Annotated in this window: 53 protein-coding genes and 1 tRNA gene (2 of these 54 running past the window's edge); 17 read left to right on the top strand and 37 right to left on the bottom strand. The window is 64.4% G+C overall.

The window, feature by feature from the left end:
• From BLS61_RS14555 to leuA, 3 genes are all read left to right on the top strand, one after another.
• Positions 1-1,251, top strand: partial view of a mechanosensitive ion channel family protein gene (locus BLS61_RS14555; RefSeq protein WP_090431999.1) — the 3' portion only. The gene continues 27 nt to the left of window position 1, outside the view; the window shows 1,251 of its 1,278 coding nt (coding positions 28-1,278); its start codon lies off the left edge, out of view; its stop codon occupies positions 1,249-1,251.
• Positions 1,252-1,311: 60 nt separating this feature from the next.
• Positions 1,312-2,997 (top strand): flagellinolysin, encoded by a 1,686-nt coding sequence (locus tag BLS61_RS23680; RefSeq protein ID WP_167358735.1) that lies wholly within the window; start codon positions 1,312-1,314, stop codon positions 2,995-2,997.
• A gap of 291 nt (positions 2,998-3,288) precedes the next feature.
• Complete coding sequence (leuA, locus tag BLS61_RS14540) at positions 3,289-4,959, top strand: 2-isopropylmalate synthase (protein WP_090431997.1); 1,671 nt, start codon at positions 3,289-3,291, stop codon at positions 4,957-4,959.
• A 228-nt stretch (positions 4,960-5,187) separates the two neighbouring features.
• On the opposite strand, the gene BLS61_RS14535 is transcribed toward leuA, so the two are convergent.
• From BLS61_RS14535 to trmJ, 21 genes are all read right to left on the bottom strand, one after another.
• A complete protein-coding gene (locus tag BLS61_RS14535) occupies positions 5,188-5,973 on the bottom strand; it encodes an amidohydrolase (RefSeq protein ID WP_090431995.1) in 786 nt (261 codons plus the stop codon).
• Between the two features lie 75 nt (positions 5,974-6,048).
• Positions 6,049-7,197: a pyridoxal phosphate-dependent aminotransferase gene (locus BLS61_RS14530; RefSeq protein ID WP_090431993.1), complete on the bottom strand. Its 1,149-nt coding sequence runs from the start codon at positions 7,195-7,197 to the stop codon at positions 6,049-6,051.
• Between the two features lie 78 nt (positions 7,198-7,275).
• Positions 7,276-8,751 carry a ribosome biogenesis GTPase Der gene (gene der / locus BLS61_RS14525; protein WP_090431991.1) on the bottom strand — a complete coding sequence of 492 codons (1,476 nt, stop codon included), beginning with the start codon at positions 8,749-8,751 and terminating at the stop codon, positions 7,276-7,278.
• 98 nt (positions 8,752-8,849) lie between these two features.
• Positions 8,850-10,001 carry an outer membrane protein assembly factor BamB gene (bamB, locus tag BLS61_RS14520; RefSeq protein ID WP_090431989.1) on the bottom strand — a complete coding sequence of 384 codons (1,152 nt, stop codon included), beginning with the start codon at positions 9,999-10,001 and terminating at the stop codon, positions 8,850-8,852.
• Positions 9,994-10,632: a tetratricopeptide repeat protein gene (locus tag BLS61_RS14515; RefSeq protein ID WP_024309250.1), complete on the bottom strand. Its 639-nt coding sequence runs from the start codon at positions 10,630-10,632 to the stop codon at positions 9,994-9,996. The genes bamB and BLS61_RS14515 overlap by 8 nt, the downstream gene beginning before the upstream one ends.
• A 32-nt stretch (positions 10,633-10,664) precedes the next feature.
• Positions 10,665-11,951, bottom strand: a complete 1,287-nt coding sequence (gene hisS, locus BLS61_RS14510) for a histidine--tRNA ligase (RefSeq protein WP_090431987.1) — start codon at positions 11,949-11,951, stop codon at positions 10,665-10,667.
• A gap of 23 nt (positions 11,952-11,974) precedes the next feature.
• The gene (gene ispG, locus BLS61_RS14505) at positions 11,975-13,087 is read right to left on the bottom strand and encodes a flavodoxin-dependent (E)-4-hydroxy-3-methylbut-2-enyl-diphosphate synthase (RefSeq protein ID WP_090431984.1); all 1,113 of its coding nucleotides are present in this window, start codon (positions 13,085-13,087) and stop codon (positions 11,975-11,977) included.
• 3 nt (positions 13,088-13,090) lie between these two features.
• Positions 13,091-14,086 (bottom strand): RodZ domain-containing protein, encoded by a 996-nt coding sequence (locus tag BLS61_RS14500; RefSeq protein ID WP_090431982.1) that lies wholly within the window; start codon positions 14,084-14,086, stop codon positions 13,091-13,093.
• Positions 14,083-14,844: a type IV pilus biogenesis/stability protein PilW gene (pilW, locus tag BLS61_RS14495; protein ID WP_090431979.1), complete on the bottom strand. Its 762-nt coding sequence runs from the start codon at positions 14,842-14,844 to the stop codon at positions 14,083-14,085. Before pilW ends, BLS61_RS14500 begins: the two co-directional genes overlap by 4 nt.
• Positions 14,845-14,857: 13 nt before the next feature.
• Positions 14,858-16,006 carry a dual-specificity RNA methyltransferase RlmN gene (gene rlmN, locus BLS61_RS14490; RefSeq protein WP_090431977.1) on the bottom strand — a complete coding sequence of 383 codons (1,149 nt, stop codon included), beginning with the start codon at positions 16,004-16,006 and terminating at the stop codon, positions 14,858-14,860.
• A 26-nt stretch (positions 16,007-16,032) separates the two neighbouring features.
• Positions 16,033-16,464 (bottom strand): nucleoside-diphosphate kinase, encoded by a 432-nt coding sequence (ndk, locus tag BLS61_RS14485; protein ID WP_003246225.1) that lies wholly within the window; start codon positions 16,462-16,464, stop codon positions 16,033-16,035.
• 197 nt (positions 16,465-16,661) lie between these two features.
• A complete protein-coding gene (iscX, locus tag BLS61_RS14480; RefSeq protein ID WP_090431976.1) occupies positions 16,662-16,859 on the bottom strand; it encodes a Fe-S cluster assembly protein IscX in 198 nt (65 codons plus the stop codon).
• A gap of 16 nt (positions 16,860-16,875) precedes the next feature.
• Positions 16,876-17,217: an ISC system 2Fe-2S type ferredoxin gene (gene fdx, locus BLS61_RS14475; RefSeq protein WP_090431974.1), complete on the bottom strand. Its 342-nt coding sequence runs from the start codon at positions 17,215-17,217 to the stop codon at positions 16,876-16,878.
• Between the two features lie 4 nt (positions 17,218-17,221).
• Positions 17,222-19,087 (bottom strand): Fe-S protein assembly chaperone HscA, encoded by a 1,866-nt coding sequence (gene hscA, locus BLS61_RS14470; RefSeq protein ID WP_090431971.1) that lies wholly within the window; start codon positions 19,085-19,087, stop codon positions 17,222-17,224.
• Positions 19,088-19,132: 45 nt separating this feature from the next.
• Complete coding sequence (gene hscB, locus BLS61_RS14465) at positions 19,133-19,654, bottom strand: co-chaperone HscB (RefSeq protein WP_090431969.1); 522 nt, start codon at positions 19,652-19,654, stop codon at positions 19,133-19,135.
• 8 nt (positions 19,655-19,662) lie between these two features.
• A complete protein-coding gene (iscA, locus tag BLS61_RS14460; protein WP_003246232.1) occupies positions 19,663-19,986 on the bottom strand; it encodes an iron-sulfur cluster assembly protein IscA in 324 nt (107 codons plus the stop codon).
• A 13-nt stretch (positions 19,987-19,999) separates the two neighbouring features.
• On the bottom strand, positions 20,000-20,386 hold the full coding sequence (iscU, locus tag BLS61_RS14455; RefSeq protein WP_003246233.1) for a Fe-S cluster assembly scaffold IscU: 387 nt from the start codon (positions 20,384-20,386) through the stop codon (positions 20,000-20,002).
• Between the two features lie 43 nt (positions 20,387-20,429).
• A complete protein-coding gene (locus BLS61_RS14450) occupies positions 20,430-21,644 on the bottom strand; it encodes an IscS subfamily cysteine desulfurase (protein WP_090431967.1) in 1,215 nt (404 codons plus the stop codon).
• 30 nt (positions 21,645-21,674) lie between these two features.
• A complete protein-coding gene (gene iscR / locus BLS61_RS14445) occupies positions 21,675-22,172 on the bottom strand; it encodes a Fe-S cluster assembly transcriptional regulator IscR (protein ID WP_003246235.1) in 498 nt (165 codons plus the stop codon).
• A 136-nt stretch (positions 22,173-22,308) separates the two neighbouring features.
• Positions 22,309-23,094 carry a serine O-acetyltransferase gene (gene cysE, locus BLS61_RS14440; protein WP_090431965.1) on the bottom strand — a complete coding sequence of 262 codons (786 nt, stop codon included), beginning with the start codon at positions 23,092-23,094 and terminating at the stop codon, positions 22,309-22,311.
• Complete coding sequence (gene trmJ / locus BLS61_RS14435) at positions 23,087-23,866, bottom strand: tRNA (cytosine(32)/uridine(32)-2'-O)-methyltransferase TrmJ (protein WP_090431963.1); 780 nt, start codon at positions 23,864-23,866, stop codon at positions 23,087-23,089. Before trmJ ends, cysE begins: the two co-directional genes overlap by 8 nt.
• A 145-nt stretch (positions 23,867-24,011) precedes the next feature.
• On the opposite strand from trmJ, the gene suhB reads away from it, so the two are divergent.
• Positions 24,012-24,827 carry a type III secretion system regulator SuhB gene (gene suhB / locus BLS61_RS14430; protein ID WP_090431961.1) on the top strand — a complete coding sequence of 272 codons (816 nt, stop codon included), beginning with the start codon at positions 24,012-24,014 and terminating at the stop codon, positions 24,825-24,827.
• A gap of 72 nt (positions 24,828-24,899) precedes the next feature.
• On the opposite strand, the gene BLS61_RS14425 is transcribed toward suhB, so the two are convergent.
• The 7 genes from BLS61_RS14425 to BLS61_RS14395 form a co-directional block, all read right to left on the bottom strand.
• Positions 24,900-25,439 carry a glycine zipper 2TM domain-containing protein gene (locus tag BLS61_RS14425; protein WP_090431959.1) on the bottom strand — a complete coding sequence of 180 codons (540 nt, stop codon included), beginning with the start codon at positions 25,437-25,439 and terminating at the stop codon, positions 24,900-24,902.
• Between the two features lie 118 nt (positions 25,440-25,557).
• Positions 25,558-26,472, bottom strand: a complete 915-nt coding sequence (gene secF / locus BLS61_RS14420) for a protein translocase subunit SecF (protein WP_208598809.1) — start codon at positions 26,470-26,472, stop codon at positions 25,558-25,560.
• A gap of 12 nt (positions 26,473-26,484) precedes the next feature.
• Positions 26,485-28,353, bottom strand: a complete 1,869-nt coding sequence (gene secD / locus BLS61_RS14415) for a protein translocase subunit SecD (protein WP_090431955.1) — start codon at positions 28,351-28,353, stop codon at positions 26,485-26,487.
• Positions 28,354-28,424: 71 nt separating this feature from the next.
• Entirely contained in the window at positions 28,425-28,754 is a 330-nt protein-coding gene (gene yajC, locus BLS61_RS14410) for a preprotein translocase subunit YajC (RefSeq protein WP_024309267.1), read from the bottom strand.
• A 41-nt stretch (positions 28,755-28,795) separates the two neighbouring features.
• A complete protein-coding gene (gene tgt / locus BLS61_RS14405) occupies positions 28,796-29,911 on the bottom strand; it encodes a tRNA guanosine(34) transglycosylase Tgt (RefSeq protein WP_090432184.1) in 1,116 nt (371 codons plus the stop codon).
• A gap of 20 nt (positions 29,912-29,931) precedes the next feature.
• Positions 29,932-30,975, bottom strand: a complete 1,044-nt coding sequence (gene queA, locus BLS61_RS14400; protein WP_090431953.1) for a tRNA preQ1(34) S-adenosylmethionine ribosyltransferase-isomerase QueA — start codon at positions 30,973-30,975, stop codon at positions 29,932-29,934.
• Positions 30,976-31,015: 40 nt separating this feature from the next.
• Complete coding sequence (locus BLS61_RS14395) at positions 31,016-31,789, bottom strand: substrate-binding periplasmic protein (RefSeq protein ID WP_090432182.1); 774 nt, start codon at positions 31,787-31,789, stop codon at positions 31,016-31,018.
• 217 nt (positions 31,790-32,006) lie between these two features.
• Between BLS61_RS14395 and BLS61_RS14390 the strand changes: the two genes are divergently transcribed.
• From BLS61_RS14390 to BLS61_RS14380, 3 genes are all read left to right on the top strand, one after another.
• Positions 32,007-32,091 (top strand) — tRNA-Leu (locus tag BLS61_RS14390).
• Positions 32,092-32,427: 336 nt separating this feature from the next.
• A complete protein-coding gene (locus BLS61_RS14385; protein WP_003246255.1) occupies positions 32,428-32,640 on the top strand; it encodes a cold-shock protein in 213 nt (70 codons plus the stop codon).
• Between the two features lie 104 nt (positions 32,641-32,744).
• Positions 32,745-33,242: an RDD family protein gene (locus BLS61_RS14380; protein WP_090431951.1), complete on the top strand. Its 498-nt coding sequence runs from the start codon at positions 32,745-32,747 to the stop codon at positions 33,240-33,242.
• A 63-nt stretch (positions 33,243-33,305) separates the two neighbouring features.
• Here the strand turns inward: BLS61_RS14380 and lptG are convergent, their stop codons facing one another.
• Positions 33,306-34,370, bottom strand: a complete 1,065-nt coding sequence (lptG, locus tag BLS61_RS14375; protein WP_090431949.1) for an LPS export ABC transporter permease LptG — start codon at positions 34,368-34,370, stop codon at positions 33,306-33,308.
• The gene (gene lptF / locus BLS61_RS14370; protein ID WP_090431947.1) at positions 34,363-35,487 is read right to left on the bottom strand and encodes an LPS export ABC transporter permease LptF; all 1,125 of its coding nucleotides are present in this window, start codon (positions 35,485-35,487) and stop codon (positions 34,363-34,365) included. Before lptF ends, lptG begins: the two co-directional genes overlap by 8 nt.
• 142 nt (positions 35,488-35,629) lie before the next feature.
• On the opposite strand from lptF, the gene BLS61_RS14365 reads away from it, so the two are divergent.
• The 9 genes from BLS61_RS14365 (at position 35,630) to rlmF (ending at position 47,664) form a co-directional block, all read left to right on the top strand.
• Entirely contained in the window at positions 35,630-37,117 is a 1,488-nt protein-coding gene (locus tag BLS61_RS14365) for a leucyl aminopeptidase (protein ID WP_090431945.1), read from the top strand.
• A gap of 127 nt (positions 37,118-37,244) precedes the next feature.
• Positions 37,245-37,664 carry a DNA polymerase III subunit chi gene (locus BLS61_RS14360; protein ID WP_090431941.1) on the top strand — a complete coding sequence of 140 codons (420 nt, stop codon included), beginning with the start codon at positions 37,245-37,247 and terminating at the stop codon, positions 37,662-37,664.
• 57 nt (positions 37,665-37,721) lie between these two features.
• A complete protein-coding gene (locus BLS61_RS14355) occupies positions 37,722-38,156 on the top strand; it encodes a DNA polymerase III subunit chi (protein ID WP_090431939.1) in 435 nt (144 codons plus the stop codon).
• 167 nt (positions 38,157-38,323) lie between these two features.
• Positions 38,324-41,155 carry a valine--tRNA ligase gene (locus BLS61_RS14350; protein ID WP_090431937.1) on the top strand — a complete coding sequence of 944 codons (2,832 nt, stop codon included), beginning with the start codon at positions 38,324-38,326 and terminating at the stop codon, positions 41,153-41,155.
• Between the two features lie 139 nt (positions 41,156-41,294).
• Positions 41,295-42,722, top strand: a complete 1,428-nt coding sequence (gene nhaC / locus BLS61_RS14345) for a Na+/H+ antiporter NhaC (RefSeq protein ID WP_090431935.1) — start codon at positions 41,295-41,297, stop codon at positions 42,720-42,722.
• 224 nt (positions 42,723-42,946) lie between these two features.
• The gene (gene nhaD, locus BLS61_RS14340; protein ID WP_090431934.1) at positions 42,947-44,323 is read left to right on the top strand and encodes a sodium:proton antiporter NhaD; all 1,377 of its coding nucleotides are present in this window, start codon (positions 42,947-42,949) and stop codon (positions 44,321-44,323) included.
• A gap of 33 nt (positions 44,324-44,356) precedes the next feature.
• Positions 44,357-44,653, top strand: a complete 297-nt coding sequence (locus tag BLS61_RS14335) for a winged helix-turn-helix domain-containing protein (RefSeq protein ID WP_090431933.1) — start codon at positions 44,357-44,359, stop codon at positions 44,651-44,653.
• 32 nt (positions 44,654-44,685) lie between these two features.
• Complete coding sequence (locus BLS61_RS14330) at positions 44,686-46,515, top strand: SLC13 family permease (protein ID WP_090431932.1); 1,830 nt, start codon at positions 44,686-44,688, stop codon at positions 46,513-46,515.
• A 147-nt stretch (positions 46,516-46,662) separates the two neighbouring features.
• Positions 46,663-47,664, top strand: coding sequence for a 23S rRNA (adenine(1618)-N(6))-methyltransferase RlmF (gene rlmF / locus BLS61_RS14325; protein WP_090431931.1), 1,002 nt, complete (start codon positions 46,663-46,665; stop codon positions 47,662-47,664).
• Positions 47,665-47,742: 78 nt separating this feature from the next.
• On the opposite strand, the gene BLS61_RS14320 is transcribed toward rlmF, so the two are convergent.
• Positions 47,743-48,987, bottom strand: a complete 1,245-nt coding sequence (locus BLS61_RS14320) for an SLC13 family permease (protein ID WP_090431930.1) — start codon at positions 48,985-48,987, stop codon at positions 47,743-47,745.
• Positions 48,988-49,074: 87 nt separating this feature from the next.
• The gene (locus BLS61_RS14315) at positions 49,075-49,854 is read right to left on the bottom strand and encodes a substrate-binding periplasmic protein (RefSeq protein WP_090431929.1); all 780 of its coding nucleotides are present in this window, start codon (positions 49,852-49,854) and stop codon (positions 49,075-49,077) included.
• Between the two features lie 269 nt (positions 49,855-50,123).
• Between BLS61_RS14315 and BLS61_RS14310 the strand changes: the two genes are divergently transcribed.
• Positions 50,124-50,912, top strand: a complete 789-nt coding sequence (locus BLS61_RS14310) for a substrate-binding periplasmic protein (RefSeq protein ID WP_090431928.1) — start codon at positions 50,124-50,126, stop codon at positions 50,910-50,912.
• A 59-nt stretch (positions 50,913-50,971) separates the two neighbouring features.
• Here BLS61_RS14310 and BLS61_RS14305 read toward each other — a convergent pair whose 3' ends face one another.
• The 5 genes from BLS61_RS14305 to sbcD form a co-directional block, all read right to left on the bottom strand.
• The gene (locus BLS61_RS14305) at positions 50,972-51,514 is read right to left on the bottom strand and encodes an isochorismatase family protein (RefSeq protein ID WP_090431927.1); all 543 of its coding nucleotides are present in this window, start codon (positions 51,512-51,514) and stop codon (positions 50,972-50,974) included.
• Positions 51,515-51,516: 2 nt separating this feature from the next.
• On the bottom strand, positions 51,517-54,951 hold the full coding sequence (locus tag BLS61_RS14300) for an SbcC/MukB-like Walker B domain-containing protein (protein WP_090431926.1): 3,435 nt from the start codon (positions 54,949-54,951) through the stop codon (positions 51,517-51,519).
• 58 nt (positions 54,952-55,009) lie between these two features.
• A complete protein-coding gene (locus BLS61_RS14295; RefSeq protein WP_090431925.1) occupies positions 55,010-55,372 on the bottom strand; it encodes a hypothetical protein in 363 nt (120 codons plus the stop codon).
• A gap of 66 nt (positions 55,373-55,438) precedes the next feature.
• Positions 55,439-56,536: a GGDEF domain-containing protein gene (locus BLS61_RS14290; protein WP_208598807.1), complete on the bottom strand. Its 1,098-nt coding sequence runs from the start codon at positions 56,534-56,536 to the stop codon at positions 55,439-55,441.
• A 273-nt stretch (positions 56,537-56,809) separates the two neighbouring features.
• A protein-coding gene (sbcD, locus tag BLS61_RS14285; protein ID WP_090431924.1) for an exonuclease subunit SbcD crosses the window boundary here: on the bottom strand, positions 56,810-57,179 show its 3' end. It continues 851 nt past the right edge of the window; the window shows 370 of its 1,221 coding nt (coding positions 852-1,221); its start codon lies off the right edge, out of view; its stop codon occupies positions 56,810-56,812.

Below are 57,179 nucleotides of genomic sequence, written 5' to 3'. Positions count from 1 at the left end.
GAGTGGCTGGAACACCAGCCGCAACTGCTCACCTTCAGCGCCACCCTCGCGCTGATCCTTGCCGCCTGGCTGTCGAACTGGATCGTCAAACGCATCCTGGTCCGCGCCATCTATCGCGTGGTGGGTGCTACCGCGGTCGGCCGCCATGGCCAGATCAAGCAAAGCGGCATCATCAAGCGTCTGTCCCACATCGTGCCGGCGCTGATGCTTTCCTCCGGCGTGGCCGTGGTGCCAGGTATGCCCGAAGCCGTGGTGACGGTTACGCAGAACGTCTGCGGCGCCTTCATCGTGCTGACTATCGCCCTGGCTATCGCCGCCCTGCTGGACATTCTCAACACCCTCTACCAGCGCCGCCCCAACGCCCACCTGAAGCCGATCAAGGGCTACCTGCAGGTGGTCAAGATCGCCATCTTCGCCATCGCCACCATCCTCATCGTGGCCACGCTGATCGATCGTTCACCGCTGATTCTGCTGTCGGGCCTCGGCGCCATGGCCGCCGTGCTGATGCTGATTTTTCAGGACACCCTGCTGTCGCTGGTGGCCAGCGTGCAGATTTCCTCCAGCGACATCATCCGCGTCGGCGACTGGGTGGAAATGCCCCAGCTCAACGCCGATGGCGACGTGATCGATATCGCCCTGCACACGGTCAAGGTGCAGAACTGGGACAAGACCATCACCACCATCCCGACCAAGCGCTTCATCACCGACCCGTTCAAGAACTGGCGCGGCATGCAGGAATCCGGCGGCCGCCGGATCAAGCGCGCACTGTACCTGGACCAGACCAGCGTGCATTTTTTGAGCGACGAGGAGATTGCCCGCCTGCGCCGCTTCATGCTGCTCGACGAGTACCTCGACCGCAAGGACCGGGAGCTGCGCGAGTGGAACCAGAAGCTGGCCGAGCACGGCAAGCAGGCGGTCAACACCCGCCGCATCACCAACATCGGCAGCTTCCGCGCCTATGTCGAGCATTACCTGCGGCACAACCCGAACATCCACCAGCACATGACCCTGCTGGTGCGCCAGCTCAGCCCGACAGCCGATGGCCTGCCCCTGGAGATCTACTGCTTCACCAATACCACGGCCTGGAATGCCTACGAAGGCATCCAGTCGGACATCTTCGACCACCTGCTGGCCATCCTCCCCGAGTTCGGCCTGCGCGTGTTCCAGCACCCGAGCGGGGCGGACTTCCAGACGCTCAGGGAGGCATCCCCTACCGTACGTCGGCAAGAAGCCCCCTTCATTCAAGTCTGAAACGAAGCGGCCGACTTTCCTTAGGAGCCAGGCTGCTGCCTGGCATTTGCGAGTGAACGAATGGTGCTGACGGTCAATACCAACATCGCCTCGTCGTACACACGTCGCCAACTGGAAAGCAACGCCACCAGCCTCGATACGTCGCTGCAGCGCCTGTCCACCGGACAGCGCATCAACAGCGCCAAGGACGATGCCGCCGGCATGCAGATTTCCAACCGCCTGAACTCGCAGACACGGGGGCTGGGCGTGGCGATGCGTAACGCCAACGACGGCATTTCGCTGCTACAGGTGGCCGAGGGCGCGCTGCAAAGCGTGACCGATGCCCTGCAGCGTATTCGTGCGCTCGGCCTTCAGGCGATGAACGGTTCCAACGGCGTCAACGAGCGTCAGGCCCTCGACCGGGAAGCGCAGCAACTGCTGCAGGAAATCAATCGCGTCAACGAAACCACCACCTTCGCCGGACGCAAGGTCTTCGATCAGGGCCAGTCCTCCGCTCTGGGCGACCTCGACCAGCGTGCGGTGCTCAACTCGCTGAAGGGCTTCTGGATCAGCGAGGGCGAACAGCGCGTATTCGATGCCCTGGGCCTACGCGCCGACGGGGCGGAGCTGAAAATCACCTTCAGCAACGACAGCAGCAGCCAGGCACTGGCATCGGTTTCCTACACCGGCGCAGACGGCAGCGGCCGCGTGCTCAACCAGGTGCTCAACGTCAACCTCGCCTACTTCGATGCCAGCAGCCTGCCCGACGGCGGCAGCTTCCCTCAGTACACCGACCGCGTGATCGCCCACGAGATGGCTCATGCGGTGATGGGCCGCACGATGAACTTCGCCAGTGGCCTGCCCTCCTGGTTCATCGAAGGCACCGCCGAAGCCGTGCAGGGTGCCGACGAGCGACTGGCAGCCGACACCGCTGGCGGTACCAATACCGCGGCGATCGTGGCCGCCTTCAATGCCGACGATGTCAGCGGCTCGGCTGGCTATTCCGGCGGCTACGCGGCGGTGCGCTACATGCACGACAGCATCAAGGCTGCTGGCGGCAGGGGCATCAAGGATGTGATGGGCTACCTGCAGAGCAACCCTGGCTCGACCCTCGACCAGGCCCTGGCCAATGGCAGCCGCGGAGCCTTCAGCGGGCTGGCCGATTTCCAGACGCAGTTCTCCAGTGACGCTGCCAGCTACGTGGCGAGCCTCGATCTGACCAATGAAGACACCGGTGCCCTGGGCGGGCTGGACGCCGACGGAGGCCCCGTCCTGACCGCCAAGAGCGTACTGCTGAACCAGGGTACCGGCACCCCCGGTTCGCAGGGTTTCCGCCTGGTCGAGCCGACCCTGTTCGACGACACCGCCGTCGGCGGCAGCGCCCTGACCCAGTTCCAGATCGGCGCCCAGGCCTACGAGACCATCCAGATCGGCATCGGCTCGTTCAATGTCGAAGCACTCGCCCTCAGCCGCCTGAGCCTGCAGAAGACCCCCGGCCTGGCGGTCATGGACATCGACGATGCGCTGGCCTATATCGATCGCCAGCGCGGCTACATGGGTGCGGTGCAGAACCGCCTGGAAGCGACCATCAGCAATCTGCAGAACATATCCGAGAACACCGCGGCGAGCCGTTCGCGCATCGTCGATACCGACTTCGCGGCGGAGACCGCCAACCTCACCTCCCGACAGATCGTCCAGCAGGCCGCCCAGAGCGTTCTGGCCCAGGCCAATCAGCGCCCCCAGGCGGTGCTCAGCCTGCTCGCCTGATCCTTGCGCAATCCAACGCAACCCTTTTGCAGCACCGCGCAATATTCCCTCAAGAGATGCTGGCAAACGAAAATTTCCAGCGTTTTATCGCAAAGTATTGCCATCATTCTCTACCGAACGTAGGGTTAGCGGCATGAACAACGCAAACACCCTCATTCTCCTGCGGCAACACCGCTGCCTGCGCCTGGTCAGCCCGCGACTGCGGGGCTGAATCCCTGCGGCCCCTCCGGCCACCATCGACTGCCCTATTCGTTTTTCCAGACAAGGCGTCTGGATCCAAGGATTTTCACCATGACCATGCTCAAAGACCCCTCGAAGAAGTACCGCCCGTTCACCCCGATCCAGATTCCGGATCGCACCTGGCCGGACAAGATCATCGACAAGGCGCCGATCTGGCTGTCCACCGACCTGCGCGACGGCAATCAGTCGCTGATCGAGCCGATGGATGCCGAGAAGAAGATGCGCTTCTTCAAGTGCCTGGTGGCCGTGGGTCTGAAGGAAATCGAAGTGGGCTTCCCGTCCGCCTCGCAGACCGACTTCGACTTCGTCCGCGAGCTGATCGAAGGCGGCCACATCCCCGACGACGTCACCATCCAGGTGCTGACCCAGGCCCGTGACGACCTCATCGAGCGCACCTTCGAGTCGCTCAAAGGCGCCAAGAAAGCCATCGTCCACTACTACAACGCCTGCGCACCGAGCTTCCGCAAGATCGTCTTCAACCAGGACAAGGCTGGCGTCAAGGCCATCGCCGTGGCCGCCGGCACCACCATCAAGCGCCTGGCCGAGGCCGCGCCCGAGACCCAGTGGGGCTTCGAGTACTCGCCAGAGGTGTTCAGCAGCACCGAGATCGATTTCGCCGTCGAGGTATGCAACGCGGTAATCGATGTGTTCCAGCCGACCCCGGCGAACAAGCTGATCCTCAACCTGCCGGCCACCATCGAGTGCGCCACGCCGAACAACTATGCCGACCAGATCGAGTGGTTCGGCCGTCATGTCGACCGCCGCGACAGCGTGCTGATCAGCGTGCACACCCACAACGACCGTGGCACCGGCGTCGCCGCGTCCGAGCTGGCCGTCATGGCCGGCGCCGATCGCGTCGAAGGCTGCCTGTTCGGCAACGGCGAGCGCACCGGCAACGTCTGCCTGGTGACTCTGGCGTTGAACCTCTACACCCAGGGCGTCGATCCGCAGCTGGACTTTTCCGATATCGATGCCGTGCGCAAGGTGGTCGAGGACTGCAACCAGATTCCGGTGCACCCGCGTCATCCGTATGTCGGCGATCTGGTCCACACCGCCTTCTCCGGCTCGCACCAGGATGCCATCCGCAAGGGCTTCGCCCAGCAGAAGGCAGACGCCCTGTGGGAAGTACCCTACCTGCCGATCGATCCGGCCGATATCGGCCGCGACTACGAGGCGGTGATTCGTGTGAACAGCCAGTCCGGCAAGGGCGGCATCACCTTCCTGCTCGAGCAGGAATACGGCATCAGCCTGCCGCGCCGCATGCAGATCGAATTCAGCCAGGTGGTGCAGCGTGAAACCGATCGCCTCGGCCTGGAGATGACTGCTGCGCAGATCTACCAGTTGCTGGAAAGCGAGTACCTGCATGCGCGCAGCCCCTACACCCTGAAAGGCCATCGCCTGCAGGAAGAGAACGGCACCAGCGCGGTGGATATCGAGGTGATCGAAGGCGCTGAAAAACACCACTGGCGTGGCATCGGCAAGGGACCGCTGGAAGCGCTTGCAGCAAGTCTGCCGGTTGCCGTCGAGGTCATGGACTACAGCGAGCATGCCATCGGCGCCGGCACCAATGCCAAGGCGGCGGCCTACATCGAGCTGCGCGTCAACGGCGGCCGCGCCCTGCATGGCATCGGCATCGACGAGAACCTGACCACAGCCAGCTTCCGCGCCCTGTTCAGCGCACTGAACCGCGCCCTGAGCCAGGCCGAGTCGCAAGCGGCCTGATTCCCCAGGACTAAAACCACAACGCCGGGCACTGCCCGGCGTTTTCATTTCCACACGGTCTCAGCCCCACCGTAGGGTGCGCCGTGCGCGCCAACTTCCGAATCGCACCCGACGGCCATCATTAACAGCGGTGCGCGCGGCGCACCCTACGGCCTCGAGCGCTCCATCTCGTAGGGTGCGCCATGCGCACCGGCCGTTTACCGCGAGCCTGGGTGCGCACAGCTCGCCCTACCCTTGCAGGGCAAAGCCATCGGCATCCAGGTGCGCCGGGAAACGCTCGCGATAGGTGTCCAGGGCCTGGCTCGAAAGCGTCGCGCGAAATACGCCATCGCCATCACCAGCCGCCAGCAGCGCCTCGCCCTGGAAATCCAGCACCTGGGAATCGCCCGTATAGCCATGGCCCTTGCCGTCCTCGCCGATGCGGTTCACCGCTGCGACATAGCACAGGTTCTCGATGGCCCGCGCCGGCAGCAGACGGTTCCAGTGCTGGCGGCGAGCGCTGGGCCAGTTGGCGGTATACAGCAGCAGATCGGTGCCGGCGGCATCGCGGCTCCACACCGGGAAGCGCAGGTCGTAGCAGATCAGCGGGCGCACGCGCCAGCCGTTGAGCTCCAGCACCACCTGCTGATCGCCGGCGCTGTAGTGCTTGTGCTCGCCGGCCATGCGAAACAGATGACGCTTGTCGTAATGCGCCAGCGAACCGTCCGGGCGCGCCCAGAGCAGGCGGTTGCGGTAGCTGCCATCGGCCGCCTGGATGATCAGGCTGCCGCAGATCACCGCATCGATGGCCTGCGCCTGCTCGCGCAACCAGAGCGAGGTCGGGCCGTCCTCGGGCTCGGCCAGGTCGGCCGACTCCATGGAAAAGCCGGTGGAAAACATCTCCGGCAGGATCACCAGATCGGCGCCACGCGCCTGCTGCAGCAAGGGCTCGAAGTGAAGGCGATTGGCGGCCGGGTCGTGCCAGGCCAGGCTGGTCTGGATCAGCGCCAGTTCAAGATCGGGTTTGTTGCTCATTGGGGACGCCTCGCTCGCCGTAGGGCGGGTGAAACCCGCCAATACCTCACAGGCGGGTTGCACCCCGCCGTACCATCACACCGCGCAGAGTTTCTCGGCTGCCTGGCGCAGGGTTTCCTCACGCTTGGCGAAGCAGAAGCGCACCAGGCGCATATCCTTGGGCGCGGATTGATAGAACACCGACACCGGTATCGCGGCCACGCCGTGCTCACGGGTCAGCCACTCGGCCATGGCCACGTCGTCCAGGTCCGGGCGGATCGCCGAATAGTCGGCCAGCTGGAAGTAGGTGCCCGGCGCGCGGGTGAAGGTGAAACGCGAACCGCCCAGCAGGTCGCAGAACAGATCGCGCTTGGCCTGGTAGAAAGCCGGCAACTCCTCGACATGCTCGGGACAGGCGGCCATGAACTCGGCCAGGCCGAACTGCAGCGGCGTCACTCCACAGAAATTGACGTACTGGTGAATCTTGCGCAATTCGGCGGTCAACGCGGACGGCGCCACCACATAGCCGGTTTTCCAGCCGGTAACGTGATAGGTCTTGCCGAAGGAGCTGACCACGAAGGCACGCCGATACAGCTCCTCGTGCGCCAGCACGCTGGCATGGCGGGCGCCGTCGTAGATCAGGTGCTCATAGACCTCGTCACTGATCACGTGGATATCGCGCCCACGAATCAGCTCGGCCAGCTTGTCCAGATCAGCGCGCGTCAACAGCGCGCCGCTGGGGTTGTGCGGCGAGTTGAGAAAGATCAGGCGGGTACGCGGGCTGATGGCATCACTCAGGCGCTGCCAGTCCACGGCGAAATCCGGCAATGCCAGCGGCACATGCACGCAGCGCCCGCCGGCCAGCTCCACCGACGGCTCGTAGCTGTCGTAGCAAGGGTCGAGCACGATGGCTTCATCACCCGGACGGATCAGCGCCTGCACCGCGCAAAAGATCGCCTCGGTAGCGCCGGGGGTGATGGTGATCTCACTGTCGGCATCCCGCTGCACGCCATAGCTGCGAGCGATCTTCGCCGCCACCTGCTGGCGCAGACTCGGCAGACCGGTCATCGGGCAGTACTGGTTGCGCCCTTCCATGACATGACGCGCCACGGCTTCGCGCAATGCCTGCGGCCCATCGAAGTCGGGAAAGCCCTGAGACAGATTGATCGCACCAGTCTCCAGAGCGAGCTGGGACATGCGAGTGAAGATGGTGGTGCCGACGTTGGGCAGCTTACTGACAATCATGGCTACAGGCTTCAGGCCCCGGGCTGCAGGAAGGTGCGCTCAGCTTATCGCCTGCAGCCTGGAGCTTGAAGCCTGCCGCTATCTTTTCTTGTCCTTGCGCTTCTTCTCGGCCTTCTTGTGGTGGCTCATCAGGCGGCGCTTCTTGTTCACCTGACGGTCGGTGAGCTTGTTCTTGTTGCCCTCGTAGGGGTTTTCGCCGCCCTTGTACTCGATGCGGATCGGCGTACCCACCAGTTTCAGCACGCGGCGGAAGGTGTTCTCCAGGTAACGGGTGTAGGCGCGCGGCACGGCGTCGACCTGGTTACCGTGGATCACGATCAGTGGCGGGTTGGCACCGCCCAGATGGGCATAGCGCAGCTTGATGCGGCGACCGTTGACCAGAGGCGGCGCGTGGTCACTGACGGCGTCTTCGAGAATCTGCGTCAGGCGGCTGGTGGGCCAGCGGGTGATGGCCGATTTGAAGGAGGCCTGTACCGACTTGTACAGATGACCGACGCCCGTGCCGTGCAGGGCGGAGATGAAGTGGATATCGGCGAAGTCGACGAAGAACAGCCGGCGCTCCAGCTCGGTCTTCACGTAGTCCTTCTGCCCCTGATCCATGCCATCCCACTTGTTCAGGGCGATGACCAGGGCGCGGCCGCTTTCCAGCACGAAGCCAAGCAGGTTGAGATCGTGGTCGACCACGCCCTCGCGGGCGTCCATGACGAACACCACGACGTTGGAATCCTGAATGGCCTGCAGCGTCTTGACCACGGAGAACTTCTCCACGGCCTCGAAGATCTTGCCACGACGGCGCACACCGGCGGTGTCGATCAGGGTGTACTTCTCGTCGTCACGCTCGAAGGGGATGTAGATGCTGTCACGGGTGGTGCCGGCCTGGTCATAGACGATGACCCGCTCTTCACCGAGCATGCGGTTGACCAGGGTGGACTTGCCGACGTTCGGCCGGCCGATGATGGCCAGCTTGATGCCGTCCTTCTCGCTGGGGCCGGGAATGCGCTTGGCTTCCTGGCCTTCCAGCACTTCCTCCTCTTCGGCGCCCTCTTCCGGCTCGTCGGCATCCTTGGGGAAGGCGCCGAGCACCACTTCGAGCATCTGGGTGATGCCACGACCATGGGCACCGGCTATCGCCAGCGGCTCGCCCAGGCCCATGGGGCTGAATTCGGCGCGGGCCAGGTCGACGTCGAGGTTGTCGACCTTGTTCACCACCAGGAAACTCTGCTTGTTACGACGGCGCAGGTGCTCGCCGATCATCTGGTCGGAGGCGGTCATGCCGGCACGTGCGTCCACCAGGAACAGCACGGCATCGGCCTCTTCGATGGCCTGCAGCGACTGCTCGGCCATCTTCGCGTCGATGCCTTCCTCGTCACCGGAAATACCGCCGGTGTCGATCACGATATAGGTACGCCCCTGCCACTTCGCCTCGCCATACTGGCGGTCGCGGGTCAGACCGGACAGGTCGCCGACGATGGCGTCGCGGCTGCGGGTCAGGCGGTTGAAGAGTGTGGACTTGCCGACGTTCGGCCGCCCCACCAGGGCAATTACGGGAACCATCAGGCTCTCCACTTGAGTTGATTCAGAAAATGCAAAGGCCGCTGCATGGGCAGCGGCCGGGATACTTCGTGCTGCCAGGTTAAGGCAGCATAGTCGGCTTACTTGATGGTCAGAGCTACCAGCTTGCCGCTATTGCCGTAAACGTACAGCCAGTCACCCACCACCAGCGGCTGGGCGCGCAGGCCGTCGCTGTCGATACGGGTACGGCCAACGAAGCGACCATCGACCTGGCTCAGCAGGTGCAGATAGCCCTCGAAGTCACCCACGGCGACATAGCTGGAGAACACCGCCGGGCCCGAGAGCTGACGGCGCGCCATCGAATCATTGGTCCACAGGGCCGAGGCGCTGCGCTCGTCGATACCTTCGACGGTACCGCTGGCATGGCTGACGTAAACGTTGCCGAAGCCCTGAGCGACGCCTACCGAGCTGGAGGCTTCGCGCTGCCACAGCACGCGGCCGGACTCAAGGTCCATGGCCGCGACACGGCCCTGGTAGCTCACCGCGTAGACGGTGCCGCCGGACAGCAGCAGACCGCCGTCGATATCTACCACGCGCTCCAGCTCGGAGCGACCTTGCGGAATGGCAACGCGCTGTTCCCAGACCGGCAGACCACGCTGGGCGTCGACTGCAATCACCTTGCCGCTGGACAGACCGGCGACCACCAGGCGGTTGGTCACCAGCGGCGCGCCGGTACCACGCAGGGTCAGCACGGCCGGGGTGTTCTCGACGATCCAGCGCTGGCTGCCGGTGCTGGCATCGAAGGCGATCAGGCGGTCGTCCTGGGTCTGCACCACGACGATATCGCCATTGGTGGCCGGCGCAGCCAGCACTTCGCTGGTCACACGCGAACGCCACTGCTCTTCGCCGTCGCTGGAGTCCAGCGCGATTACTTCGCCCTTGAGCGTACCCAGCAGTACCTGGCCGTAACCAACGCCGATGGCACCGGAAACCGGGATGTCGAGCTTCTTGCGCCAGATGACCTTGCCGCTGGTGCGGTCCATGGCCATGACCAGGCCTTCGACATCGGCGGCATAGATCACCTCGCCGTCGATGGCCGGTACCAGCATGTTGAAGGTTTCGCCCTGGCCATCGCCAACGAAGCGGCTCCATTCGGTGCGCAGCTCGACTTCGGCGTCGAACTTGGTCAGCTCGGCGGGCGGCAGTTCCTTCTTGCTATTGCTGCTGCAACCCACGGCCAGAACGGCCAGAGCCAGCAGTGCGGCATTCTTCCAACGCATCACGTCACGCATCCCCTTTTGCCAGGTCGTCCAGCTTCATCTGCAGACCGCCAACGGCGGCGTCTTCGGCCAGCGCATCCTTGGCCTTCTGATAGGCGGCGTGCGCGTCATCGCTGCGACCCAACTGTACCAGCAGGTCACCCTTGAGTTCTTCACGGCTGGCGAGGAAGGCATCCTCTACCTTGGCGTCGAGCAGCTTCAGCGCATCATCGGCCTTGTCCTGAGCAGCCAGGACACGCGCCAGACGCTGACGCGCCAGTTCGCCGAGCGTGGCATCGGCAGGCTTGTCGAGTACGCGCTGCAGAGCAGCGGCGGCATCATCGAGGCGATTGGCTTCGACTGCGACCTTGGCGACGAACAGGCTGCCATACTGCGCGTAGTGAGTACCGCCAAACTCGCTGTCGAGCTTGCCGGCCAGTTCGGCGACTTTCGCGGCATCGGGCTTGCCTGCTGGGTCCAGCGCGGTTTCCAGCAATTGCTGGTAAAGCACCGAGGCGCCTTGCGCCTGATTGTCCTGGTACTTCTGCCAGCCCTGCCAGCCGAATACAGCCACCAGCGCCAATACGCCGCCGGCCAGCAAAGGCTTGCCGTTGCGATCCCACCAGTCCTTGATTTGCGCGATCTGTTCGTCTTCGGTCTGCATGTCTAACCCCGTACTCCTAATCGAGAGCCTGCTCAGGCCTGCTGGCAGGCGGCCAGATGCTCAGCAAGAGCATCCCAGGCAACGCTTTGTTGTTCACTGTCGTCGCGCAGCGGCTTGCAACCTACCACGCGCCCTGCCAATTCGTCGTCCCCCAGAATCAGCGCATAGCGCGCGCCACTCTTGTCGGCCTTCTTGAACTGGCTCTTGAAGCTGCCGCCACCGCTATTGAGCAGCAGGCGCAGCCCCGGCAGCTCGTCGCGCAGACGCTCGGTCAGCGTCAGCGCCGCCAGCTCCGCCGCCTCGCCAAAGGCGCAGACGTATACGTCGGCGGCGCGATTGAGCTCGGCCGGTAGCAAGTCCAGGGTTTCCAGCAGCAGCACCAGGCGCTCGACGCCCATGGCGAAGCCGACACCCGGCGTGGCCTTGCCACCCAGTTGCGCCACCAGGCCGTCGTAGCGGCCACCGGCGCACACGGTGCCCTGAGCACCGAGCTTGTCGGTGACCCACTCGAACACGGTGCGGTTGTAGTAATCCAGACCGCGCACCAGCTTGTGGTTGATCTGGTAACGAATGCCGGCGGCATCCAGGCGCGCCTTGACGCCCTCGAAGTGCAGACGAGACTCCTCGTCGAGGTAGTCGCCAAGAGTCGGGGCACCGACCAGCACGGCCTGGGTCGCCTCGTTCTTGCTGTCGAGGATGCGCAGCGGGTTGGTGGTCAGTCGGCGCTGACTGTCTTCGTCAAGCTGGTCGAAGCGCTCCTGCAGGTAGGCCACCAGAGCGTCGCGATAGGCAGCGCGCGCCTCGCTGGAGCCCAGGCTGTTGAGCTGCAGGGTCACGGCATCGGCCAGGCCGAGCTGCTTCCACAGACGCCAGGTGAGCACGATCAGTTCGGCATCGACGTCCGGCCCCGGCAGGTTGAAGGCTTCCACGCCGACCTGGTGGAACTGGCGATAGCGGCCCTTCTGCGGCTTCTCGTAGCGAAACATGGGGCCGGCGTACCACAGCTTCTGCACCTGGCCGCCGCCGGCCAGGCCATGCTCGAGCACGGCACGCACGCAACCGGCGGTGCCTTCGGGGCGCAGGGTCAGGGATTCTTCATTGCGGTCGAGGAAGGTGTACATCTCCTTGTCGACCACGTCGGTACCTTCGCCGATACCGCGAGCGAACAGCTCGGTGTACTCGACGATGGGCAGGCGGATCTCCTTGTAGCCATAGCCATCGAGCAGGCTGACCAGGGTGCTTTCCAGGTAGCGCCAGGCAGGCGTCTGCTCCGGCAGGATATCGTTCATGCCACGAATGGCTTGCAGGGACTTGCTCACTAAGAATCCTTAAAGCGCAGCGATCAGCTGCGCACGATCACGGCAGCATCGGCGGCGGCCTTTTCGGCCGCCTTGTCGCGGATGAGCTTTTCCAGCTCGTCCACCAGATTTTCGTTGGTCAGCTTCGACGCCGGTTTGCCGTCGATGTAGACCAGGTTGTTCGGGCTACCACCGGTGAGGCCGATATGCGCCTCCTTGGCTTCGCCGGGGCCGTTGACCACGCAGCCGATCACGGCCACGTCCAGCGGCACCAGCAGGTCCTCGACGCGGGCTTCCAGCTCGTTCATGGTCTTGACCACATCGAAGTTCTGCCGCGAGCAGCTCGGGCAGGCGATGAAGTTGATGCCACGCGAACGCAGACGCAAAGACTTGAGAATGTCGAAGCCAACCTTGATCTCTTCCACCGGGTCGGCAGCCAGCGAGATGCGGATGGTATCGCCAATCCCCTCGGCCAGCAGCATGCCCAGGCCGACTGCGGACTTCACGGTACCGGAGCGCAGGCCGCCGGCTTCAGTAATGCCCAGGTGCAGCGGTTGCTCGATCTGCTTGGCCAGCAGGCGATAGGCCTCGACGGCCATGAACACGTCGGAGGCCTTCACGCTGACCTTGAAGTCGGGAAAGTTCAGGCGATCGAGATGCTCGACATGGCGCAAGGCGGACTCCACCAGCGCCTCGGGCGTAGGCTCGCCGTACTTCTTCTGCAGGTCCTTTTCCAGGGAACCGGCGTTGACCCCGATGCGGATCGGGATGCCCTTGTCGCGCGCGGCCTCGACCACCGCCTTGACGCGATCCTCGCGGCCGATGTTGCCCGGGTTGATGCGCAGGCAATCGACGCCCAGCTCGGCCACGCGCAGGGCGATCTGGTAGTCGAAGTGAATGTCGGCCACCAGCGGTACGCGCACCTGCTGCTTGATACGACCGAAGGCCTCGGCGGCGTCCATGTCCGGTACGGAAACGCGCACGATATCGGCGCCGGCATCTTCCAGGCGACGGATCTGCGCCACGGTGGCGGCGACATCGTTGGTGTCGGTGTTGGTCATGCTCTGTACGGCAATCGGCGCATCGCCGCCTACCGGTACCGAGCCAACCCAGATCTTGCGCGACAGGCGGCGCTTGATCGGCGATTCGCAATGCATGCTTTACAACCCCAGTTTCAGGCGCGCGGTTTCACCGCTCGTATACGGTGCGACATCCACGCTTTCGCCGTTGTAGGTCACCTGAGCGCCACGGGCAAAGCCCAGGCGCAGCTCCATCGGTGCCTTGCCGGTCAGTTCGATGCGCTCGCCGCTACGCTTGAGCGCGCTGAGCAGAACCTTGCCATCGGCATCGGTCACCTGGGTCCAGCAATCGGCGGTGAACTGGACATTGAGCGCCCCGTGGCCGGCTGGAAGCGCTACGGGAGCGGCGGGCGCGACGGCGGGCGCGGCAGTTGCGGCATTCGCTGGCTGACTCGGTGCAGGGGCGGCCGGAGTACCTGCTGCGCCATCGGCTACGCTGCCTTCGGCCACGCCGGGCTCGGCAGCCGGTTGCTCCGCTGCACCGGGTTCTTCCGGGGCCTCGCCCGGCTCGATCGGCAACAACAGCGGGCTGCTCTGCTCGCCGCCCTGTGCCGCCACCACGGCCTGGTCTTCCGGCTCGGCCAGCGAGTGCACCTGGGTGGTACCGTCGGCGCCTTCGACTTCCACATGTTCGAGCCCCAGGTCAGCCAGGCTGGCTACCGGACGGCCCTGATCCTGCCACCAGAGGAAACCTGCGCCAATCAGTGCCAGCAGCATCAGGAAGCTGACCAGACGCAGGATGCTCTGCGAATAGCGCACGGGTTCTTCGATCCGGCCCAGGGCATGCACGTTGCTACCGGTGGCGTCCGTGCCGGTGAACTGGTCGAACTCCAGTACCAGGCGGTTCTGGTCCAGTTCGAGCAGCTTGGCATAGGCACGAATATAGCCACGGGCAAAGGTGGTACCCGGCAGTTTGTCGAAGGCGCCGGCTTCGATCTGGGCAAGGCGCTGCGGGGTCAGATTGAGTTGAGCCGCCACTTCGGCGACGCTCCACCCCTTGTTCTCGCGGGCCTGACGCAGGGTTTCACCCGGATTGTTCGGCATGGGCTGAGTCACTTCGCTATGTGCCGCGTTCATTGTTGCCCCGAAACATATTGCTGATATTCCTGAGAAGCCGGATACAGGCGTCGCAACTGCAAGCCCAGGCTGGCAGCCCGATCTCGATCCTCGAACACTTCGGCCAGGCGCGCACCGAGCAACAGGCTACGGGCATTCTGCGGCGCCATTTCGCTGTAGCTGTCGTAGTAACGACGTGCCGGCACATATTCCTTGTCCTCGTAGGACAGCACGGCCATTTCCAGCAAGGCGCGCGGCTGACGACTGCTCAGACGCAAGGCACGCTGGAAGTACTCCTTGGCCTGCTCACGCTGCCCCAGCTGCAGCGAGGTCAGCCCCAGGTTCTCGAAAACCCGCGAGCGTTCGGGATAGAGGTTGTCCTCAGCGGCCTTGAGATAGGTGCTCATGGCGTCCTGATAGCGCTTCTGCTCGAACAGGAAACCGCCGTAGTTGTTCAGCAGGCGGGCATCCTTCGGTCGCTGCGACAGCGCCTTGCGAAAATGCTCGTCGGCCAGCTTCGGCTCCATCTCCAGCTGGAAGGCCATGGCCAGAGCGGCGTGCGCGTCGGCATTGGAGGGGTCCAGATCGAGTGCGTTCTTCAGCGGCACCTTGGCGCGCTGGGTATCGCCCTGCTGGATATAGGCGATGCCGAGCTGCACATAGGCATCGCGCGCCTCGTCACGCCCTTTCGCCGTACGCATGGGGTCGACATCGCCAGTGACCACACAACCACCGAGCAGACTGACAACGAGCAACAACAGCGCAGGGCGCAAGGTCATAGGCATCCTCTCTTCAATTTCGATTGGCGACGGCGCGAGGCTCCTGCGCCTCGCTGCCCAGCTGGCGCACGGCGATGTAGCGCTCGCTGCGTCGGGTACGGTCCATGACCTGGCCAACCAGCTGGCCACAGGCCGCATCGATATCGTCACCGCGCGTAGTACGTACGGTGACGTTATGCCCGGCCTTGTGCAACAGGTCCTGGAAGCGGCGGATGGCGTTATTGCTCGGCCGCTCGTACCCCGAGAAGGGGAAGGGATTAAACGGAATCAGGTTGATCTTGCAAGGCACATCGGCCAGAAGTGCGATCATCTGCTCAGCGTGCTCGGGCTGATCGTTGACACCCTTGAGCAGGGTGTACTCGATGGTCAGCACACGCTTCTCGCCCAGCTTGGTGACGTAGCGCTTGCAGGCCGCCAGCAGCATGTCCAGCGGGTACTTCTTGTTGATCGGCACCAGCTGGTTGCGCAACTCGTCGTTGGGCGCGTGCAGCGACAGGGCCAGGGACACGTCGATGACTTCCGCCAGCTTGTCGATCATCGGCACCACGCCGGAGGTGGACAGGGTCACCTTGCGCTTGGAAATGCCGTAACCGAGGTCGTCCATCATGATCTGCATGGCGGAAACGACGTTGTCGAAGTTCAGCAGCGGCTCGCCCATGCCCATCATCACCACGTTGGTGATGGCGCGATCGATCTTCGCCGGCACGGTACCGAAGGATTTGTTGGCGATCCACACCTGGCCGATGATCTCGGCGCTGGTCAGGTCGCTGTTGAAGCCCTGCTTGCCGGTGGAGCAGAAGCTGCAATCCAGGGCGCAACCGGCCTGCGACGACACGCACAGGGTGCCGCGGCCGTTCTGCGGGATATACACGGTTTCCACGCAGCTACCCGACGCCACACGCACCACCCACTTGCGCGTGCCATCGGCGGAAATATTCTCGCTGACCACTTCCGGGCCGCGAATCTCGGCAGAGGCCTCGAGCTTCTCGCGCAAGGCCTTGCCGACATTGGTCATGGCGGCGAAATCGTCGACGCCAAAGTGGTGAATCCACTTCATCACCTGGCCGGCACGGAAGCGCTTCTCGCCAATGGACTCGAAGAACTGTTCCATTTCCGGCTGGGTCAGGCCCAGCAGGTTGATCTTGCCGGTGGTATTGGTCATGGCTTCACCCTCGCTTCATTCGCCAATCAGCGAATGCGCGCGCACAGCTCGGTAGCGGAGAAGAAGTAGGCGATCTCGCGCGCAGCGGAAGCTTCGGAGTCCGAACCGTGAACGGCGTTCTCGTCGATGGAGACGGCGAAATCGGCGCGGATGGTGCCCGGAGCAGCTTCTTTCGGGTTGGTAGCGCCCATCAGCTCGCGGTTCTTCAGAACGGCGTCTTCACCTTCCAGAACCTGGACGATGACCGGACCGGAAGTCATGAAGGCGACCAGATCCTTGAAGAAGCCGCGCTCGCTGTGCTCAGCGTAGAAACCGGCAGCTTCGCGCTCGGACAGTTGCACCATCTTCGAAGCGACGACGCGCAGACCGGCCTTTTCGAAACGGGTGGTGATCTCACCGATGACGTTCTTGGCAACGGCGTCAGGCTTGATGATGGAGAAAGTACGTTGAACAGCCATGTGAAGCTCCAGAAAACTTTAGGGTTAAAGCGAAAAATTAAACCCGCGAATTATACGCGGGTTCTGAGAGAGCAGCCACAGGCGGCAGGCCACAAGCTGCAAGTAAAAGCTACAGGGCAGCTATAAGCTGCGAGCTTCAAGCGCCAAGCAAGAACATCATGACTTTCCCCTTGTGGCTTGAAGCGCATAGCGCAACGCTAGACCTCCTCGATCCAGGCGGCCTGTATCGCCTCAAGCACCTTCTCCCCGCCGCGCTGCGGGTCGTCGGAGAATTCCGGCAACTCGACGACCCAGCGATGCAGATCGACGAAGTTCACGTAGCGCGGATCGACATCCGGCTTGCGCTCGCTCAGCTCGATGGCGATATCCAGTACATCGACCCATTTCAGACTCATGATGACGCTTCCTGGATTAGTGCGGCGCTTCGGCCGCGTGGTTCAGCGAATACTTGGGAATCTCGACGGTGAGGTCTTCCTCGCCGACGATGGCCTGACAGGCCAGGCGCGACTGAGCCTCGAGCCCCCAGGCCTTGTCCAGATAATCCTCTTCCAGCTCGTCCGCCTCGTTCAGCGAATCGAAGCCTTCACGCACGATACAATGGCAGGTGGTGCAGGCGCACACGCCACCGCAGGCGCTTTCCATCTCGATATGGTGCTGGTGCGCCAGCTCGAGGATGGAAATGCCGGGCTCGGTCTCGACCACCAGACCATCCGGACAGAAGCGCTCGTGAGGCAGAAAAATTACCTGCGGCATCAAATTATTCCTCGATCTCGTTGAGATTGCGCCCGGCCAGCGCGGCCTTGACCGTCGAATCCAGACGACGGGCGGCGAAGGCATCGGTGACTTGCGACAGGCGCTTGGTCTGCCGCTCGATGGCCAGGCCATCGCTACCGGCAAGCAGATCGCGCAGTTCCTGAACCTGCAGCTCGATGACCTCTCGCTCCTCGGCATCGAGCAGGCGCTCGCCATCGGCCTGCAACGCACCTTCGACCGCCTCGATCAGACGCTGGGCGTCGACCTGCTGCTCGCGCAGTGCACGGGCAGCCTTGTCGTCGCCGGCATTCTGGAAGGAGTCCTGCAGCATCCGCGCGATCTCGCCATCGGTCAGGCCATAGGACGGCTTGACCTGAATGCTCGCCTCGACCCCGGAACCCAGCTCACGCGCGGCGACGCTGAGCAGACCATCGGCGTCGACCTGGAAGGTCACGCGAATCTTCGCTGCACCGGCGACCATGGGCGGAATACCGCGCAACTCGAAACGCGCCAGGGAACGGCAGTCGGCGATCAGCTCGCGCTCGCCCTGCAGCACGTGGATCATCATGGCCGTCTGGCCATCCTTGTAGGTGGTGAACTCCTGCGCACGCGCCACCGGGATGGTGGTGTTGCGCGGGATCACCTTCTCCATCAGCCCGCCCATGGTTTCCAGGCCGAGCGACAGCGGAATCACGTCCAGCAGCAGCAGTTCCTCGCCATCGCCCCGCTGGTTGCCAGCCAGGGCGTCGGCCTGGATCGCCGCACCGATGGCCACCACCTGATCCGGGTCGATATTGGTCAGCGGCGCGCGACCGAACAGCTCGCCCACCGCCTCGCGCACACGCGGCACACGGGTCGAACCACCGACCATGACCACAGCACTGACCTCTTCCAGCTCGACGCCCGAATCGCGCAGCGCACGCCGGCAAGCCTTGAGGCTGCGTGCCACCATCGGCTCGATCAGCGCTTCGAACTGCTCACGCGACAGCGCACCCTGCCAGTCGCCATGGCTCAGCTCGACGCTGGTGGCATTGGTCAGCGCTTCCTTCGCCGCGCAGGCAGTCTGCAACAGGCTGCGCTGGGTCGCCGGATCGAGATCGCTGGAGATGCCGGCCTGCTGGATGATCCAGTCAGCCACGGCATGATCGAAATCGTCGCCACCCAGGGCGCTGTCGCCACCAGTGGCCAGCACTTCGAATACGCCACCGGTCAGGCGCAGGATGGAAATGTCGAAGGTACCGCCACCCAGGTCGTAGATCGCGACCACGCCTTCGGCCTTCTGATCCAGGCCATAGGCGACCGCCGCAGCGGTGGGTTCGTTGAGCAGGCGCAGAACGGTCAGGCCGGCCAGACGCGCGGCATCCTTGGTGGCCTGACGCTGAGCATCATCGAAATAGGCCGGCACGGTGATCACCGCCCCCACCAGTTCGCCGCCCAGGGCCTGCTCGGCGCGCAAACGCAGCGTCTTGAGAATTTCCGCCGAAACCTCGACCGGGCTCTTCGCCCCCTGCACCGTCTCGATGAAGGGCATATGCGACTCGCCCGCAGTGAAACGGTAGGGCAATTGCTCGCCGAGCTGATGCACGTCGGCGATGCCGCGCCCCATCAGCCGCTTGATCGACAACAGGGTATTGAGCGGATCGCGGGCAGCCGCCAGCCTGGCCGATTCGCCGACCTCGATGCGATCTTCGTGGTAGCGCACGGCAGACGGCAGGATGACCTTGCCATCAGCGTCAGCCAGGGGTTCGGCCAGGCCGCTGCGCACGGCAGCGACCAGCGAGTTGGTGGTGCCCAGGTCGATACCCACCGCCAACCGACGCTGGTGCGGTTGCGGGCTCTGTCCTGGCTCGGCGATCTGCAGTAAGGCCATGGTCTTCTTGAAGTCATCAGGCAGGCTGCCGAGGCAACCTACAGGTTAATCGTCGAGGCGCTCTTCCAACTGGCGCACTTCATGGGAGAGCTTGTCGAGGAACTGCATGCGACGCATCAGGCGCTCAGCCTCTTCACGGCGAGCATCATCGTCCCAGCAAGCGGCGAAGCTCTCGTTGAGCTGCTCCTGCGCGGCTTTCAGGCGACGCTTGAAGGCCGCGACACCCTCGAGGTCGGCATCGTCCTGCAGCTCTTCCAGCTCCTCGCGCAGCTGCATCTGCTGCAGGAGGAAATCCGGATCCTGCACCGTCACCTCAAGCGGCAACTCGGGGCCACGCATGGCCAGCAGATAGCGAGCGCGCTGCGACGGCGTCTTCAGGATCTGATAAGCCTCGTTGAGGCAAGCCGAGCGCTCCAGCGCCAGGCGCTGCTCACGCTCGCCGGCATCAGCAAAACGGTCAGGGTGAACCTGGCGCGCCAGCTCACGGTAGCGCACAGCCAGCTGCTCCAGATCGAGGCGAAAGCTCGGCTGCAGGTCGAACAAGGCGAAATGGCAGGGATTACCCATTCAGGGCCTCAAACGTTGAAGCTTTCGCCGCAACCGCATTCGCCGCGCACGTTGGGATTGTTGAACTTGAAGCCCTCGTTGAGGCCTTCCTTGACGAAGTCCAGCTCGGTGCCGTCGAGGTAGACCAGGCTCTTGGGATCGATGATCACCTTGACGCCGTGGCTCTCGAACACCTGATCCTCGGCTGCCAGCTCATCGACGAACTCGAGCACGTAGGCCAGGCCGGAACAACCGGTAGTGCGCACACCGAGGCGAATGCCCTCGCCCTTGCCGCGCCCTTCGAGGGAGCGCTGCACGTGGCGGGCAGCTGCTTCAGACATGGTGATGGCCATTGCAAACCTCGTATCAGAGCAAGCCTTTCTTCTGCTTGTAGTCGCGCACGGCCGCCTTGATGGCGTCCTCGGCGAGCACGGAGCAGTGGATCTTCACCGGCGGCAGCGCCAGTTCTTCGGCGAGCTGGGTGTTCTTGATGCTCTCGGCCTCGTCCAGGGTCTTGCCCTTCATCCACTCGGTGGCGAGGGAGCTGGAGGCGATGGCCGAACCGCAGCCGTAGGTCTTGAACTTGGCGTCTTCGATCACGCCGCTTTCGTTGACCTTGATCTGCAGGCGCATCACGTCGCCGCAGGCCGGCGCGCCGACCATGCCGGTGCCGACATCCGGATCTTCGGCGTTCAGCTTGCCGACGTTGCGCGGATTTTCGTAGTGGTCGATGACCTTGTCACTGTAAGCCATGCTGTACTTCCTCTCTCATCAGGTGCCGCTCTTCAGGCAGCTATCAGTGTGCTGCCCATTCCACGGAGGAAAGGTCGACACCTTCTTTGAACATATCCCACAGGGGCGACAGTTCACGCAGCTTGTCCACGGCCTCGCGGACCTTGGCAGCGGCGTAGTCGACCTCTTCTTCGGTGGTGAAACGACCGAAGGTGAAGCGAATCGAGCTATGCGCCAGTTCGTCGTTGCGGCCCAGCGCACGCAGTACGTAGGACGGCTCCAGGGAAGCCGAGGTACAGGCCGAACCGGACGATACGGCGAGGTCCTTGAGCGCCATGATCAGCGACTCGCCCTCGACGTAGTTGAAACTCAGGTTGAGGTTGTGCGGCACGCGGGCAGTCAGGCTGCCGTTGACGTACAGCTCTTCCATGCCTTCGAGCTGGCGGTAGAAGCGGTCGCGCAGTGCGCTGATACGCTGGTTTTCCGCAGCCATTTCTTCCTTGGCGATACGGAAGGCCTCGCCCATGCCCACGCACTGGTGGGTGGCCAGGGTGCCCGAGCGCATGCCGCGCTCGTGACCACCACCGTGGGTCTGCGCTTCCAGGCGCACGCGCGGCTTACGGCGCACGTACAGGGCGCCCACGCCCTTCGGGCCGTAGGTCTTGTGCGCGGAGAAGGACATCAGGTCGACCTTCATCTTTTCCAGGTCGATCTCCACCTTGCCGGTGGACTGCGCCGCATCGACATGCAGCAGCACGCCACGCGAGCGGGTCAGCTCACCGATGGCAGCGATGTCGTTGATGGTGCCGATCTCGTTGTTGACGTGCATGACCGACACCAGCACGGTGTCGTCACGCAGCGCGGCTTCGACCATGGCCGGCGTGATCAGGCCATCTTCGCCCGGCTCCAGATAGGTGACCTCGAAACCTTCACGCTCGAGCTGGCGGGTGGTGTCCAGCACCGCCTTGTGCTCGATCTTCGAGGTAATGATGTGCTTGCCCTTGCTGGCGTAGAAATGCGCCACGCCCTTGATGGCCAGGTTGTTGGACTCGGTGGCGCCGCTGGTCCAGACGATCTCGCGCGGGTCGGCATTAACCAGCTCGGCGACCTGACGACGAGCGTTTTCCACCGCCTCCTCGGCCTTCCAGCCGAATACGTGCGAGCGCGAAGCCGGGTTGCCGAAGTTACCGTCGACCAGCAGGCATTCGCTCATCTTCTGCGCGACACGCGGGTCGACCGGCGTGGTGGCGGAATAATCGAGGTAAATGGGCAATTTCATTGGGTTTCTCCTATCAGGCAAACGCCCTGCTCACTCGATGGCAGACGCTTCAATCTTATCCAAATGCGGCATGGTGCCTCTGCCGGAGCAGCGACGCTGATCCTGGCGCAACGCGACCTCCTGAACCTCGCGGCGCGCGACCAGATCGGCCAGGCTGATGCCGCTGAGGAATTCATGAATCTGCTGACTGAGATCGCACCACAGGTGATGGGTCAGGCAGGTGTCGCCGGAGTGGCAATCGCCCTGGCCCTGGCAACGCGTGGCATCGACGGATTCGTTGACCGCATCGATCACCTGAGCCACCTGGATGCCGCGCATGTCACGCGACAGCTGGTAGCCGCCACCCGGCCCACGCACACTGGAAACCAGGTTGCCACGGCGCAGCTTGGCGAACAGTTGCTCGAGATAGGACAGGGAGATGCCCTGCCGCTCGGAAATATCGGCCAGGGAAACGGGGCCGTGCTGCGCGTGCAGCGCCAGATCGAGCATGGCGGTAACGGCGTAACGGCCTTTGGTGGTCAGTCGCATGGCTCTACCACGAATCACTGAATTGCGGCGAAGTATGCGATTCCCGAGTATTTAAGTCAACTATAAGACCTATTGATTTACTCAGGATTGACCGCAAAAAGAGGCGGCATGATAGCAAACGCCGCCCCTCTGCGCATCAGGCAGCGGGCTTGTCGCCTTGCTGCTGATCCTTGCACACGTCGGCGAAGTCTTCGTCACGCAGGGTCGGCAGGTCCTTGGCGCAGTAGTCGCTGCCCAGCGCCGTCAGCGCCTTGCACATACCCTCCAGGCGCCCGTCGACCGCGTGCAGGTGATCGAGCAGTTGGCCGATGGCGCGCGCCACCGGGTCCGGCATGTCCTGACCGACGCCATAGGCATCGAAGCCGATCTTCTCGGCCATGGCCTGGCGCTTGGCCTCCTGCTCGTCATCGGACTTGACGATGATCTTGCCGGGAATGCCCACCGCCGTGGCACCGGCCGGCACTGCCTTGGTCACCACGGCATTGGAGCCGATCTTGGCGCCGGCGCCGACGGTGAACGGGCCCAGCACCTTGGCACCGGCACCGACCACCACGCCGTCTTCCAGCGTCGGGTGGCGCTTGCCCTTGTTCCAGCTGGTGCCGCCGAGAGTCACGCCCTGATACAGCGTCACGTCGTTACCGATCTCGGCAGTCTCGCCAATGACGATGCCCATGCCGTGATCGATGAAGAAGCGCCGGCCGATCTTCGCCCCCGGATGAATCTCGATCCCGGTCATCCAGCGACCGAAGTTGGATACCACGCGCGCCGGCCACTTCCAGCCAGAGCGCCACAGCGCGTGCGCCACGCGGTGCAGCCAGATCGCGTGCAACCCCGGATAGCAGGTCACCACCTCGAAGGCGTTGCGCGCCGCCGGATCACGGTGAAATACGCTCTGGATATCTTCTCGCATGCGCTCAAACATCAGACTTCCCCTGCTTGTGAGGCTCTCCACGCACGGCCTTCTCCGTCTCGGTCAGGATGCCGCGCAGGATGTTCATTTCCAGCTTGCTCACCGCACTGCGTCCATAAAGGCGACGCAGGCGAGTCATCAGGTGCCGCGGCTTCTGCGGATCGAGGAATCCGATCATCACCAGCACGCGCCGCAGATGGCCGTAGAACGATTCCAGCTCATCCGCGGTCGCGGCCTGGGAATTGAGCATCGCCGTGGTTTCCAGCTTCTCCACCTTGCTCGGCAGATTTTGCGCTGTCAGCCAGGCCATGCGCACTTCATAGGCCAGCACCTGCACCGCCGCCGCCAGGTTCAGCGAACTGAACTCCGGGTTGGACGGGATATGCACGTGGTACTGACATCGCTGCAGCTCCTCGTTGGTCAGACCGGCGTACTCACGGCCGAACACCAACGCCACCTCACCGCCCGCAGCAGCCTGCTCGCAACTGGCTACACCACACTCGCGAGGGTCAAGCAAAGGCCAGGGAATGCGCCGATCGCGCGCACTGGTGCCAACCACCAGGGTGCAGCCGACCAATGCCTCCTCGAGCGTGTCGACCACCTGGGCGGCATCCAGCACATCGGTCGCACCCGAGGCACGCGCCACGGCTTCGCCGCTGGGGAAATCCTCGGGAGCGACCAGCACCAGGCGCGACAGACCCATGTTTTTCATCGCCCGCGCGGCACCGCCGATATTGCCCGGATGACTGGTACCCACCAGAACGACGCGAATTTTGTCCAGCAATGCCGACACTCTCAGAAACGATTAGGGGGCAACGATCTTACCCAAGGCCTGGCGTGATTGCCATGCGAGGTACAGACGGCGCTTCATCAATAACGGTTTTCTGCTAACATGGCCGGCTTTCTTTAACGCCCCAGGTGAACCTCCCATGCAGCCCATGCTGAATATCGCCCTGCGCGCCGCTCGCAGCGCCGGTGAAATGATCTTTCGCTCCATCGAGCGCCTGGATGTCATCTCGGTCGACGAGAAGGATGCCAAGGATTACGTCACCGAGGTCGACAAGGCCGCGGAGCTGATGATCGTCCAGGCCATCCGCAAGGCCTACCCGACCCACAGCTTCCTGGGTGAAGAAGGCGGCGTACTGGAAGGCAGCGGCGAAGGCGCCGATTATCAGTGGATCATCGACCCGCTGGACGGCACCACCAACTTCGTTCGCGGCGTACCGCACTTCGCCATCAGCATCGCCTGCAAACACCGCGGCCGCCTCGAGCACGCCATCGTTCTCGACCCGGTGCGCCAGGAAGAATTCACCGCCAGCCGCGGCCGTGGCGCCGCCCTCAACGGCCGCCGCCTGCGCGTGAGCAATCGCAAGAGCCTCGACGGCGCCCTGCTCGGCACCGGCTTCCCGTTCCGCGATGGTCAGCTCGACCACCTGGACAACTACCTGAACATGTTCCGCAGCCTGACTGGCCAGACCGCCGGCATCCGCCGCGCGGGCGCCGCCAGCCTGGACCTGGCCTACGTTGCGGCCGGCCGCTTCGACGCATTCTGGGAGTTCGGCCTGTCCGAGTGGGACATGGCAGCAGGTGCACTGCTCATCCAGGAAGCAGGCGGACTGGTCAGCGATTTCAGCGGCGGCCACGAATTCCTCGAGAAGGGCCAGATCGTCGCCGGCAACACCAAGTGCTTCAAGGCCGTGCTGACCGCGATCCAGCCGCACCTGGCACCGTCGATGAAGCGCTGAGCTTTCGTCGAGCAAAAATAAAAAACGCCCCTAGGGGCGTTTTTTATTGGCCATTCGCGGATGAATCCGCTCCTACATCTGTTGCACCAGCACCAGCTCGCCCTGCTTGTTGACCGGAATACGGTTACCCGGATCACGGTCCATGCGAACGGTGCCGACCTTCTCGCCCAACTGATACTTCACGTCGTAACCCACCAGCTTCTCGCTGGTATCGGTCACGGTGTTGCAACGGGTTTCGGTGGTGGTGTAGGTGTCACGCTGCTGCATGCCTTCCTGAATCTTGTTGCCGGCATAACCGCCGCCGACCGCACCGGCCACGGTGGCGATCTTCTTGCCAGTGCCGCCACCAACCTGGTTGCCCAACAGACCACCGGCAATGGCACCAATGGCGGTACCGGCGATCTGGTGCTGATCCTGCACCGGACGCTGACGGGTGACGGTCACGTCCTTGCACACCTCACGCGGCGTTTTCACGGTTTCGTTGATCGGCGTTACCGCCAGCACCTCGGCATAGTCCGGGCCGCGATCAACCAGGCTGTAAGTGGCCACGGCACCACCAGCGGTCACACCCACAGCACCCAGTACGGCACCTACCAACATCGACTTGTTCATTTTATGTGTCTCCTAGGCTCGGCGACTCGCGCCCTTCTCCTTGCCTAGGACAGTAAAAAGCCGCGACAAGTTCGACTTGTCGCGGCTTTCGCTGACTTTCTTGAAGTCGATCACAGCATCAGGGGCGACCGTCGTCCGCCTCGGCTTCAGCCACCGGCGGGATCAGATCCTCCACGCTGAGCTTCAGCCATACCAGTACCGTGGCACCGATATAGACCGACGAGTAGGTGCCCACCACCACACCGACCAGCAGGGTCAGGGCGAAGGCCGCCAGCACTTCACCGCCGAAGAACAGCAGCGCCAGCAGCGCCAGCGCCGTGGACAACGAGGTGGCGATGGTACGCAGCAGGGTCTGAGTGACCGACACGTCGATGTTCTCGATCAACGAGGTCTTGCGCAGCACGCGGAAGTTCTCGCGGATACGGTCGTAGATGATGATGGTGTCGTTGAGCGAGTAACCGATCATCGCCAGCACCGCAGCCAGCACCGTCAGGTCGAACGGAACCCGGAAGAACGCCAGCACGCCGAGGGTGATCACCACGTCGTGGATCAAGGATGCGATGGCGCCGACACCGAACTTCCATTGAAAGCGTAAAGCCAGGTACAGCAGGATGCCACCGAGCGCCAGGAGCATGGCGATACCGCCCTGGTCACGCAGCTCCTCACCCACCTGCGGGCCGACGAACTCGACGCGCTTGACCTCGAAGCGCGTCGCCTCGTCGACCTTGCGCAGCGCAGCCGCGACCTCATTACCCAGGTCGGGGGAATCGCCCGCCAGGCGCACCAGCACATCGGTGCTGGCGCCAAAGCTCTGCACCACGGCATCGGTATAACCGGCCTGCCCGAGCTCACGCTTGATCTGGTCGAGGTTGGCCGGCTGCTCGTATTGCAGCTCGATCAGGGTGCCACCCGTGAAATCCAGGCCGAAATTAAGCCCCTTGGTGAACAGCGCCCCGAGACCGATCAGCGTCAGCACGACCGTAATGGAGAAGGCGATATTGCGGATCGCCATGAAACGAATGGTTGACTTGATCATGGCTGCACCTCAGATCCACAGCTTCTTGACGTTGCGGCCACCGAAGATCAGGTTGACCAGACCACGGGTGAACATGATGGCGGTGAACATCGACGTGATGATGCCCAGCGACATGGTCACCGCGAAGCCCTTGACCGGACCGGTACCCATGGCGAACAGAATGCCGCCGACCAGCAGGGTGGTCAGGTTACTGTCGAGAATCGCCGAAAACGCACGGTCGAAGCCTTCGTGAAGGGCACGCTGCACCGGCAGCCCGTTGGCCAGCTCCTCGCGTATGCGCGAGAAGATCAGCACGTTGGCGTCCACCGCCATACCCAGGGTCAGCACGATACCGGCGATACCCGGCAGGGTCAGGGTGGCGCCGATGGCCGACATCAGGCCCACCAGCAACACCAGGTTGAACGCCAGGGCGATGGTCGCCAGTACGCCGAAGAAGCGATAGATGGCGATGATGAAGATGGCCACGAAGAGCATCGCCCACTCGGTAGAGGCGATGCCCTTGGCGATGTTCTCGGCACCCAGGCTCGGGCCGATGGTACGTTCCTCGGCGAAGTACATCGGCGCCGCCAGGCCACCAGCGCGCAGCAGCAGCGCCAGTTCCGAGGACTCGCCCTGGCCGTTCAGGCCGGTGATGCGGAACTGGCTGCCCAATGCCGACTGGATGGTCGCCAGGCTGATGATCTTCTTCTCTTCGACGAACGAGGAGACGGCCACTTCCTGCTCGACACCGTCGACGGTCTGCCGCACGTAGCGGGTGACCGGCTTCTGTTCGATGAAGATCACCGCCATGCTGCGGCCGACGTTGTTGCGCGTGGCGCGATTCATCAGATCGCCGCCGTGACCGTCGAGGCGAATGTTCACCTGCGGACGGCCGTTCTCGTCGAAGCTGGCCTGGGCATCGGTAACCTGGTCACCGGTGATGATCAGCTCGCGCTCGAGCTGCACCGGCGGACGGCCTTCCTCGCGGAAGCCGAAGGATTCGGTCGCACCGCGCGGGGCATCGAAATCGGCCTGCAGACGGAACTCCAGGTTGGCGGTTTTGCCGAGGATACGCTTGGCCTCGGCGGTGTCCTGCACCCCCGGCAGCTCGACCACGATGCGGTTGGCGCCCTGACGTTGCACCAGCGGCTCGGCCACGCCTAGTTCGTTGACGCGATTGCGTACGGTGGTGAGGTTCTGGCGAATGGAGTACTCGCGAATCTCGGCGATCTTCGCCTGGGTCAGCGCCAGCTGCAGCACCTGCTGGCCGCCGCGCTCGACGGCGGTCAGCTCGAAATCGTTGTAGTCCTTGCGGATCAGACGCTGGGCTTTTTCCAGCGTGTCGCTGTCGGCAAAGCCGAGCTGAATGCGACCGTTGCTTTCCGGCATGCTGCGGTAGCGCACGCGCTCCTTGCGCAGCAGGCTCTTGATCTCGCCTTCGTAGACCTTGCGGCGCACGTCCAGCGCCTTGTCCATGTCGACTTCCAGCAGGAAGTGCACGCCACCGGACAGGTCCAGGCCAAGCTTCATCGGGCTCGCACCCAGGCTGCGCAGCCAGTCGGGGGTGGTTTGCGCCAGGTTCAGCGCCACCACGTAGTCATCGCCCAGCGCGCGGCGGACGATGTCCTTGGCCGGCAACTGGTCGTCCTGCCTGGTCAGACGAATCAGGCCGCCGCGGCCACGCTCGTCGACGCTGGCAGCCTTGACCTGGATGCCGGCGTCCTGCAGCGCCTTGCTGGCGCGCTCGACGTCGCCCTGCTCGATGCTCAGCGCCGAACTGGCTCCGCTGATCTGCACCGCAGGATCGTCTGGATAGAGGTTGGGAATGGAATACACCAGGCCGATCGCCAACACGGCGAGAATCAGCAGGTACTTCCAGAGAGGGTATTTATTGAGCATGAACGAGCCGCCCGCTTATGACGCGGGGCGCTAAAAGCGCCCCGTCGAATGGAAACTGGAATTAACCGAAGTCAGATGGCTTTCAGCGTGCCCTTGGGCAGGGTGGCGGCGATGGCCTGTTTCTGGAACTTCAGCTCGACGGTGTCGGACACCTCGATCACCACGAAATCGTCGGTAACCTTGGACACCTTGCCGGCGATACCGCCGCTGGTGACTACTTCGTCGCCCTTCTGCAGGCTGCCGAGCAGGTTCTTGTGCTCCTTGGCACGCTTGGCCTGCGGACGCCAGATCATCAGATAGAAGATGACCAGGAAGCCGATCAGGAAAACCCACTCGAAACCGCTGCCGGCAGGGCCGGCAGCCGCGGTGTCAGCGTAGGCGGCGGGAATGAAAAAGCTCATGTAACACTCCTAATGGAAAGGATCTTCAAACGTTCGGGAAATCAGTCCAGCGGCGGCACAGGCAGGCCGCGCTTGGCGTAGAAGGCTTCGACAAAGGCGGCCAATGTACCCTGTCCGATAGCCTCGCGCAAACCAGCCATAACCCGCTGATAATGCCGCAAGTTATGGATGGTATTGAGCATGCTACCGAGCATTTCGCCGCACTTGTCCAGATGGTGCAGATAAGCGCGCGAGAAGTGTTTGCAGGTGTAACAGTCGCAGGTTGGGTCCAGCGGCGAATCATCGAGCTTGTGCACGGCGTTGCGGATCTTCACCACGCCGGTATCGACGAACAGGTGACCGTTGCGCGCATTACGCGTCGGCATCACGCAATCGAACATGTCCACGCCGCGGCGCACGCCCTCGACTAGGTCTTCCGGCTTGCCCACGCCCATCAGATAGCGCGGCTTGTCGGCCGGCATCTGCGGCGGCAGGAAGTCGAGCACGCGGATCATCTCCTCCTTCGGCTCACCGACTGACAGCCCACCGATGGCCAGGCCGTCGAAGCCGATCTCGCACAATCCCTCCAGCGAGCGCATGCGCAGCTCTTCGTGCATGCCGCCCTGGACGATGCCGAACAGCGCCGCGGTGCTCTCGCCATGGGCGGTCTTGGAGCGCTTGGCCCAGCGCAGCGACAGCTCCATGGAGCGCTTGGCCACATCGAACTCGGCCGGGTACGGCGTGCATTCGTCGAAGATCATCACGATGTCCGAGCCCAGGTCGCGCTGCACCTGCATCGACTCTTCCGGGCCCATGAACACCTTGGCGCCATCGACCGGCGAGGCGAAGTACACACCCTCTTCCTTGATCTTGCGCATGGCGCCCAGGCTGAACACCTGGAAACCGCCGGAGTCGGTGAGGATCGGCCCCTGCCACTGCATGAAATCATGCAGGTCGCCATGTTTCCTGATCACCTCCATGCCCGGCCGCAGCCACAGGTGGAAGGTGTTGCCGAGGATGATCTGCGCGCCGATGTCTGCGACGTCACGCGGCAGCATGCCCTTGACCGTGCCGTAGGTGCCCACCGGCATGAAGGCGGGCGTTTCCACCACGCCACGCGGGAAAGTCAGGCGGCCGCGACGGGCCTTGCCGTCGGTAGCCAGCAACTCGAAGGACATGCGACAGGTGCGCGACATACTCAAACCTCGGGCCCGCGCGCGGCGGGGTTGCGGGTGATGAACATGGCATCACCGTAACTGAAGAAGCGATAGCCCTGTTCCACCGCCGCGCGGTAGGCGGCCATGGTCTCGGCGTAGCCGGCAAAGGCCGACACCAGCATCAGCAGGGTCGACTCGGGCAGGTGGAAGTTGGTGACCAGGGCGTCGACCACATGGAAGGGGCGACCCGGGTAGATGAAGATGTCGGTATCGCCACTGAACGGCTTCAGCTCGCCACTCTGCGCGGCGGTTTCCAGGGAGCGCACGCTGGTGGTGCCAACGGCCACCACGCGACCGCCACGGGCGCGACAGGCCGCCACGGCATCCACCACGTCCTGGCTGACCTCCAGCCACTCGCTGTGCATGTGGTGATCTTCGATGCGCTCGACCCGCACTGGCTGGAAGGTACCGGCACCGACATGCAGCGTCACGAACGCTGTTTCCACACCCTTGGCGCGGATCGCCGCCAGCAGCTCGTCATCGAAATGCAGCCCAGCGGTGGGGGCCGCCACCGCGCCCGCCTTCTCGGCGTAGACGGTCTGGTAACGCTCGCGGTCGGCCTCGTCATCCGGCCTGTCTATATAAGGCGGCAAAGGCATATGCCCTACCCGCTCCAGCAGCGGCAGCACCGGCTCGGCAAAACGCAACTCGAACAGCGCATCATGACGGGCGACCATCTCGGCTTCGCCACCACCGTCGATGAGAATCTGCGAACCGGGCTTGGGCGACTTGCTCGAACGCACGTGCGCCAGCACCCGATGCTGATCGAGCACGCGCTCGACCAGCACTTCCAGCTTGCCGCCGGAGGCCTTCTGGCCGAACAGCCGCGCCGGAATCACCCGGGTGTTGTTGAACACCATCAGGTCACCGGGGCGCAGTTGCTCCAGCAGATCGGTGAACTGGCCATGACGCAGCGCCCCGCTCGGCCCATCGAGCTGCAACAGGCGACTGGCGCGGCGCTCGGCCAGGGGATGACGGGCGATCAGCGACTCGGGAAGATCGAAGTGGAAATCGGCAACACGCATGATTCGATTCGGAGGGGGTATTTCTGCAGGGTGGCAAAGCTTACCGGATTTCCCCTTGCCCGGCCACGTAAGGCTGCGGCGCATATCTGGCGACGATCCGCGCCAGGGTGCCATCCTGTTGCAGGGACCTGATAGCGGCATCGAACGCCTCGCGCCGCCCCAGCAAATCTCGATGCAGACGCATGCGCAGCTGCGAGCGGTGAATGATCGGCCCCTCCTCCACCTGCCAGCTTGGCGCCTGCAACTGGCTCTCCACGTGGCGCAGATAGCGCCATTCCAGCCGATCCAGGATGCCAGCCTCGCTACGCCCCTGGGCCACCCGGTAGATCAGCGCCAGAGCATCGGCGCCATCGTTGCGCTGAAAATAGTCGCTGCCGGCATAGCCGTAGCCGCGTACGGTGGCGATGGAGCGACCACGCAGATCCTCGAGACGCTGATAGGGGAAGCTTCGGCCGGGGGCGAAAATCAGCATCTCCTCGGCATCCAGCACCGCGATCGTCCACACCGAAACCTCGGCCTGCTCGGCGTCGCTGCGCCAGCTCCTGCTGACGCAACACTCGATCTGCAACTGCCCCTCGCGCAAGAGCTTCTGCGTACGCAGCGGCGGCAAGGGGTGACTGGGCTGCAACTGCTCCGGCAGACGCTCGTCCAGGGCCTGCATGAACTCATGGAGAATGCCGCTGACTCGCTGCTCTTCGACTATCCAGTAGGGCGCCCAGCTTTCATCGGTGACGGCATAAGTCAGGGTGTCGGCCTGGGCGGCAGGCACAAGCAGCAGAGCGGCGACGAGCGCCCGGCACCATAAGCTGATCACAGCCTCTCCCAGGACCGATTCATCCGAGATCATTTATATGAACGCCATACTCGGCAAACTTTATGACAAGCCGCGATTCTAACTGCAACACGGCAATAAAGCCGGATGCCATCATCACTGTCATCGTCAATGAGTACAGCGGCACATCGCTGGCCAGTCACGACACTGACGCCGATTGACCGGGGCAAGGTGCATCCCTATACTGCGCCGCCATCGTGCCCCGGTGGCGGAATCGGTAGACGCGGCGGATTCAAAATCCGTTTTCGAAAGGAGTGGGAGTTCGAGTCTCCCCCGGGGCACCACGATTAGAAGCCCGCAAGACATTGGTCTTGCGGGCTTTTTCGTTTTTGCGTGAACAACACGGGCGATTGTTGCAAGCCTGTTGCAGGCGAACTTTTCCAGCACCTCGGCAAGCCCCGTAAAACCTGGCCGGCGACCTCGCTGGCGGGGGTTGGCAATTGCGCAAAAGTTAGCGTAGAGTGAACGAACTGTTTGCATGGGTCGCTGTGAATCGTGACTCTGGTGCAGCAGATCATCCAGATCCGCTACATCCCGCTCGACTTCTATTACTCCTTGCAACCAGTCTCAGCCCTCTATACTCGGAGGCTGTCATCAACTCTAGTTTCAAGGAAAAAGACATGTCGAATCGTCAGAACGGTACCGTCAAGTGGTTTAACGACGAGAAAGGTTTTGGTTTTATCACTCCCGAGAGCGGTCCGGATCTGTTCGTGCACTTCCGCGCGATCGAAGGTAACGGCTTCAAGAGCCTGAAAGAAGGCCAGAAAGTCAGCTTCATCGCTGTGCAAGGTCAAAAAGGCATGCAGGCCGACCAGGTTCAGATCCTGGGCTGATTGCCGCTGCTTTGAAGAACCCCTGATCCTGATCAGGGGTTTTTTTATGCTCGCATGAAAGTCGCGGTTAGAATGACCGGCCCTTTCGTCACAGCGAGCCCATCATGCCGAAACATCAGCTACGCCCGCAGGGAGACTTCCCCACAGCCGGGCTGATTCGTCGCCTGGCGGCCCTCTTCTATGACTTCCTGCTCTGCGTGGCACTGATCATGGTGGTCACCCTGATCTACCAGCAGGGCATCCTGCGCCTGATTCACGGCGGCGATACGCTGATGGCGATGGCCGAAGCCGGCGCCCTGGATCATGACCCGATTCTCGCCAGCCTGGTGCTGCTGTCGCTGTTCGCCTTCTTCGCCAAGTTCTGGACGCATAACGGTCAGACACTGGGCATGCAGGCCTGGGGGCTGCGCATCCAGAACGCCGACGGCAGCGCCATCGACCTGTGGCAAGCCTTGCTGCGCTTCGTGGTCGCCATCGGCTCCTGGCTGTTCGCCGGCCTGGGGTTTCTCTGGCTACTTTGGGACAAGCAGGGCCGCACCTGGCACGACATCTACTCCGACAGCCGTGTGGTTCAGCTACCGAAGAACATCCATAAGAAATAGCGCTGAGCAGATGCACAAAAGCCGGTTCACTGAACCGGCTTTTTCATCTGCGCGACGACTTGCTCAGCCGGCACGCCTTAGCAGCCAGACACCGGCCAGCGCGCAGATGCCCGCCGGCACCAGCACCGCCAGCAGCGGCGAGAAACCGAACACCAGGCTGGACGGCCCGAGCAGGTCCTGGGCGATGCGGAAGATGAAGCCGACCAGCACGCCGGTGAACACGCGCTGCCCCAGGGTCACCGAGCGCAGCGGGCCGAAGATGAAGGAGATCGCCATCAGCACCAGGGCAGCGGTCACCAGCGGCTGCAACAACTTGGTCCAGAACGCCAGCCAGTAGCGGGCGTTGTTCAGCCCCTGCTCGGCCAGGTAGTGGATGTACTGCCACAGCCCGGTCACCGACAGCGCTTCGGGCTCCATCACCACGGTGCCGAGCAGCTCCGGATTGAGCTCGATGTCCCAGCGCTCCTCGCGCTGATTGACCACCTCGGAGCGGTCATCATGCAGCAGCGTGGTCTGCACATTGCTCAGCATCCAGTGGTCGTCGCGGTACTCGGCTCGGCGGGCGAAGCTGGCCGAGAGCAGACGACGCTCGTCGTCGAAACGATAACGCGTGACCCCCAGCAGAACACCACCCGGCTGCACGGCGTTGACGTGCACGTACTCCTGCCCCTGGCGATGCCACATGCCGCGCTTGGAACTCTGCGCCGCACCACCGCCCTGAGCCAGAGCGCGGTCGGCCTGGGCCTGGTTCTCGGTCAGCGGCGCGACATACTCGCCGATCAGAATGCCGGCCAGCATCAGCACCAGCATGGGTTTCATCACCGCCCAGACGATACGCCCGATGGACACGCCGGCGGCGCGCATGATGGTCAGCTCGCTGTTGCTGGCCAGGGTGCCGAGGCCGATCAGGCAGCCGATCAGCGCGGCCATCGGCAGCATCTCGTAGGCGCGGCGCGGCGCGGTCAGCAATACGTACCAGAGCGCCTGGGCGAGACCGTAGTCGCCCTTGTTCAGGTCACTGAGCTCGTCGATGAAGGCGAACAGCAGTGCCAGACCAAGAATGATGCCCAGCACCGCCAGAATGGCGAAGAACACCTGGGTGCCGATGTAGCGATCCAACTTAGCCATGAGCCACCTCCGACACCGGCGCACGACGGCTGGCCCACCACAGACTCAGACGTTCCCAGTACAACAGCAGCAGACCGATGGCGAGGAAGATGCCGTGCACCCACCACAGCCCCAGCGCGGCGGGCAGACGCCCCTTGTCCAGCGCACCACGGGCGGCGATCAGCAGGCCCAGATAGGCCATATAAAGGAAGATCGCCGGCAACAGCTTGAGGAAGCGGCCCTGACGCGGATTGACCTTCGCCAGCGGCACGGCCAGCAAGGTGACGATGAACACCAGCAAGGGCAGCGACAGGCGCCATTGCAGCTCGGCCTGCATGCGTGGATCGCTGCTGCCCAGCAGTTCGCGGGTCGGTGTCGCCTCTCGCTCGCTGGCTTCGATGGCGACCTCCGGCTTGGGCAGCAGCACGCCATAGGTGTCGTACTGGATGGCGCGATAATCCGCCTCGCCAGGCTCGCCGTCATAGCGGTAGCCGTTTTCCAGGATCAGGTAGCGGCTGCCATCGGCCTGAATTTCCTGGCGACCGCTCTCGGCCACCAGCACGGTGATGCCACGCTCTGACGTACCGTCGCTGGAGAAACGCTTCTCCGACATGAACACGCCACGCAGTTCGCTGCGATCGGCAGAAAGCTCCTGCGAATAGGTCACCCGCGAGCCATCGCGCAGCGACTGAAAACGCCCCGGCACCAGCGTATCGAGTTCGGTCAGGGCGTCCTGCTCGTTGAGGATGCGCGCCACGCTGGCCACACCTTGCGGGGCCAGGCCGAGGCTGAGCCAGCCGACCAGCAGCGCGACGATCAGCGCCGGCGCCATGCTGTAGGCGGTCAGGCGCTGCTGGCTGACACCGGTGGCCGACAGCACGGTCATCTCGCTGTCCAGATACAGGCGCCCGTAGGCCAACAGGAAACCGAGGAACAGGCCCAGCGGCAGGATCAGCTGCAGGAAGCCGGGAATCCGGTAGCCCATGATCAGGAACAGCACGCCCGGGTCGAGCACGCCCTGCGCTGCCTGGGCCAGATACTTGATGAAACGACCGCTCATGATGATCACCAGCAGCACGGCACTCACCGCACTGAGGGTCACCAGCACTTCGCGGGACAGATAACGGAAGACGATCAAACCGGACGCTCCAGGGTTGTCAGGCTCAGGCGCGAGCGCTCAAACTAGCCGCACCTACTTGCCGGCCCACCCTAGGGTGGACCCTCGAAAAATGGCGGCCATTATCCGTCAAACCCGACTCTTTGTCTTGGGGACAGCTCATATGGAATTCCTCGTCAAAAGCACACGCCCGGAAACCCTGAAAACCGCCACCCTGGTGGTCGCCATCGGCGAGGGCCGCAAGCTCGGCATCGCGGCCAAGGCCGTGGACCAGGCCAGCAACGGCGCACTAACGGCCGTGCTCAAGCGTGGCGATATCGCCGGCAAACCGGGCCAGACCCTGCTGCTGCACAGCCTGCCGGGACTCAAGGCCGAACGCGTGCTGCTGGTGGGTTGCGGCAAGGGCGAACTATCGGACCGCCAACTGCGCAAGTTGGTTGCCAGCGTGCATGGCGTACTCAAGGGCCTGGGCGGCAGCGATGCCCTGCTCGCCCTGGACGAACTCAAGGTCAAGGGCCGTGACACCTACGGCAAGACCCGCCTGATCGCAGAAACCCTGGCCGACGGCACCTACCTGTTCGAGCAGTTCAAGAGCCAGAAGGCCGACCCGCGCGCGCTGAAGAAGATCACCCTGGTCGTCGACAAGGCCGAGCAGGCCGATGCCGAGCGCGCCCTGCAGCATGCCCGCGCCATCGCCACGGGCGTCGCCTTCACCAAGGACCTGGGCAACCTGCCGCCAAACCTCTGCCACCCCAGCTACCTGGCCGAAGAGGCCAAGGCCCTGGGCAAGGTGCACAAGAACCTCAAGGTGGAAATTCTCGACGAGAAGAAGCTCAAGGAGCTCGGCGCCGGCGCCTTCCTCGCCGTAGCTCAGGGCAGCGAGCAGCCGCCGCGGATGATCGTCATGCACTACCAGGGCGGCAAGAAGGACGACAAACCCTTCGCCCTGGTCGGCAAGGGCATCACCTTCGACACCGGCGGCATCAGCATCAAGCCGGCCGCCAACATGGACGAGATGAAGTACGACATGTGCGGCGCTGCCAGTGTATTCGGCACCCTCAAGGCCGTGCTCGAGCTGCAGCTGCCGATCAACCTGGTGTGCCTGCTGGCCTGCGCCGAGAACATGCCCAGCGGCCGCGCCACCCGCCCTGGCGACATCGTCACCACCATGAGCGGGCAGACCGTGGAGATTCTCAACACCGACGCCGAAGGCCGCCTGGTGCTGTGCGACACCCTGACCTACGCCGAGCGCTTCAAGCCGCAGGCGGTGATCGACGTGGCCACTCTCACCGGCGCCTGCATCGTCGCCCTGGGCAGCAACGTCTCCGGTCTGATGGGCAACAACGACACGCTGATCAAACAGATCCTCAAGGCAGGCGAAACCGCCGACGACCGCGCCTGGCAACTGCCGCTGCACGACGAGTATCAGGAGCAGCTGGACAGCCCCTTCGCCGACATCGCCAATATCGGCGGACCGAAGGCCGGTACCATCACCGCGGGTTGCTTCCTGTCGCGTTTTGCCAAGAACTTCCACTGGGCGCACCTGGATATCGCCGGTACCGCGTGGATCAGCGGCGGCAAGGACAAGGGTGGCACCGGTCGTCCGGTACCGCTGCTGACCCAGTACCTGCTGGATCGCGCCAAGGCCTGATCCCGCATCCGGGCCATGCTCGTGTAGGAGCGGCTTCAGCCGCGATAATTCGCGATGAAATCGCGGATGAATCAGCTCCTACGCAATCCGATACACCGCCATTCGCCTTTTATCATCGAAGCCCCTGATGCCCAGAATCGAGTTCTACGTCCTCTCTTCCAGCGACGCCGACGGCCGCCTGCGCGCCGCCTGCCAATTGGCGCTCAAGGCCTGGGGAGCCGGCCTGCCGGTGTTCGTCCGGGGCAGCGACGAGACGCAATGCGCCGAGCTCGACGAGATGCTGTGGAGCTTCAAGGCCGAACGCTTCGTGCCCCACGACCTGCATCAGGACGCTCCGCTGTCGCCCGTGGTGCTGGGTATCGACGAAGTACCTAGCGCCGACCAGGGCGTGCTGATCAACCTCGGCAGCAGCCTGTCGCCGCATGTCGAGCGTTTTTCCCGCATCATCGAGATCGTCAACCAGCAGCCCGAGCTGCTGAGCGCCTGTCGCGAGAATTTCCGCACCTACCGCCAGCGCGGGTATGATCCGCAGCGCGTCGAACTTTAGTGGCCGTCGGCGCTCACAATTTCAGGCTACTGCCCCTTGCCCGCTGCACCGACCGCCATGGACACTCCCAAGCCTCCGCAAAAACCTGCTCAACTGCTGCACGACCTGGAGTCGATTCGCGAGCTGCTGGGCGATAACACCAGCGAACCGCCACTGCTGATCGAGTCGCTCGACCCGGACAGCATTCCGGTGTTGTCCGATATCGTCAGCGCGCCGCCCGGCCCACCGCCGCCCTTCCACACCACTCAGCCGCCCAAACCAACCGCACCGGCAGCCGCCACTGCGCCAGCCGCAAGCCCGCTGCGCGAGCGCATCGAGCCGCGCCTGCACGACAGCGCGCGCGACCTGCAGCACCTCAATGGCGAGTTGCGCGCAGCCGCGCAACTGATCCTGCAGGACGTGATCGACGACTTCGTGCCGCAGATCGAGGCCGAGCTCAAGCGCCGCCTGGAAGCGCGCCTGCCGCGCCTGTTGCCGCCACGCAAGCCCTGACAGCTACACGGGCAATAGCTGGTGCGCACGGCGCACCCTACGACCGCATCCGCCATGCCAAAGATGGCGGTTTCAGCCGCCCTACAGCGCGAGACTTATGGCTTGGCCCGTAGACGCGGTATACTTGCCGGCTTTTCCGATCAGCCGTCACAAGGGTCCCGCCGCGCATGGACAAGACCTACCAGCCGCACGCCATCGAATCCAACTGGTACCAGACCTGGGAGCAGAACAACTACTTCGCCCCACAAGGTAGCGGTGAGCCGTACACCATCATGATCCCGCCGCCGAACGTCACCGGCAGCCTGCACATGGGTCACGGCTTCAACAACGCGATCATGGATGCGCTGATCCGCTTCCGCCGCATGCAGGGCCGCAACACCCTGTGGCAACCGGGCACCGATCACGCCGGTATCGCCACGCAGATGGTGGTGGAGCGCCAGCTGGCCGCGCAGGGTATCGGTCGTCACGACCTGGGCCGCGAGAAATTCCTGGAGAAGGTCTGGGAATGGAAGAATCAGTCTGGAGGCACCATCACCCGGCAGATCCGCCGCCTGGGCAGCTCGGTGGACTGGTCGCGCGAGCGCTTCACCATGGACGACGGCCTGTCCGAAGCGGTCAAGGAAGCTTTCGTCCGTTTGCATGAAGACGGCCTGATCTACCGCGGCAAGCGCCTGGTCAACTGGGACACCAAGTTCCACACCGCCATCTCCGACCTGGAAGTGGAAAACCACGACGAGAAAGGCTCGCTGTGGAACCTGCGCTACCCGCTGGCCGATGGCAAGAAGACCGCCGACGGGAAGGACTACCTGATCGTCGCCACCACCCGCCCGGAAACCATGCTCGGCGACAGCGCCGTGGCCGTGCACCCGGAAGACGAGCGCTACAAGGCGCTGATCGGCAGCTACGTCGAACTGCCGCTGGTGGGCCGTCGCATCCCGATCATCGCCGACGACTACTGCGACCCCGAGTTCGGCACCGGCTGCGTGAAGATCACCCCGGCGCATGACTTCAACGACTACGAAGTGGGCAAGCGCCACAACCTGCCGCTGATCAACATCTTCGACAAGGACGCCGCCGTGCTGGCCACGGCCCAGGTGTTCAACCTCGACGGCAGCGTCAACGCCGAGGTCGACGGCAGCCTGCCGGCCGAATACGCCGGCCTCGACCGCTTCGAGGCGCGCAAGCGCATCGTCGCTGCCTTCGAAGCCGCGGGCCTGCTGGAGAAGATCGAAGACCACGCGCTGAAAGTGCCGAAGGGCGACCGTTCCGGCACCGTGATCGAGCCGTGGCTGACCGACCAATGGTACGTCTCCACCAAGCCGCTGGCCGAAAAAGCCATCGCCGTGGTCGAGAGTGGCGAGATCCAGTTCGTGCCCAAGCAGTACGAGAACATGTACTTCAGCTGGATGCGCGACATTCAGGACTGGTGCATCAGCCGTCAGCTGTGGTGGGGCCACCGCATCCCGGCCTGGTACGACGAGGCCGGCAACGTCTACGTCGGCCGTGACGAAGCGGAAGTACGCGCCAAGCACAACCTCGAAGGCGTCGCCCTGCGCCAGGACGAAGACGTGCTGGACACCTGGTTCAGCTCTGGCCTGTGGACCTTCTCCACCCTTGGCTGGCCCGAGCAGACCGATTTCCTCAAGACCTTCCACCCGACCGACGTGCTGGTCACCGGCTTCGACATCATCTTCTTCTGGGTCGCGCGGATGATCATGCTGTCGACCCACCTGACCGGGCAGATTCCGTTCAAGACCGTCTACGTACACGGCCTGGTGCGCGACGGCCAGGGGCAGAAGATGTCCAAGTCCAAGGGCAACGTGCTCGACCCGCTGGACATCGTCGACGGCATCACCCTCGACGAGCTGCTGGAAAAACGCACCAGTGGCATGATGCAGCCCAAGCTGGCCGAGAAGATCGCCAAGCAGACCCGCGCCGAGTTCCCCGAAGGCATCGCCAGCTACGGCACCGACGCCCTGCGCTTCACCTTCTGCTCGCTGGCCACCACCGGCCGCGACGTGAAGTTCGACTTGGGCCGTGTCGAGGGCTACCGCAACTTCTGCAACAAGCTGTGGAACGCTACCAACTTCGTTCTGGAGAACACCGAAGGCAAGGACTGCGGCGCCGGTGGCGAGGCTGTCGAGCTGTCCGCCGTCGACCGCTGGATCATCTCTGCCCTGCAGCGCTGCGAGCAGGACGTCACCCGCCACCTCGATGCCTTCCGCTTCGACCTCGCCACCCAGGCCCTGTACGAGTTCGTCTGGGACGAGTACTGCGCCTGGTACCTGGAGCTGGTCAAGCCGGTGCTGTGGGACGAAACCGCCTCCGCCGAGCGCCAGCGCGGCACCCGCCGCACCCTGGTACGGGTGCTGGAAGTGATCCTGCGCCTGGCCCATCCGTTCATGCCCTTCATCACCGAGGAGATCTGGCAGCGCATCAAGGCGCTGGCCGGCAAGGACGGCGCGACCCTGATGCTGCAGCCCTGGCCGGTGGCCGCCGAGGAGCGCATCGACGCCGCCGCCGAAGCGGATATCGAGTGGGTCAAGCAACTGATGCTCGGCGTACGGCAGATCCGTGGCGAGATGAAGATCTCCATGGCCAAGCGCATCGACATCATCGTCGCCAACGCCAACGACGCCGATCTGCGCCGCCTGGCCGACTTCGAGCCGCTGCTGAACAAGCTGGCCAAGTTCGAATCGGTCCGTGTGCTGGCCGCTGGCGAGGAAGCGCCGATGTCCGCCACCGCCCTGGTCGGCGAGATGCAGGTGCTGGTGCCGATGGCCGGGCTGATCGACAAGGACGCCGAGCTGGCGCGCCTGGACAAGGAAATCACCCGCCTGCAGGGCGAAGTGCAGCGCGTCGGCGGCAAGCTGGCCAACGAAGGCTTCGTTGCCAAGGCGCCTGCCGAAGTGCTGGACAAGGAACGCGCCAAGCTGGCCGAGGCCGAGCAGGCGCTGAGCAAGCTGGTGGAGCAGCGCGGCAAGATCGCTGCGCTCTGACCACCGCGCACCAGCGGAAGACCCGCGCCCTGACCGGCGCGGGTTTTGTTTTTTGTGGGCGTGGCTTCAGCCGCGCGCTTCAACCGCCAAGTCGCGGCTGAAGCCCCTCCCACGGTTCATCTGATTTTCCGGTATCCCCATGACCACCCGCTCCCCTTCCCTGCTCGATGCGCTGCTACCCATTGGCGTGCTCGTCGTGCTGCTCGGCCTTTCCGTCTACCTGTTCGGCGACGGCTCCTCCAGTGGCCCGAACCAGATCGCGCTGATGAGCGCCGCCTTCGTCGCCGGCCTGGTCGGGCTGAAGAACGGCCTGCGCTGGGCCGAGATCGAGGAAGGCATACTCGCCGGCATCCATATGGCGATGAAGGCCAACCTGATCCTGCTGGCGGTCGGCGCCCTGATCGGCACCTGGATTCTCGCCGGCACCGTGCCGACCATGATCTGGCTGGGCCTGAAACTGATCAGCGCCGAGTACTTCTACGTCACCAGCTGCCTGATCTGCGCCCTCACCGCGCTGTCCATCGGCAGTTCCTGGACGGTGGCCGGCACCCTCGGCATCGGCCTGATGGGCGTGGCGGCAGGCCTGGGTCTGGATCCGGCGATCACCGCCGGGGCGATCATTTCCGGCGCCTACTTCGGCGACAAGCTCTCACCCCTGTCGGACACCACCAACCTGGCCCCGGCCGCCGCTGGCGCCGATCTATTCGCGCATATCCGCAACATGCTGCGTACCACCACGCCGGCGCTGCTGATCGCCCTGGTGATCTTCTTCGTGCTCGGCCAGCAGGCCGGCGCCAGTCACGACACCGGGCGTATCGCCGAGGTGCTGGTGGCGCTGGAGGCGCAGTTCCGCCTGGGCTGGCACCTTCTGCTGCCGGTGGCCTTCCTGCTGTTTCTCGCCATGCGCCAGTGGGCGGCCTTTCCGGCGGTGTTTCTCGCCGCGCTGCTCGGCGCGGTGTTCGCCCTGGTGTTCCAGCCGGAGGTGATGGGCCGCCTGGCCGATCCGGCGGCCGGCGTCCTGGCACCGCTGAAAACCGTCTGGAGCGCGCTGTTCGCCGGCTACGAGTCGGCCAGCGGCAACGCCGAGCTGGACGGCCTGCTGTCCAAGGGCGGCATGGGCAGCATGCTCACCACCGTCTGGCTGATCATCTGCGCCATGTGCTTCGGCGGCGTGCTGGAGCGCCTCGGCCTGCTGCAACGCCTGCTGCAGAGCGCGCTGCGCCTGGTACGCAGCGACAGCGGCCTGGTCGCCAGCACCATCACCACCAGCATCGGCACCAATGTCATCACCGCCGACCAGTACATCGCCCTGGTGCTGCCGGGACGCATGTACCGCGCCGAATACGAGAAGCGCAGCCTGGCGCCGACCAGCCTGTCGCGCGCCCTGGAGGACGGCGGCACCCTGACTTCGGTGCTGGTGCCCTGGAACACCTGCGGCGCCTACATGGCCGCCACCCTCGGCGTGGCCACCCTGAGCTACCTGCCGTACTGCTTCTTCAACCTGATCATGCCGGTGCTGGCCATCGCCCTGGCCTACGTGCTGCCGCCCAGGCGCCAGGAGAGCTGAGCGCCCGTCGTCATCAACCGGCGGCGCTCCGAGCCCAGCGCCGCGGCTGATGCGGCCTGGCGCACTTACAGAATTTCGCCAAAAAAGTAGCGCCCGCCCCTTACAAGGCAGCGTTTTCAGCGCTGCCCACTCCCAATTGCCGAACTTTTCAGGCATCTTCTGCGGCCTCCCCGGAGCCCTTAAGCCGGGGCTTTCCACTCTTATAAAAAAACGGAACCCTGATCATGTATGCGTTGATGGCACTCGTCTTTGTCCTCGGCTACCTGTGCATTGCACTGGAGCACCCGTTAAAGATCGACAAGGCAGCCTCCGCCCTGCTCACGGCCGTGATCGCCTGGACCCTGCTGGTTCTCGGCGCCGACAGCATCCTGCCGCTGCTCGGCACCGGCACTGCCGGGGCCAGCACCAATACCCATCATGTGGTCGAGGAGTTGCGCCATCACCTCGGCGAGATTTCCGAAATCCTGTTCTTCCTCATGGGCGCCATGACCATCGTCGAGCTGATCGACGCCCATGAAGGCTTCAAGGTCATCACCGACCGCATTCGCACCCACAAGCGCGTGCACCTGCTGTGGCTGGTGGGGCTGATCACCTTCTTCCTGTCCGCGGCGCTGGACAACCTGGCCACCACCATCGTGATGATCTCGCTGCTGCGCAAGCTGATCGCCGACATGCACGAACGCTGGTTCTACGCCGGCATCGTGGTCATCGCCGCCAACGCCGGCGGCGCCTGGTCGCCGATTGGCGACGTGACCACCACCATGCTGTGGATCGGCAATCAGGTCACCGCCACCGGCATCGTGGTCAAGCTGATCATCCCCAGCCTGGTCTGCCTGCTGGTGCCGCTGCTGATCATGAGCTTTCGCCTCAAGGGCGAAGTGGCCGAACCGCGCATCAAGGAAAGCGCCGAGAGTCGCCGTGACCCCACCACTCCGTTCGAACGCAACCTGGTGTTCGGCCTCGGCCTGGGTGCGCTGATCTTCGTGCCGATCTTCAAGACCATCACCCATCTGCCGCCGTACATGGGCATCCTCTTCGGCCTCAGCCTGCTGTGGATCACCACCGAGATCATCCACCGCAGCAAGAACAGCGAAGAAAAGGATCCGCTGTCGGTGGTCGGCGTGCTGCGCCGCATCGACATCACCAGCGTGCTGTTCTTCCTCGGCATCCTGCTCGCCGTTTCCGCGCTGTCCAGCGCCGGACACCTGATCCAGGTGGCGACGCTGCTCAAGGACAGCCTGGGCAACGTCTACAGCATCGCCATTTCCATCGGCATGCTCTCGGCCGTGGTGGACAACGTGCCGATGGTCGCCGGCGCCATGAAGATGTACCCGCTGATCAGCCCCGAGGCGCTGGCCACTGCCGCCGCAGACGAACTGCCCTGGCTGCGCAATTTCGTGGTCAACGGCAACTTCTGGGAAATGCTCGCCTACTGCGCCGGCACCGGCGGCAGCTGCCTGATCATCGGCTCGGCCGCCGGCGTGGCGGCCATGGGCATGGAGAAGATCAACTTCATCTGGTACCTGAAGAAGATCACCGGCCTGGCCTTCATCGGCTACCTGGCCGGCGCCGCCACCTACATGCTGCTGTTCGCCGCCTGACCGGCGGCGCACCAACAGGTACAGGAAGTCGCCATGCAGACCAGCAAGACTCGCACCAGCTTCTACCGTCGGCTCTACGTGGCCTGGTTGATCGACAGCGGCCAGGCCGTCAGCGTACCCGCGCTGATGGAAGCCACCGGCATGCCTCGGCGCACCGCGCAGGACACCCTGGCCGCCCTGTCCGAGCTGGACATCGACTGCCAGTTCGAGCAGAACCGGGGCGAGCGCAACAACGCCGGCCACTACCGGATTCACGACTGGGGGCCGATCGACAAGCGCTGGATCGCCGCCAACCTGCAGCAGATCAAGACCACGCTGGGTTATCCCTGAAATAATCGCGCCCATACGTCATGGGAACTGCGATGAATCCTGATCTGCTCTGGGTGCTCGGCCTGCTGGCCGGCGCCGTCACCCTCTTCGTCATCGGCAGGCCACGCATGGACGTGGTCGCCCTGCTGGTGCTGGTCGCCCTGCCGCTGACCGGCGTGCTCGACCTGCAACAGACCCTGGCTGGCTTCAGCGATGCCAACGTCATCCTGATTGCCGCGCTGTTCGTCATCGGCGATGGCCTGGTGCGCACCGGCATCGCCTACCGTCTGGGCGACTGGCTGGTGGCGAAGGCCGGCAGCAGCGAGACGCGCCTGCTGATCCTGCTGATGCTGGCGGTGGCCGGCCTGGGTTCGGTTATGAGCTCCACCGGCGTGGTGGCGATCTTCATCCCGGTGGTGCTCGGCGTGGCTGCGCGCCTGCGCATCGCCCCGGCGCGGCTGATGATGCCACTGGCCTTCGCCGGGCTGATCAGCGGCATGCTGACCCTGGTGGCCACCCCACCGAACCTGGTGGTGCACGCCGAGTTGCGCCGTGCCGGCCTGGACGGCTTCGGCTTCTTCGCCTTCACCCCCATCGGCCTGGCCATCCTTGGGCTGGGTATCGGCTACATGCTGCTGGCGCGGCGCTGGCTGGTGCGCAAGGGCGCCGGTGACGCTGCCGAGCCGCCGCGCCTGACCCTGGCCGACCTGGCCGAGCGCTATCGCCTGAACGAGCGCGAGCGACGCCTGCAGGTGCGCGCCGACTCGCCCCTGGCCAATCAGGTGCTCAACGAGTTGCAGCTGCGTCGCGATCACGGCATCAACGTCATCGCCGTCGAGCGCCGCCAGCGCCTGCGCACCCTGCTGCTGATGGCCAGCGGCAACACCCAGCTGGAGCCGGGCGACGTGCTGCTGGTGGACATCGCCAGCCCCGCCATCGGTCTGCTCGGCAGCTACCAGGCGCTGGGGCTGGAGCCCATGCCGCTGGCGCACTCGTACTTCAGCCTGCACGCCCATGAGCTGGGCCTGGCCGAGGTGGCGCTGCCGCCGGAATCGCAACTGCCCGGCAAGACCATTCAGGAACTGGGCTTTCGCTCGCGGCACAAGCTCAACGTGGTCGGCCTGCGCCGCCAGGGGCAGGCGCTGGAAGGCGTGCTGGTGGACGAAAAGCTCAAGGCCTCCGACACCCTGCTGGTGGCCGGCGCCTGGCGCGACATCCATCGCCTGCAGGGGCTGAGCCGCGATTTTCTGGTGCTCAGCCTGCCGGCGGAAGTGGCCGAGGTGGCACCGGCCGCGCGCAAGGCGCCCTACGCCCTGCTCAGTCTGGCGGTGATGGTGGGGCTGATGGTCAGCGGGCTGGTGCCCAACGTGCAGGCCGCGCTGATCGCCTGTCTGCTGCTGGGCGCATTTCGCTGCATCGACCTGGACAGCGCCTACCGCGCCATTCACTGGCCGACGCTGATCCTTATCGTCGGCATGCTGCCCTTCGCCCAGGCGCTGCAGCAGACCGGTGGCGTCGAGCTGGCCGTGCAAGGGCTGGTCGGTGGCCTGGGCGATGCCGGGCCGCGCTTGATACTCGCCAGCCTGTTCGCCCTCACCGCGGTGATCGGCCTGTTCATCTCCAACACCGCCACGGCGGTACTGATGGCCCCGGTAGCCATCGCCACGGCGCAGGCGCTGGGCGCCTCACCGCTGCCTTTCGCCATGACCGTGGCGCTGGCCGCCTCGGCTGCCTTCATGACGCCGATCTCCTCGCCGGTGAACACCCTGGTGCTCGGCCCCGGCCAGTATCGCTTCGGCGACTTCGTGCGCATCGGCGTGCCCTTCACCCTGCTGGTGATGCTGGTCAGCGTGCTGCTGGTGCCGCTGATCTTTCCGCTCTGAGGTACTGTGGTGCGCACGGCGCACCCTACGGATCGCAGCGGCCGCAAACGTAGGGTGCGCCACGCGCACCGGCTTCGTATCCCGAATGCAGTGCGCCCCCTGCCCGACTATGGGAAAATCCCGCGCCCGACTCGCCGATGCCCGTTCATGCCCCAGCCGCCGAAACGCCCGCGCAAACCTGCCCCCGCCGCCGTGAAAACCGCACCGGCCAAGGGCGAGCTGCATCCACGCAATCGTCACCAGGGCCGCTACGACTTTCCCGCGCTGATCAAGGCCAGCCCCGAACTGGGCGATTTCGTCATCAGCAATCCCTACGGCAAGCCGAGCATCGACTTCGCCAATCCGGCGGCGGTCAAGGTGTTCAATCGCGCGCTGCTGGCGCAGTACTACGGCATCCGCCATTGGGACATTCCCGAGGGCTACCTGTGCCCGCCGATCCCCGGCCGCGCCGACTACCTGCACAACCTCGCCGACCTGCTGGCCACTGACAACGACGGACAGATACCCCGCGGCGCCGGCATCCGCGCGCTGGATATCGGCGTCGGTGCCAACTGTATCTACCCGCTGATCGGCCATTGCGAATACGGATGGCACTTCATTGGCGCCGATATCGCGCCGGCAGCGCTGGCCTCGGCGCGCGCCATCGTCGCGGCCAACCCGCAGCTGGTCGGCGGCATCGAGCTGCGCCAGCAGGCCAATGCCGAGCACATCTTCCTCGGTCTGCTGCAGACGGACGAACGTATCGACCTGACCCTGTGCAACCCGCCCTTCCATGCCAGCGCCGACGAAGCCACCCGTGGCAGCACGCGCAAGTGGCGCAACCTCGGCAAACTCGATCCCAGGCGCAAGCTGCCGGTGCTCAACTTCGGTGGTCAGGCGGCCGAGCTCTGGTGTCCGGGTGGCGAGGCCGCCTTTCTCAAGCGCATGGCCAGCGAGAGCGCGCAGGTGGCCGGGCAGGTCTTGTGGTTCAGCAGCCTGGTGTCCAAGGGCAGCAACGTCGAGCTACTGCAGGGCTGGCTGGCCAAGGCCGGCGCCGCCGAGGTACGCATCCTCGGCATGTCCCAGGGGCAGAAGCAGAGCCGCCTGGTGGCCTGGACCTTCAAGGATGCGCAGGCGCGCGCCGCCTGGCGGCAAAGGCATTGGTGCTAGACCAAGCGGCCGGAGAACCATTGGCGCGCATGGCGCACCCTACAGGTTTGTCCAGGTGCGCCGCGCGCAGCGACCGAGCTACCAGGGCAGCCAGCCACCCAACGCCAGCCAGAGCCCGGCCAGGGTCATGCTCAGCAGCGTCACCGGCACGCCGCTGCGCGCATAGTCGACGAAACCGATACGCACGCCCTGGCGCTTCGCCCCTTCGGCGACGATCAGGTTGACCACGCTACCGATCAGCAACAGGTTGCCGGCCAGGGTCGACATCAGCGCCAGGCCGATCAGCACCGCATGCGACAGCTCCGGCATCAGCCCCAGCAGCAACACCACGAAGGGCACGTTGCCGATCAGATTGCCCGCCACCAGCGACGAGGTCGCCAGCGATATCACGCCCTGCGGCAACAGCCCATGCTCGGCCAGCCAGGCGGCGCCCTGCGCCAGCTGCGGCAACTGCAGCGCGGCGCCGCTGACCAGGAACAGGCCGACGAACAGCAGCAGCAGGTTCCAGTCCACCTTGCTCACGTAGTCGCGGCTGTCCACCCGTCGCGACACCATCACCAGCACCGCGATCAGCAGCGCCGACAGCTCGCGCGGCAAGGCCGTGGCGAACAGCGCCAGCAGCGCCAGGCTGGCCAGCAGCGGTTTGATGTAGCTGCGCGCACCGTGGATAAGCTCCACCGCCGTCTCGCCGGCAATCAAGGGCCTGGCCTCGCCCCAGCGATGTCGCCACTGCAGCCAGATCACCGCATAGACGATGGCCATGGCCGCCAATGCGGGCGGCCCGGCGACGGCGACATAGCCCCAGAAATCCAGCCCGCCAGCCTGGCCGATAAGGATGTTCTGCGGGTTGCCGATCAGGCTCGCCGCCGAGCCGGCATTGCACGACAATGCCAGCGCCAGCAGAAACGGCCGCGGCTCCAGCCCGCGCAGGTGCAGGCTGCGGCACAGCAGCGGGGTCAGGGCGAAGGCGACGATATCGTTGACCAGCACCGCCGAGAGCAAACCACCTAGCAGCACCACACCCAGCAGCAGCACCGCCGGACGTTCGGCATGCTCGGTCAGGTAGCGGTTGAGCCAGGCGTAGACGCCGGAGAAATCGAACTGCGCGGAGATCAGCATCAACGCCAGCAGCAGCAACAGCGCGCCGGGGTCGAGGTGATGCGCGGCGTCCTGCATGCTCAGCGCACCGCTGACCAGCAGCAGCACCGCGGCGAAGCAGGCGATCCAGCTGCGATCGATGCGCAGGCCGCGAATGCCGCCGGCGGCCATGCCCAGATAGGTGAAAACGAACAGGCCGATGGTCAGCCAGGCAGCGAGGGTCATGCGCGATTCACCCAGTCGGATGCAGGTAAGAAGGAGCGGAGCCTAGCGATACCGAGGCCGTGCGGGAATAGCCCGGGCGAATTTTCCTCAAGGGCCGGGCTGCGCCAGATAGGCCGTCACCCGGGCCTGATAGGTCGCCGATTCGCGCTGGTGCTGCACCTCGTTCCAGATCCGCTCGGCCAGATCGGCATCGCGCGCCAGCAAGCCCTTGGACAGCATCAGGTAATAGGGTTTTTCCTCCAGCGGCTGCGCCAGCTTCTCCACCCGCACGGAGAGCTGCGGGTTGGCCTTCAGGAAGAAATCACCACGCATGGTCTGCAAGGCGACCGCCTCGACTCGCCCATGCACCAGCATCTGCAGCAAGGCCAGCGGGTCGCGGCTGGACTCGTCCACCTCCAGCCCGTGAGCCAACAACAGGTCGCGGATGGAAAAACCGCTGAGCGAGCCGACCCGCCCACTCAGTTGACTGAAACGCTGACCGTCCCAGGACACCGCGCTGCCGGCGCGGCGGTACAGGCTGTAGCGCGAAGTGTGCAAACGCCGGAGGACGTCCGGATGGCCCTCGGCATCGACGGGGTAATGGCCCATCTGCAGGCGTTCGGGCTTGAAGCTGGCGGCGAAGGCGCCGTCATAGAGGCCCTGCTCGAGCCCTGACAGGCAGCGTTTCCAGGGCACCGCGACGTAGGTCAGCTGCAGTTCAAGGGCCTGCTGCACCAGGCCGAGCAGCTCCAGGTTCAGACCGGTGCCGTCGGTCATCACCCAGGGGAAGGAGTTCTGATCCTCATGGCAGAAGGTCAGCGTCGGCTGCGCGCCATGACAGGCAGCGGCCAACGCCCAGAGCAGGCAGTACTGCAGCGCTTTGTGCAAAACGAGACTCCATCACCGGAATGCCCGAGCACGGGCATTCGATTCGCGGCTTGCCACCGACTTCTTGTCCCAAGCATAGGCATGTTTGCCCGAAGCCGTCTGCAGCACCTGGGGGCACCACCTGGCAAAACGACGCGCCAGCACGCAGCGAAGCCAGGCGCCAGGCTTGAATCATTCCACTGCCTCGCATGCGCGAGCATGACTGGGATCAACAGGGCGAACCGATTAAAGTGCCATCATCCTGTTGCCCGAGCTGTCGAGGACTACAGATGCGCCAAGGCCTGCTGATCGTGCTGTTTAGCCTGCTCTGCTGCGGCCCTCTCGAGGCCGTCGAGGCACCTTTGCTACGTATCAGCGCCGGGGAATGGCCGCCCTATCTGTCCGCCAGGGTCGAACACCAGGGACCGGTGGCTCATCTGATCAGCGACCTGCTGGCCGAGGAGGGTTATCGCGTCGAGTTCACCTTCCTGCCCTGGCCACGCGCCTACGCCGAAGCGGCCGCCGGCCGTTACGACGCCACGGCGGTGTGGATGCACAAGGCCGAGCGTGAGGCAGACTTTCTCTTCAGCGCTCCGTTGCTCAACGAGCAGTTCGTGTTCTTCCACCTGAAAACGCAGCCCTTCGACTGGCGGCACTTCGATGATCTCAGCGGCATGACCCTCGGCGGCGGCCTGGAATACAGCTATGGTCCGGCGTTCGATGCCTTTCTCGCCAAGGGAAAAGTGCGCATCGAGCGCGTCTCCAGCGACCGGCAGAACTTCGAAAAACTGCTCAAGGAGCGCGTGGTGCTCTATCCGCAGGAGCTCAACGTCGGCTACGCCGCGCTGCGCAACGAGTTTTCCAGGGAGGACGCCGAGCGCATCACCCATCACCCCAAGCCGCTGCTGGTCAACCTCAGCTATCTGATGCTGCCCAAACGCCTGATGCAGAGTGAAACGCTACGCGAACGCTTCGACGCACGACTGCAGCAGTTTCGCGACGACGGCCGCTACCAGAAGTATTTCGACGACCTGCAGGCTGGCCACTACCAACCCGTGCCGGAGCAGGCCAGCCCGTAGCCCGGACGCAATCCGGGGCAGCGCTAGCAGAGATTCCCGGATTGCATCCGGGCTACGAATCAGCGAATAAAACCGCGGCTGATCTCGCGAAACAGCTCGGTACAGGCCCGCTCCAGCCACTCGAAGGCGACCATCTCACGCGAGACGATCACCGCCCCCGCGCGCTCCATCCGCGCCAGGCCCAGGGCCTTGTCGCGCGGCCGGCGGGAGCCGACGGCCTCGTCCACCACGAATACCTCGCGCCCGGCCGCCAGCAGACCGAGCACCGTCTGCAGCACGCAGACATGGGTTTCCGTCCCACAGACGATGAACTGCCGGCGCTCGCCGCCCGGCAGATCGAACAGCCCGGCGCCGGCGGTGGCCGAAAAATGAATCTTCTCGCGCAGCCCCTCGCGCGGCAGCAGCGCACGCAGGCCCGCCTCGGTCGCGCCGAGGCCCTTGGGATATTGCTCGGTGGCGATCACCGGCACCTGCAGGTGCTGGGCCACCTGCACCAGCCAGGCGGCCTGCTCGACCACCGCCGCGCCGCCGTCGATGGCCGGCAGCAGTCGCTCCTGCAGGTCGATCACCAGCAGGGTGGAATCCTTCGCTCGCATCAGCATCGCTACGCTCCTTCCTTCACCGCAAAACGCGCGTCGAGCCGGCTGTAGCCTAGGCCGACGCCCTTGTGCACCCGCAGCTGTACGGGAATGCGTTCCTTCATCGCCTCGACGTGACTGATCACGCCGATGGTCTTGCCGCTGGCGTTGAGGTTGTCGAGGGCATCGAGCGCCACTTCCAGGGTTTCGCCATCCAGGGTGCCGAAGCCTTCGTCGAGAAACAGCGAGTCGATGCTGGTCTTGTGGCTGACCAGGTCCGACAGCGCCAGGGCCAACGCCAGGCTGACCAGGAAGCTCTCGCCACCGGACAGGGTGCGGCAGTCGCGCGCCACGTCGGCCTGCCAGGTGTCGCACACCTCCAGCTCCAGTTCGCCGCTGCTCTTGCGCGCCAGCTGGTAGCGCCCGTGCAGGCGCGTCAGTTGGCGATTGGCCAGGTGGATCAGGTGATCGAGGGTCAGGCCCTGGGCGAACTTGCGGAACTTGGCGCCATCGGCCGAACCGATCAGGCCGTTGAGCTGCTGCCACAATGCGTGCTCGCTCTCCTGTGCGGCGATCTCGGCGAACAGCGCCTGCTGACTGCTGCGCCGCGCATCGTCGGCCTGCAACTGGGCGCGCAGCTCGCCCTGACGCTGGCTCAGCTCGCGCAAGGCCAATTGCAGCGCCTGCAGCTGCTCATCCAGCTCGGCCAGCGTCAGCTCGGTCTGCGGTGCGGCGCTCAACTGCTGCCATTGCGCGTCGGCGGCGGCCAACAAGGTCGTGGCCTCGGTAAGGGCTTGCTGCAGACGCGCCTGCAAACTCGTCAGACGCTCGCGTTCGTCCTCCTCCAGCAGCGCGGCGAGAAATGCCTGCAGGTCAGTGAAGGGGCTGGCCGCCAGCGCCTGCTGCCAGCGCTGCTCGGCTTCGCTCAGGCGCTGCTGCAGTTGCTGCAGCAGGCTCTGCTGGCTCTGCTGCCGGCCACGCAGGGCATCGCTTTCGCGCTGCGCGCTGGCCAGGCTGTCGATAGCACCTTGCAGGGCCTGCTCGGGCTGCACCACTGGCTCGGGCTCGATCAGCGCCTGGGCCTGTTCGACCTGCCAGCGCTGTTGCCATTGCTCGGCCCGGGCCTCGGCTTCGGCGAGCAGACGCTGGGTTTCGCGCAGCTGCTCCTGCACCTGCTGGTCCTGCGCCTGAGCCTGCTGCCAGTCGCGCCAGGCACTCGCCTGCTCGGCCAGCCAGGTGTCGGCGTCGGCCGGCAACTCCGAGGCAAAGCCCTCGAGGCTGGCCAGCAGCGCCTGATCGTGATGCCGCAGTTCCTGCTCCAATCCTTGCAGACGCTCGTTCTGTTCGCGTTGACGCGCCTGCAGGTTTTCTTCATCGCGCGCCAGCAACGCCTGGCGCTGCTGCATATCGGCCAGCGCCCGTTCGGCAATCTCGCGGGCGCTGCGCGCCTGCGTCAGCTCGGCCTGGCGGGTTTCGACCTGGGCGAGACGCTGCTGCAGTTGCCCCAGATGCTGCTCATGCTCCCGCTGCAACTGCCGCAGCGCTGCGCCATCGGCGATCTGCAGGGCCTGCTCGGCCAGTTGCTGCTGCCACTGCGCGTCCTGTTGGGCGACACGCTGTTGCGCCTGTTCCAGTTGCTGCTGCAGCTGGGCGATCTGCGTGGCCAGACGGGTCAGTTCATCGCGCAGGGTGCCGCCCTGGCTTTCCAGCTGCGCCAGGTCGCTGCGGCACTGCTCCAGCGCCTGGCGCGTGGCGGAGACATCCAGCGCCTGGTACTGGCTGACCGCCGGATGCTCGTGCGAACCGCACAATGGGCAGGCTTCGCCCGGCTGCAGCTGGGCACGATAGGCTTCCAGATCCTGAATACGCTGCTCCTGCTCCAGCAGCTTTTCCTTGTCGGCAACCTGCTGCTTGAGCACCTTGTAGCGCTCACGCAGGCCGGTGATTTCATCGTTCCTGGCGGCGTGCTGTGTGTGCAGCTGCGCCAGGTGCGGGGTCAGCTCGGCGATCTGTTCGGCCGTCTGCTCGCGGCTCTGCGCCAGTTGTTCCAGGCGATCCAGCGCCCTTCCCTGCACCTGCAGCTGCTGCCAGCGCTGCCGCAGCCCGGCCTCGTCGTCCGCGCCGAGCAACGCCTGCAGCTCGCTGTGCTGTTCGGCTTCGCGGGCTTGGGCCTGCTCCAGCCGCGTCGCCGCGTCCGTCTGTTGCGCGGCAAGCTGATCACGCTGCCGTTGCAAGGCAGCGAGCTGCTCGCGCTCCTGCGCCATGCCCGCGCGCAGCGTCTGCTGCCGCATGAGCAGTTGCCCGCGCTGATCGAACTGCGCGCGCCAGCCGCCGAGCAACTCGCCCAAACGCGCTCGCTGCGGCGCATCGTTCAGGCGTGCTTGCAGCGCGTCACGCTGCTCGGTCAGACGCTGCTGTTCGCTCTGGTGCAGGCTCAGGCATTGCCGGGCGTAGCGGCTGGCCAGCCAGAGCTGCCGATGTTCGCGCTCGCTGCTGTGGCGCTGCTGCGCCTGCAGGTTGTCCAGCTCCTGCTGCGCCTGCTGCCGGTCCTGCTGCAGCTGTTGCCAGCTCTGATACAACGGCTGCAGGCGCGCGGCCGGTTCACTGGCGGCCAGACGCTGCAGCTCGCCGGCCGCCTCGTTGCGCGCCTGCTGCGCCTGCTCCAGTCCCAGTCGCGCCCGCTCGCATTGCTGCTCGGCCTGTTGCAGGGCTTCGCGCCAGCGGCGCTGGCCTTGCAGGGCCTGCTGCCGAGCCAGCAGCGGCGCCTCCTCCTGATTCAGGCGCTGATGCTCGGCCTGCAGTTCGGCGCGCTGCGCCTCGTCCAGCAGCTCCATGCCCTGGGCGCGGCTTTTCAGCAGATTCAGCGCCTGTTCCGACGCCTTGGTGCGCTCGTAGACCTGCTGCGAGATCAGTCCGTACACCTCGGTGCCGGTCAGTTCCTCCAGCAGCTCGGCACGCTGGTTGGCGTTGGCCTCGAGGAAGGCCGCGAAACCGCCCTGGGCCAGCAGCATGGATTTGGTGAAACGCTCGAAGTCCAGGCCGGTCAGTTCGGCGGTAAGGTGTTCCTTCTCGCGAATCTTGTCGGTGAGGATTTCACCGTCGGCAATACGCGCCAGCTCCACCTTGGGCGCCTGCAGCGCGCCTTCGACCTTGTCCCGCGCGCGGCGCTGGCTCCAGAAGGCGCGATAGCCCTGCCCTTTCACCTCGAATTCCACCTCGGCCAGGCAGTCGGCAGTGTGCCGGGTCATCAGCTCGTTGCCACTGGCCGACAGCGTGCTCATTCGCGGTGTGCGGTGGTACAGGGCCAGGCAGATCGCATCGAGCAGCGTGGTCTTGCCCGCGCCGGTCGGCCCGGTGATGGCGAACAGGCCGCTGCCGGCGAAGGGCTCGGCGGCAAAATCGATCTTCCATTCGCCCTTGAGCGAGTTGAGGTTCTTGAGGCGCAGGCTGAGGATTTTCATGCACAGGTCGTAAGCCGTTGAAGGCGTTCATTCTGGCATATCCCTGTGGCGTAACGGCTCAATCGCGGCAGTAGCCCTCGCCGCTGCGCACGGTCAGGCAGTTCTGTTTGTCCAGCAGCCATTTCATGCCGGTGGCCTCACCGTTGGTGGCGCGAATGCGCTCCGCCACGCCGTCGCGCACGAAGACGATCTGCGCTCCCTGCGCACGGCCGACGAAGCGTCGCGGGCCGTCGAGGTTGGCGATGGTCAGACGGTAGTCAGCGGGCGTGCCTGTGATTTCCAGGTAGGTGCCCTCCGGCCCGCTCCAGCGTCCCAGCCATTGCTCGGTCAGCCTGGCGTCCTGCTCGCTGGAGTTTTTCGCACAGCCAGTGAGCAACAGGGCAGCGGCTGCAGCCGCGAGAAAATACGCAGTTCGTTGCATGAGGGGCTCCAGAGTAATGAGGGCAGGGATTCGACCGGAGTGGGAATGCGCAGTTCGGGCCTGCCCTCAGAGTATCTCGATGCGGTCGCGGCCATTGGCCTTGGCCCGGTACATCGCCTGATCGGCACGCTCCATCAGGCTGTCGATACTTTCGCCGCGGCGGTATTCGGCGATGCCGAAGCTGGCGCTCTTGCGCTGCACGCGATCGAACGAAAAACCGTTGATCCGCGTCTGCAGCGCCTGCATGGCCTGTTCCGCGTGCTCTGCATCGGTCTGCGGCAGGACGATCAGAAACTCCTCGCCGCCGAGCCGGCCAACCCGGTCGACCACACGCACTCCGTCACGCAGCAGCCCGGCGAACTGACGCAGCACGCTGTCACCCGCCGCATGGCCATGGGTATCGTTGACGCTCTTGAAGTGGTCGATATCGATCAGCACCACCGAGAAAGGCGTGCCGTAACGATCGGCGCGCGCAGCCTCCTCGGCGAGAAAATGCAGGGTGCGCGCACGATTCCACAGCCCGGTCAGGCTGTCGATGCTGGCGCTCAGGGCCAGGCTGTCCTGATGCAGGAACATGCGCTTGTGCACCCTCTCCAGCAGGAAGGCGCTGAGCAGACCGAAGGAGAACGAAGCGAGAATCCAGATCAGGTGCAGCCGTTGCATGCCCGGCTCCAGCGAATGGCCGAGAGTGACGACAAGAATCACCAGCACCGACGCCGAGGCCGTTGCCAGGGCCTGACGCAGGGTGAGACCGGAGACGGCGAAGGTCCACATCAGGTTGAGGTAGAGCTCCGGCGCATAATGGACGAACAGCGGCGTGCCGAAATTGAAATGGAGATTGGCCGCCGCCGTACACACCGGTGCCACCGTGAGAATGGCGAACATGGTGCGCTGGCGATTCGGCTGAAAACTCAGCAAGCCCACCGCCAGCAGCGCGCCGGGCACCATCAGTCCATGGACGATGAAACGGGCCGACACCTGCTCGCTCGCCACGTTCTGCTCGATGGCGGCGTACATCAGGTACAGCGCCATGGTCAGGAAGGCGACGTAGCGAATCTGCGGAATCTTCGCCTGACGATACCAATGGTCGAACGCCTGCCGGGTCGCAGCCTGCGCCCCGTGCAACGGATCCAGCGATCGCGCCAACGCATTGAATAACGGCACTTTCGCACCTCAGCCAAAGCCACCACCCACAGCATAGAATGCCTGCGGCAGCTCGGGCCACAAACAGGCGAGCCCTGCAGCGGAACGATCAACCTAGCGGGCAGGCAAAAGCAGAGCGCTTGATTGAGGGGCCGGCTTCAGCCAGTCCCAGAGAGCGAAGCGAACAATCTGCGTGCGTGGTTAGCCAGCGGCTCTACGAAAAGGCCTGCTGGATCGACCATCTATCCACTTCCATCCGGCTGCGCAGCAATGGATCAAGCCGGTGCCTGACGCTCACTGCTGGGCCTTGGGCAGCTCTTCCACTATCTGTCGGTAGAGTTCCTGCAAGCGCTGGGCGTCGTGCGCCTCGATCGCTTCCTGTTGCAGGCGGCGCCTGAAAACATCTTCCACGCTGAGTTCATCCAGCGTCTCCCGCGCTTCGCTGGCCAGGCTGGCGCTGGCCGTGCCACGTTCGCGGCGGATGCGCAGCACCTCGACAGGTAACCCTTCGCACAGTGCGTCGATGCGGCTTTGCAGGTCGCTCAGGTAGTCATCGGTGCTGACCTGTACCTCGAGCCACACAGGCCGCTCGGTCGTGCCCTGGGCGGCCTGTTCGGCGATGGCACCGGCCAGCTCCTTGAGCGAGCCGCGCAGGCTGGCCATG

The organism is Ectopseudomonas guguanensis, from assembly GCF_900104265.1.
Taxonomy (GTDB): Bacteria; Pseudomonadota; Gammaproteobacteria; order Pseudomonadales; family Pseudomonadaceae; genus Aquipseudomonas; species Aquipseudomonas guguanensis.
This window is presented reverse-complemented; position numbering and strand designations above follow the sequence as displayed.

Bases quoted from the DNA above. Each gene is read 5' to 3' on its own strand.
- BLS61_RS23680 (WP_167358735.1), top strand. From the start codon at position 1,312: ATGGTGCTGACGGTCAATACCAACATCGCCTCGTCGTACACACGTCGC.
- leuA (WP_090431997.1), top strand. From the start codon at position 3,289: ATGACCATGCTCAAAGACCCCTCGAAGAAGTACCGCCCGTTCACCCCG.
- BLS61_RS14535 (WP_090431995.1), bottom strand. From the start codon at position 5,973: ATGAGCAACAAACCCGATCTTGAACTGGCGCTGATCCAGACCAGCCTG.
- BLS61_RS14530 (WP_090431993.1), bottom strand. From the start codon at position 7,197: ATGATTGTCAGTAAGCTGCCCAACGTCGGCACCACCATCTTCACTCGC.
- der (WP_090431991.1), bottom strand. From the start codon at position 8,751: ATGGTTCCCGTAATTGCCCTGGTGGGGCGGCCGAACGTCGGCAAGTCC.
- bamB (WP_090431989.1), bottom strand. From the start codon at position 10,001: ATGCGTGACGTGATGCGTTGGAAGAATGCCGCACTGCTGGCTCTGGCC.
- BLS61_RS14515 (WP_024309250.1), bottom strand. From the start codon at position 10,632: ATGCAGACCGAAGACGAACAGATCGCGCAAATCAAGGACTGGTGGGAT.
- ispG (WP_090431984.1), bottom strand. From the start codon at position 13,087: ATGCATTGCGAATCGCCGATCAAGCGCCGCCTGTCGCGCAAGATCTGG.
- BLS61_RS14500 (WP_090431982.1), bottom strand. From the start codon at position 14,086: ATGAACGCGGCACATAGCGAAGTGACTCAGCCCATGCCGAACAATCCG.
- pilW (WP_090431979.1), bottom strand. From the start codon at position 14,844: ATGACCTTGCGCCCTGCGCTGTTGTTGCTCGTTGTCAGTCTGCTCGGT.
- rlmN (WP_090431977.1), bottom strand. From the start codon at position 16,006: ATGACCAATACCACCGGCAAGATCAACCTGCTGGGCCTGACCCAGCCG.
- ndk (WP_003246225.1), bottom strand. From the start codon at position 16,464: ATGGCTGTTCAACGTACTTTCTCCATCATCAAGCCTGACGCCGTTGCC.
- iscX (WP_090431976.1), bottom strand. From the start codon at position 16,859: ATGAGTCTGAAATGGGTCGATGTACTGGATATCGCCATCGAGCTGAGC.
- fdx (WP_090431974.1), bottom strand. From the start codon at position 17,217: ATGCCGCAGGTAATTTTTCTGCCTCACGAGCGCTTCTGTCCGGATGGT.
- hscA (WP_090431971.1), bottom strand. From the start codon at position 19,087: ATGGCCTTACTGCAGATCGCCGAGCCAGGACAGAGCCCGCAACCGCAC.
- hscB (WP_090431969.1), bottom strand. From the start codon at position 19,654: ATGGGTAATCCCTGCCATTTCGCCTTGTTCGACCTGCAGCCGAGCTTT.
- iscA (WP_003246232.1), bottom strand. From the start codon at position 19,986: ATGGCCATCACCATGTCTGAAGCAGCTGCCCGCCACGTGCAGCGCTCC.
- iscU (WP_003246233.1), bottom strand. From the start codon at position 20,386: ATGGCTTACAGTGACAAGGTCATCGACCACTACGAAAATCCGCGCAAC.
- BLS61_RS14450 (WP_090431967.1), bottom strand. From the start codon at position 21,644: ATGAAATTGCCCATTTACCTCGATTATTCCGCCACCACGCCGGTCGAC.
- iscR (WP_003246235.1), bottom strand. From the start codon at position 22,172: ATGCGACTGACCACCAAAGGCCGTTACGCCGTTACCGCCATGCTCGAT.
- cysE (WP_090431965.1), bottom strand. From the start codon at position 23,094: ATGTTTGAGCGCATGCGAGAAGATATCCAGAGCGTATTTCACCGTGAT.
- suhB (WP_090431961.1), top strand. From the start codon at position 24,012: ATGCAGCCCATGCTGAATATCGCCCTGCGCGCCGCTCGCAGCGCCGGT.
- BLS61_RS14425 (WP_090431959.1), bottom strand. From the start codon at position 25,439: ATGAACAAGTCGATGTTGGTAGGTGCCGTACTGGGTGCTGTGGGTGTG.
- secD (WP_090431955.1), bottom strand. From the start codon at position 28,353: ATGCTCAATAAATACCCTCTCTGGAAGTACCTGCTGATTCTCGCCGTG.
- yajC (WP_024309267.1), bottom strand. From the start codon at position 28,754: ATGAGCTTTTTCATTCCCGCCGCCTACGCTGACACCGCGGCTGCCGGC.
- tgt (WP_090432184.1), bottom strand. From the start codon at position 29,911: ATGTCCTTCGAGTTGCTGGCTACCGACGGCAAGGCCCGTCGCGGCCGC.
- queA (WP_090431953.1), bottom strand. From the start codon at position 30,975: ATGCGTGTTGCCGATTTCCACTTCGATCTTCCCGAGTCGCTGATCGCC.
- BLS61_RS14385 (WP_003246255.1), top strand. From the start codon at position 32,428: ATGTCGAATCGTCAGAACGGTACCGTCAAGTGGTTTAACGACGAGAAA.
- BLS61_RS14380 (WP_090431951.1), top strand. From the start codon at position 32,745: ATGCCGAAACATCAGCTACGCCCGCAGGGAGACTTCCCCACAGCCGGG.
- lptG (WP_090431949.1), bottom strand. From the start codon at position 34,370: ATGGCTAAGTTGGATCGCTACATCGGCACCCAGGTGTTCTTCGCCATT.
- BLS61_RS14365 (WP_090431945.1), top strand. From the start codon at position 35,630: ATGGAATTCCTCGTCAAAAGCACACGCCCGGAAACCCTGAAAACCGCC.
- BLS61_RS14360 (WP_090431941.1), top strand. From the start codon at position 37,245: ATGCCCAGAATCGAGTTCTACGTCCTCTCTTCCAGCGACGCCGACGGC.
- BLS61_RS14355 (WP_090431939.1), top strand. From the start codon at position 37,722: ATGGACACTCCCAAGCCTCCGCAAAAACCTGCTCAACTGCTGCACGAC.
- BLS61_RS14350 (WP_090431937.1), top strand. From the start codon at position 38,324: ATGGACAAGACCTACCAGCCGCACGCCATCGAATCCAACTGGTACCAG.
- nhaC (WP_090431935.1), top strand. From the start codon at position 41,295: ATGACCACCCGCTCCCCTTCCCTGCTCGATGCGCTGCTACCCATTGGC.
- nhaD (WP_090431934.1), top strand. From the start codon at position 42,947: ATGTATGCGTTGATGGCACTCGTCTTTGTCCTCGGCTACCTGTGCATT.
- BLS61_RS14335 (WP_090431933.1), top strand. From the start codon at position 44,357: ATGCAGACCAGCAAGACTCGCACCAGCTTCTACCGTCGGCTCTACGTG.
- BLS61_RS14330 (WP_090431932.1), top strand. From the start codon at position 44,686: ATGAATCCTGATCTGCTCTGGGTGCTCGGCCTGCTGGCCGGCGCCGTC.
- rlmF (WP_090431931.1), top strand. From the start codon at position 46,663: ATGCCCCAGCCGCCGAAACGCCCGCGCAAACCTGCCCCCGCCGCCGTG.
- BLS61_RS14320 (WP_090431930.1), bottom strand. From the start codon at position 48,987: ATGACCCTCGCTGCCTGGCTGACCATCGGCCTGTTCGTTTTCACCTAT.
- BLS61_RS14310 (WP_090431928.1), top strand. From the start codon at position 50,124: ATGCGCCAAGGCCTGCTGATCGTGCTGTTTAGCCTGCTCTGCTGCGGC.
- BLS61_RS14305 (WP_090431927.1), bottom strand. From the start codon at position 51,514: ATGCTGATGCGAGCGAAGGATTCCACCCTGCTGGTGATCGACCTGCAG.
- BLS61_RS14300 (WP_090431926.1), bottom strand. From the start codon at position 54,951: ATGAAAATCCTCAGCCTGCGCCTCAAGAACCTCAACTCGCTCAAGGGC.
- BLS61_RS14295 (WP_090431925.1), bottom strand. From the start codon at position 55,372: ATGCAACGAACTGCGTATTTTCTCGCGGCTGCAGCCGCTGCCCTGTTG.